The organism is Collinsella sp. AF23-4AC, assembly GCF_003462685.1.
In the GTDB taxonomy this organism is placed as follows: Bacteria; Actinomycetota; Coriobacteriia; order Coriobacteriales; family Coriobacteriaceae; genus Collinsella.
Map to the genome: position 1 here is coordinate 5,260 of NZ_QRVE01000014.1, position 49,521 is coordinate 54,780.

The 49,521-nt window shown below is 60.2% G+C and carries 41 protein-coding genes, 1 tRNA gene and 1 pseudogene; 17 read left to right on the forward strand and 26 right to left on the reverse strand.

The window, feature by feature from the left end:
- Positions 1 to 493: 493 nt before the first annotated feature.
- The 9 genes from rplT to recJ form a co-directional block, all read right to left on the reverse strand.
- Positions 494 to 853: a 50S ribosomal protein L20 gene (rplT, locus tag DWY05_RS07495; RefSeq protein ID WP_006234421.1), complete on the reverse strand. Its 360-nt coding sequence runs from the start codon at positions 851 to 853 to the stop codon at positions 494 to 496.
- A gap of 46 nt (positions 854 to 899) precedes the next feature.
- Positions 900 to 1,091: a 50S ribosomal protein L35 gene (gene rpmI / locus DWY05_RS07500; protein WP_006234422.1), complete on the reverse strand. Its 192-nt coding sequence runs from the start codon at positions 1,089 to 1,091 to the stop codon at positions 900 to 902.
- A gap of 32 nt (positions 1,092 to 1,123) precedes the next feature.
- Complete coding sequence (gene infC, locus DWY05_RS07505) at positions 1,124 to 1,693, reverse strand: translation initiation factor IF-3 (protein WP_006234423.1); 570 nt, start codon at positions 1,691 to 1,693, stop codon at positions 1,124 to 1,126.
- Between the two features lie 431 nt (positions 1,694 to 2,124).
- Positions 2,125 to 2,211: transfer RNA gene (locus DWY05_RS07510), tRNA-Leu, on the reverse strand.
- Between the two features lie 39 nt (positions 2,212 to 2,250).
- On the reverse strand, positions 2,251 to 3,684 hold the full coding sequence (locus DWY05_RS07515; protein WP_117821249.1) for a transglutaminase-like domain-containing protein: 1,434 nt from the start codon (positions 3,682 to 3,684) through the stop codon (positions 2,251 to 2,253).
- 256 nt (positions 3,685 to 3,940) lie between these two features.
- Positions 3,941 to 4,807 carry a class II fructose-1,6-bisphosphate aldolase gene (gene fba, locus DWY05_RS07520; RefSeq protein ID WP_035137086.1) on the reverse strand — a complete coding sequence of 289 codons (867 nt, stop codon included), beginning with the start codon at positions 4,805 to 4,807 and terminating at the stop codon, positions 3,941 to 3,943.
- A 194-nt stretch (positions 4,808 to 5,001) separates the two neighbouring features.
- Complete coding sequence (locus tag DWY05_RS07525; protein ID WP_117821250.1) at positions 5,002 to 5,685, reverse strand: MBL fold metallo-hydrolase; 684 nt, start codon at positions 5,683 to 5,685, stop codon at positions 5,002 to 5,004.
- Between the two features lie 84 nt (positions 5,686 to 5,769).
- Positions 5,770 to 8,130 (reverse strand): bifunctional (p)ppGpp synthetase/guanosine-3',5'-bis(diphosphate) 3'-pyrophosphohydrolase, encoded by a 2,361-nt coding sequence (locus DWY05_RS07530; RefSeq protein ID WP_117821251.1) that lies wholly within the window; start codon positions 8,128 to 8,130, stop codon positions 5,770 to 5,772.
- A gap of 15 nt (positions 8,131 to 8,145) precedes the next feature.
- The gene (recJ, locus tag DWY05_RS07535; RefSeq protein ID WP_117821252.1) at positions 8,146 to 11,433 is read right to left on the reverse strand and encodes a single-stranded-DNA-specific exonuclease RecJ; all 3,288 of its coding nucleotides are present in this window, start codon (positions 11,431 to 11,433) and stop codon (positions 8,146 to 8,148) included.
- A gap of 276 nt (positions 11,434 to 11,709) precedes the next feature.
- On the opposite strand from recJ, the gene DWY05_RS07540 reads away from it, so the two are divergent.
- Complete coding sequence (locus tag DWY05_RS07540; RefSeq protein WP_117821253.1) at positions 11,710 to 12,708, forward strand: bile acid:sodium symporter family protein; 999 nt, start codon at positions 11,710 to 11,712, stop codon at positions 12,706 to 12,708.
- Positions 12,709 to 12,738: 30 nt separating this feature from the next.
- Here DWY05_RS07540 and DWY05_RS07545 read toward each other — a convergent pair whose 3' ends face one another.
- Together DWY05_RS07545 and DWY05_RS07550 are read right to left on the reverse strand one after the other, a co-directional pair.
- Positions 12,739 to 13,536 (reverse strand): DUF4931 domain-containing protein, encoded by a 798-nt coding sequence (locus DWY05_RS07545; protein ID WP_117821254.1) that lies wholly within the window; start codon positions 13,534 to 13,536, stop codon positions 12,739 to 12,741.
- 3 nt (positions 13,537 to 13,539) lie between these two features.
- Positions 13,540 to 14,217 (reverse strand): copper homeostasis protein CutC, encoded by a 678-nt coding sequence (locus tag DWY05_RS07550; protein WP_117821255.1) that lies wholly within the window; start codon positions 14,215 to 14,217, stop codon positions 13,540 to 13,542.
- Between the two features lie 461 nt (positions 14,218 to 14,678).
- On the opposite strand from DWY05_RS07550, the gene DWY05_RS07555 reads away from it, so the two are divergent.
- The 3 genes from DWY05_RS07555 to DWY05_RS07565 are packed head-to-tail and all read left to right on the forward strand — an operon-like array spanning position 14,679 to position 15,896.
- Positions 14,679 to 14,999 (forward strand): PadR family transcriptional regulator, encoded by a 321-nt coding sequence (locus DWY05_RS07555; RefSeq protein ID WP_199413374.1) that lies wholly within the window; start codon positions 14,679 to 14,681, stop codon positions 14,997 to 14,999.
- Complete coding sequence (locus tag DWY05_RS07560; protein ID WP_117821256.1) at positions 14,986 to 15,618, forward strand: DUF1700 domain-containing protein; 633 nt, start codon at positions 14,986 to 14,988, stop codon at positions 15,616 to 15,618. The genes DWY05_RS07555 and DWY05_RS07560 overlap by 14 nt, the downstream gene beginning before the upstream one ends.
- A gap of 14 nt (positions 15,619 to 15,632) precedes the next feature.
- The gene (locus DWY05_RS07565; protein ID WP_117776090.1) at positions 15,633 to 15,896 is read left to right on the forward strand and encodes a hypothetical protein; all 264 of its coding nucleotides are present in this window, start codon (positions 15,633 to 15,635) and stop codon (positions 15,894 to 15,896) included.
- Positions 15,897 to 16,221: 325 nt separating this feature from the next.
- Here the strand turns inward: DWY05_RS07565 and DWY05_RS07570 are convergent, their stop codons facing one another.
- The 6 genes from DWY05_RS07570 to DWY05_RS07595 form a co-directional block, all read right to left on the reverse strand.
- Positions 16,222 to 16,923 carry an ABC transporter ATP-binding protein gene (locus DWY05_RS07570; protein ID WP_117821277.1) on the reverse strand — a complete coding sequence of 234 codons (702 nt, stop codon included), beginning with the start codon at positions 16,921 to 16,923 and terminating at the stop codon, positions 16,222 to 16,224.
- A 12-nt stretch (positions 16,924 to 16,935) separates the two neighbouring features.
- Entirely contained in the window at positions 16,936 to 17,796 is an 861-nt protein-coding gene (locus tag DWY05_RS07575; RefSeq protein ID WP_055287178.1) for an ABC transporter ATP-binding protein, read from the reverse strand.
- Positions 17,786 to 18,865 carry a branched-chain amino acid ABC transporter permease gene (locus DWY05_RS07580; RefSeq protein WP_117821257.1) on the reverse strand — a complete coding sequence of 360 codons (1,080 nt, stop codon included), beginning with the start codon at positions 18,863 to 18,865 and terminating at the stop codon, positions 17,786 to 17,788. Before DWY05_RS07580 ends, DWY05_RS07575 begins: the two co-directional genes overlap by 11 nt.
- 9 nt (positions 18,866 to 18,874) lie before the next feature.
- Positions 18,875 to 19,756, reverse strand: coding sequence for a branched-chain amino acid ABC transporter permease (locus tag DWY05_RS07585; protein WP_022095035.1), 882 nt, complete (start codon positions 19,754 to 19,756; stop codon positions 18,875 to 18,877).
- Positions 19,757 to 19,895: 139 nt separating this feature from the next.
- On the reverse strand, positions 19,896 to 21,083 hold the full coding sequence (locus DWY05_RS07590; RefSeq protein ID WP_117821258.1) for an ABC transporter substrate-binding protein: 1,188 nt from the start codon (positions 21,081 to 21,083) through the stop codon (positions 19,896 to 19,898).
- Between the two features lie 271 nt (positions 21,084 to 21,354).
- The gene (locus tag DWY05_RS07595; RefSeq protein WP_117821259.1) at positions 21,355 to 22,521 is read right to left on the reverse strand and encodes an ABC transporter substrate-binding protein; all 1,167 of its coding nucleotides are present in this window, start codon (positions 22,519 to 22,521) and stop codon (positions 21,355 to 21,357) included.
- 253 nt (positions 22,522 to 22,774) lie between these two features.
- On the opposite strand from DWY05_RS07595, the gene DWY05_RS07600 reads away from it, so the two are divergent.
- Positions 22,775 to 24,118 (forward strand): homoserine dehydrogenase, encoded by a 1,344-nt coding sequence (locus DWY05_RS07600; RefSeq protein ID WP_117821260.1) that lies wholly within the window; start codon positions 22,775 to 22,777, stop codon positions 24,116 to 24,118.
- A gap of 222 nt (positions 24,119 to 24,340) precedes the next feature.
- On the opposite strand, the gene DWY05_RS07605 is transcribed toward DWY05_RS07600, so the two are convergent.
- The gene (locus tag DWY05_RS07605; RefSeq protein ID WP_117821261.1) at positions 24,341 to 25,903 is read right to left on the reverse strand and encodes a cation:proton antiporter; all 1,563 of its coding nucleotides are present in this window, start codon (positions 25,901 to 25,903) and stop codon (positions 24,341 to 24,343) included.
- A 184-nt stretch (positions 25,904 to 26,087) separates the two neighbouring features.
- On the opposite strand from DWY05_RS07605, the gene DWY05_RS07610 reads away from it, so the two are divergent.
- Together DWY05_RS07610 and DWY05_RS07615 are read left to right on the forward strand one after the other, a co-directional pair.
- Positions 26,088 to 29,834, forward strand: coding sequence for a phosphoribosylformylglycinamidine synthase (locus tag DWY05_RS07610; protein WP_117821262.1), 3,747 nt, complete (start codon positions 26,088 to 26,090; stop codon positions 29,832 to 29,834).
- 98 nt (positions 29,835 to 29,932) lie between these two features.
- Complete coding sequence (locus DWY05_RS07615; RefSeq protein ID WP_117821263.1) at positions 29,933 to 30,868, forward strand: DMT family transporter; 936 nt, start codon at positions 29,933 to 29,935, stop codon at positions 30,866 to 30,868.
- A 168-nt stretch (positions 30,869 to 31,036) separates the two neighbouring features.
- Here the strand turns inward: DWY05_RS07615 and DWY05_RS07620 are convergent, their stop codons facing one another.
- The 4 genes from DWY05_RS07620 to DWY05_RS07635 all read right to left on the reverse strand — a co-directional run bounded on the left by DWY05_RS07620 (position 31,037) and on the right by DWY05_RS07635 (position 34,572).
- Positions 31,037 to 32,179, reverse strand: coding sequence for a diguanylate cyclase (locus DWY05_RS07620; RefSeq protein ID WP_158558721.1), 1,143 nt, complete (start codon positions 32,177 to 32,179; stop codon positions 31,037 to 31,039).
- Positions 32,180 to 32,366: 187 nt separating this feature from the next.
- Complete coding sequence (locus DWY05_RS07625) at positions 32,367 to 33,389, reverse strand: 2-keto-3-deoxygluconate permease (RefSeq protein ID WP_117821265.1); 1,023 nt, start codon at positions 33,387 to 33,389, stop codon at positions 32,367 to 32,369.
- 141 nt (positions 33,390 to 33,530) lie between these two features.
- The gene (locus DWY05_RS07630; protein ID WP_117821266.1) at positions 33,531 to 33,854 is read right to left on the reverse strand and encodes an AzlD domain-containing protein; all 324 of its coding nucleotides are present in this window, start codon (positions 33,852 to 33,854) and stop codon (positions 33,531 to 33,533) included.
- Positions 33,844 to 34,572, reverse strand: a complete 729-nt coding sequence (locus DWY05_RS07635; protein WP_117821267.1) for an AzlC family ABC transporter permease — start codon at positions 34,570 to 34,572, stop codon at positions 33,844 to 33,846. The genes DWY05_RS07630 and DWY05_RS07635 overlap by 11 nt, the downstream gene beginning before the upstream one ends.
- Before the next feature lie 101 nt (positions 34,573 to 34,673).
- Here DWY05_RS07635 and DWY05_RS07640 point away from each other — a divergent pair, with 101 nt between their 5' ends.
- Positions 34,674 to 35,486: an HD domain-containing protein gene (locus tag DWY05_RS07640; protein ID WP_117821268.1), complete on the forward strand. Its 813-nt coding sequence runs from the start codon at positions 34,674 to 34,676 to the stop codon at positions 35,484 to 35,486.
- Here the strand turns inward: DWY05_RS07640 and DWY05_RS07645 are convergent.
- Genes DWY05_RS07645 through DWY05_RS07655 form a run of 3 tightly spaced genes read right to left on the reverse strand, consistent with a single transcriptional unit; the run spans position 35,483 to position 39,108 of the window.
- A complete protein-coding gene (locus tag DWY05_RS07645; RefSeq protein WP_117821269.1) occupies positions 35,483 to 36,688 on the reverse strand; it encodes an electron transfer flavoprotein subunit alpha in 1,206 nt (401 codons plus the stop codon). The genes DWY05_RS07640 and DWY05_RS07645 overlap by 4 nt on opposite strands.
- Entirely contained in the window at positions 36,689 to 37,504 is an 816-nt protein-coding gene (locus DWY05_RS07650) for an electron transfer flavoprotein subunit beta/FixA family protein (RefSeq protein WP_117821270.1), read from the reverse strand.
- Positions 37,505 to 37,506: 2 nt separating this feature from the next.
- The gene (locus tag DWY05_RS07655) at positions 37,507 to 39,108 is read right to left on the reverse strand and encodes an FAD-binding oxidoreductase (protein WP_117821271.1); all 1,602 of its coding nucleotides are present in this window, start codon (positions 39,106 to 39,108) and stop codon (positions 37,507 to 37,509) included.
- A 346-nt stretch (positions 39,109 to 39,454) separates the two neighbouring features.
- Here DWY05_RS07655 and DWY05_RS07660 point away from each other — a divergent pair, with 346 nt between their 5' ends.
- The 9 genes from DWY05_RS07660 (at position 39,455) to DWY05_RS07700 (ending at position 49,199) form a co-directional block, all read left to right on the forward strand.
- Positions 39,455 to 39,751, forward strand: a complete 297-nt coding sequence (locus tag DWY05_RS07660; RefSeq protein ID WP_055287150.1) for a hypothetical protein — start codon at positions 39,455 to 39,457, stop codon at positions 39,749 to 39,751.
- Positions 39,748 to 40,257: a hypothetical protein gene (locus DWY05_RS07665; RefSeq protein WP_117821272.1), complete on the forward strand. Its 510-nt coding sequence runs from the start codon at positions 39,748 to 39,750 to the stop codon at positions 40,255 to 40,257. The genes DWY05_RS07660 and DWY05_RS07665 overlap by 4 nt, the downstream gene beginning before the upstream one ends.
- Before the next feature lie 89 nt (positions 40,258 to 40,346).
- Positions 40,347 to 40,946 (forward strand): hypothetical protein, encoded by a 600-nt coding sequence (locus tag DWY05_RS07670; RefSeq protein WP_022095047.1) that lies wholly within the window; start codon positions 40,347 to 40,349, stop codon positions 40,944 to 40,946.
- On the forward strand, positions 40,930 to 41,211 hold the full coding sequence (locus tag DWY05_RS07675; RefSeq protein ID WP_117821273.1) for a hypothetical protein: 282 nt from the start codon (positions 40,930 to 40,932) through the stop codon (positions 41,209 to 41,211). The genes DWY05_RS07670 and DWY05_RS07675 overlap by 17 nt, the downstream gene beginning before the upstream one ends.
- Positions 41,212 to 41,229: 18 nt before the next feature.
- Positions 41,230 to 42,660: a hypothetical protein gene (locus DWY05_RS07680; protein ID WP_117821274.1), complete on the forward strand. Its 1,431-nt coding sequence runs from the start codon at positions 41,230 to 41,232 to the stop codon at positions 42,658 to 42,660.
- Between the two features lie 118 nt (positions 42,661 to 42,778).
- The gene (locus DWY05_RS07685) at positions 42,779 to 43,495 is read left to right on the forward strand and encodes a DUF554 domain-containing protein (protein ID WP_187364981.1); all 717 of its coding nucleotides are present in this window, start codon (positions 42,779 to 42,781) and stop codon (positions 43,493 to 43,495) included.
- An 88-nt stretch (positions 43,496 to 43,583) separates the two neighbouring features.
- A complete protein-coding gene (locus tag DWY05_RS07690) occupies positions 43,584 to 45,344 on the forward strand; it encodes a TerB N-terminal domain-containing protein (RefSeq protein WP_233504056.1) in 1,761 nt (586 codons plus the stop codon).
- The gene (locus DWY05_RS07695) at positions 45,337 to 46,641 is read left to right on the forward strand and encodes an ATP-binding protein (protein WP_117821275.1); all 1,305 of its coding nucleotides are present in this window, start codon (positions 45,337 to 45,339) and stop codon (positions 46,639 to 46,641) included. The genes DWY05_RS07690 and DWY05_RS07695 overlap by 8 nt, the downstream gene beginning before the upstream one ends.
- A 116-nt stretch (positions 46,642 to 46,757) precedes the next feature.
- On the forward strand, positions 46,758 to 49,199 hold the full coding sequence (locus DWY05_RS07700; protein ID WP_117821276.1) for a DEAD/DEAH box helicase: 2,442 nt from the start codon (positions 46,758 to 46,760) through the stop codon (positions 49,197 to 49,199).
- Positions 49,200 to 49,225: 26 nt separating this feature from the next.
- Here the strand turns inward: DWY05_RS07700 and DWY05_RS07705 are convergent.
- Positions 49,226 to 49,521: pseudogene (locus tag DWY05_RS07705) on the reverse strand (hypothetical protein); the annotation flags it as partial.

Genomic DNA, 49,521 nt, shown 5'->3' on the forward strand with positions numbered 1-49,521 from the left:
GCTGATCGGTTCCGTTCGATTCATATGGTTTTAGTATAGGAAAAGGAATTTCTCGGGGCCGCCTCTCGGCGGCCTTGCGAAAAACAAATCCAAGTTAGACCATTTCAAATGGTTCGATGTCTGCCCGGATGCGACACTGAATGTGTCCATCCTCGCAGTATCCGGTTCTCAAGGTGCACGCCTGGCGGCTGATCCGGTCCGACCGGGCCGCGCGGCAAGGAGATATATTGCCAGACCGGAGGGGCGCCGTGGGCGGGAATTCCACTCTTCACAAGTCCTACACAATACATCGCTTCCTATATAAGTTATAGAAAGGCTGGTGCAGAAATACTGCACGTATCAGATGATGACCCTTCGGTTAAGAGATATATAAAGATCGGTCACCTGTAAGTGTCTATCTACCCGCGCTTTTGCTATATAAACCAGCGCTTCAGATAAAAAGAGGGAGCGCCGCGCACAACGCGACACTCCCCTAGCGATTCAAGAGAATCTATTAGGCCTCGAGAGCCTTCTTGGCGATGGTAGCCAGCTCGTTGAAGGACTCGATGTCCTCGTAAGCCATCTGGGCCAGGACCTTGCGGTCGAGCTCGATGCCGGCAACCTTCAGGCCGTGCATGAACTGCGAGTAAGAGATGTCGTTCAGGCGAGCAGCAGCGTTGATACGAGTGATCCAGAGAGAACGGATCTCGCGCTTCTTGTTGCGGCGATCACGATACTGATACTGCAGGGAGTGCTGGACCTGCTCTTTAGCATGCTTGTAAGTACGCGAAGCGGCACCGTAGTAACCCTTCGCACGGTGCATAACGGTACGGCGCTTCTTCTTGGCGGCAACAGCGCGCTTAATACGTGCCATGTTCTATCAACTCCTAGACGGTAAAACGAAAAACGGGAACGCGAACTTAGGCGAGACGCGACTTGATGACCTTGCGGTCGGCAGCGGCGATCTCGGTCTCCTGACGGAAGCCACGCTTACGCTTGGTGGACTTCTTGCTCAGGATGTGGCTCTTGAAAGCCTTGGCGCGCATAAGCTTGCCGGTACCAGTCTTGCGGAAACGCTTCTTGGTGCCGCTGTGGGACTTCATCTTAGGCATGAAATACTCCTTAATCGGTTACAGAACACTAGTTACTTGGTATCGCTTGCCGCTTTATCCTCATCGAAGGCGCCCTTAATCGGGGCGAGCAGCATAAGCATGTTACGGCCTTCCATCTTAGGCTTGGACTCGACCGTAGCGTAAGGCTTGAGATCCTCGGCGAGACGCTCGAGAACGTTAAGGCCCTGCTCCGGGTGAGCCATCTCACGGCCGCGGAACATGATGGTGATCTTAACGCGTGCGCCCTTCTTGAGGAAACGCAGAACGTGGCCCTTCTTGGTCTCGTAGTCGCCAACGTCGATCTTGGGTCGGAACTTCATTTCCTTGACCTCGACCTTGGACTGGTTCTTACGAGCGGCCTTGGCCTTCATGGCCTGCTGGTACTTGAACTTACCGTAGTCCATGACCTTGCAGACCGGCGGCTCCGCGTTGGGAGCGATCTCGACCAGGTCGAGACCCTGATCGTCGGCGACGCGCTGGGCATCGCGGATGGCGAACAGACCGAGCTGAGAGCCATCGACGCCAATCAAACGGCACGAAGATGCAGTGATCTCGTCGTTGATGCGGGTGTCATCAGACTTAGCTATTTTCCCTACCTCCATTCATAAAAAAATAACCCGGCGCTTCTTTGCAACCAGGTCTTACACATAGACATCCTCGATTTGAGGAAGAGAATCTAAGTTGTATGACCAGTCAGCTGCTCATTGGCGCCAAAAGGTGGGAACCCTCGGGTTCCTCTTTAGGGCATTGCGGAAACAACGCCTTGCGAATAATAACACGTACAGCGCGTTATCACATTACGTACACGAAAAAGGGGCCTTGACCCCCTTGAACGCTCGCTTGCATGTATGGTGCCCGAGGCGAGACTCGAAGGGCCTTCGCTTCGCGAAGCCCCGGGCTTCGGGCGCGTGGCGCCCTCGCCACGCTCCGCTACAGACAGGCCACAGGCCTGTTTGCTTAACGCTTCGCGCGCTCACGCGAGTTCGGCACGAAAAAGGGGGCCGCAACCCCCTTGAACGCTCACTTGCATGTATGGTGCCCGAGGCGAGACTCGAACTCGCACGTTGTTGCCAACGGTGGATTTTGAGTCCACTGCGTCTGCCAATTCCGCCACTCGGGCACGCAATGCGTGAGTTAGTTTATCACAGCTTTCTGCCGATTAGTCTGAAAATGGAACTTCAACCATTTCGATGAGTTCGACCGTGCGGAGCATCTCGCGCTGACGGCATCCGCGACCGTCGACCGAAGCCTCACCCATCTGGTTATCGTAAGGGTCCTCGCGCATGCCGTCGAAAGAGGGCTCAAGCTCTGCCTGGAATCGATTGTTGGCCACCATACGCCACGGGTCGAGATTGCCAAAGTAGTGACGGCGGCGCCACTCCTCCCCCATCCTGCGAGCAGAAGATCCAAATGACACGTCGGCGTTGAGCCAACCGGCCTGCGGCGTATAGAACTCTGCCCAGTCGTGCGACCCCACCGAATCGGGCGCAACGTACAGGCCGCTCTGCCAACGGGCAGGCACGCCCGCGATACGGCACATGGTGATAAACGTGAGCGCCATAACGCCGCAATCGCCGCGGAGCGAATGCGCGCAGTCATCGGCAATAGATCCCAAAAGCAAGTACGGCGGCTGATAGCGATAGTCGATATGCTGCGTCAGGTAATCATAGATAGCACGGGCGCGATCGAGCGGATCCTCGAGTCCGTCAACAACACTGGCCGTCAGCTGCTGCAGATACGGCGTGAATGCAATGTGCGGACGGTCCTCGGAAATATCCTCGGACAGAGGCGCGTCCATACGCGGATGAACCGGAAGTGTGCCACCGTAGACATCACAATAAGCAGCATCGATGTGATAGCGATAGGTCACCGAGAATGAGCGCTCACTCGAAGAAGACCACGAGACGGTACGCGCCGAAGCGTTCGCGGGAGCAACAGCACCCTCCGGCGTCATGTCGAGAATCTCGACCCGAGACTGCTGGCGGCAGGTGGCGGCAACGGGAAGCCAAGCGCGAACGGTCTCCCCCTCTAGAGCGCCGGGGACAGACACAGACGCTTTAAGCGTAATGACGCGAGCCAATCCGTTTTGCGACTCCATCTCCTTGAGCATCTCGTTGCGCAGTGCAATTCCGTCCGTAGGATCGGGACGCATGCCGGGGACCTCTTTGGGATATACGCGAAGCGAATCGAGGAAGTTGTCGAGAACGAACAGCTCGCCATCGATAAAGCGCCAGTCAATACGCTTACGATTAATCAGGTCATCAAACTGCTCTTCGGTAAACTCTGGCCACTCCACGCGAATCATCGCAATAGCCTGGTCGCGCGACACCGAAAAATGAAGCGGCGTCTCGAGCATGCGATACCGCTCGGCACGAACACAAGCAGCCAGCGAAGGCTCGGGGTTCTGCTCCAAAAGGCGATCGCAGGCAGCAACAGCCTGCGTCAAATACCCCGCATCCTTAAGACGAAGAATCTCGGGCGGCAGTCCAACATCGAGATGACGAAAGTCATCACAGCAAACATCAACAGAGCAACCAACAGGACCCTCGTCAATAACCTTCCCATCCGAAGGCAGCACATTAATAACAGCCATACCAAACTCCAAGTCATTAGAACTCTTGAAGTCCATTGTAGCGAGATAAAAAAGAAAGCCCCAATAAAGGAACCCTCAACACCGATAAACGGTACCTATAAAAATGAATTCAGCCCAGTAACCCTGTAGCGAGTTAACAAAGGAGGCCCCGTTTCCCCGGAGCTGATTCCGTCGCGCGACTTCTGGCGAAGCCAGGTGAGCGCGAGGGAAACAGCGTAGGGGAAACGGGGCCTCCGGCGGGAAGTTAAACCGCTACTTACGCCTTGTTGACGGAGCCAAACTCCTCCATGAGCTCCTTGGTGCGGGCAACGATGTTGTCGCGACCAGGCTTGAGGAGCTTGCGGGGGTCAAAGCCCTTGCCCTGCTGATCCTTGCCAGCCTCGATGTACTCGCGGACGCCCTTGGCGAAGACGAGCTGCAGGTCGGTGTTGACGTTGATCTTGGAGATGCCCAGGGAGATGGCCTTCTTGATCTGATCCTCGGGGATGCCGGTGCCACCGTGCAGGACGAGGGGCAGGTCGCCGGTCTGGGCCTTGATCTCGCCCAGGCGCTCGAAGGAAAGGCCAGCCCAGTCGGCGGGGTACACGCCATGGATGTTGCCGATGCCGCAGGCGAGGAAGTCGACGCCCAGGTCAGCGATCTGCTTGCACTCAGCAGGATCAGCGAGCTCGCCGCTGGAGGTCACGCCGTCCTCGGTGCCGCCGATGCCGCCGACCTCGGCCTCGATGGACATGCCCTTGGAGTGGGCAAGCTCAACGAGCTCCTTGGTGCGGTCGAGGTTAAGCTGGAAGGTCTCCTCGTGAGAGCCGTCATACATGATGGACGTGAAGCCGGCCTCGATGCACTTAAAGCAGTCCTCGTAAGAACCGTGATCGAGGTGAAGGGCGACGGGAACGGTAACGCCCGTGGCCTCGACGGCAGCCTTGACCATGTCGGCGCAGACCTTGAAACCGCCCATCCACTTAGCGGCACCAGCGGTGCACTGAAGGATCAGCGGAGACTTGGCCTCCTCGGCGGCCTGGAGAATAGCCAGGGTCCACTCGAGGTTGTTGGTGTTGAAGGCACCAAGACCGTACTTGCCGGCCTCGGCCTTCTTGAGCATGTCTGCTGCGTTGACGAGCATAAAAGAAACCTCCTGTAAGGTTGCTCCGATAACGCCTGAGATTTTACCACGGCGTACCCGAGCATAAACGTTCGTTTGTTCACGAATATCGTCCAAACAGACTTTTTTGACCGTTTGCCCCACGGAATCGACCCGTTGGGGAAAAATAGCTTGACGTTTGGGCACTTCTCGTGCTTCAAAAGCCGACTATTAAGCTAAATCTGCATGAAAGGGTTCTGCATGAGCTCGCGTGCCATGGTGGTCGAATCGCCATGGCCGGTTAGGCAAACGGTATCGGGCGGGAGAAGCCGGGCGAGTTTGGAGAGCGAGCGCAGAATCGCCGCCTCGTCTCCTCCAGAAAGATCGGTGCGGCCGTGCCCGCCCGGAAACAGGGTGTCGCCCACAAAGGCAATGTTCCCCTGCTCGGTGGCAGCAAACAAGACGATCCCGCCCGGCGTATGCCCTGGCGTCTCGATCACCTGCAGGTAGATATCGCCCACCTCGATAGCATCTCCCTCGGCGAGCAGGCGCGTCGGCTCCCCGGGGTCAGGCGTCTCAATGCCCCACATAGCTCGCTGTTCCTCGATGTTCGCATGCGGCACCGCCACATCCTTAGCACACAGCTCATACTGGCAGCCCTCGCCAACGGTGGTTCGCACGCCTGCAACACCACCAACATGATCGGCATGGCCATGAGTGCATACGGCGCCAAACACGCGTACGCCGGGATGCTCGGCTCGGATATGCTCCATCAAGCGCTCTCCTTCCCATGCGGGGTCGATAATCACGCACTCATTGTCCGAAATAACAGCATAGCTATTGGTCTGAATGGGACCGTTTACGAGCGTCTCGATCTCGACCGATCCCTTGGGAGTTAAATCCAAGGACACAGCGCTCATGTCCCTCTCCTCTCTATAGAACTCGAGGCATCAAACGATGCCTCGAGTGTAACGAATATCGATAATGTGACACGTTCGTCGTGACTAAACGCGGCGCTTAAGCTGGGCTCCACCCTCACCGGGCATCAGGCGGCGCGCGTCGTAGACCGAGTCAACGCTGCTGATGGAGGCCAGCAGCGGATCCAGACCACTCGCGTCCGAGATCTCGACCATAAAGCGCAGGGTTGCAATACCCTCGCGGTTGGTCGACGTGGCGGCAGAAAGGATATTGCCGCCCGCATCGCCAATGGCAATGGTGACATCCTTGAGAAGGCCCATGCGGTCCAGGCACTCGACCACGATCTCGACCTGGAAGAGGGTGTCGGCAGCGCCGTCCCACTCCACATCGATCATGCGCTCGGGATGTTCCATAAGACCCTTGACGTTAGGGCAGTTGGCGCGATGCACCGAAACGCCACGACCGCGCGTAATGAAGCCGACGATGTCGTCGCCCGTCACGGGGTTGCAGCAATGAGCCAGACGGACCAGCAGGCCGCTGTTGCTCTCGCCCTTGACGATAATGCCGTTACTGGCGCTCTTGCCGCGCTTTTGCGGCTTGCGGTTGGAGCCGCGAGCGGGCTGCTTCACGACCTCGGCGATAGCCTCGGCCTTGGTGAGCTGTTCCTCGGGCTTGGGGTCCAAAATTTGCTCGACCTTATTGCCCACAGCGCGCGGGGCAACCTTGCCGGCGCCGACGGCGGCAAACAGGTCCTCGAGCTGCTTGAAGTTAAACTGCTCCGCCACGGCGTTGAGCGCACGCGTCGAACGCGGCGTAGAAATGCCATAGCCACGCTTACGCAGGTCCTTGGCCAGCATATCGCGACCAGCAGCAGCGTCGTCGTCCTTGGTCGCAGCGGCAAAATAGCGGCGGATCTTTGACTTGGCGGAAGGTGTCTTAACGATCTTGAGCCAATCACGCGACGGCTTGGAACTCTTGTTAGTCAGAATCTCGACACGGTCACCCGTCTTAATCTCGTGCGTGAGCGGAGCCACCGCACCGTTGATTTTGGCGCCGACGCAATGGTTTCCCACCTCGGTGTGAACGGCGTAGGCAAAGTCGAGCGGCGTGGAGCCGGCACGAAGCGCCATGACCTCGCCCTTGGGCGTAAAGACAAAAATTTCCTGGTCGAACAAGTCGACCTTCAGCGAATGCAGGTATTCCTTGGCATCGGTGATCTCGTCAGACGCTGCCCAATCGAGCGAATGTTTGAGCCAGTTAATCTGGTCGTCCAAACGTTGAGCGTCATTGGTCTTGGAAGCAGACGATCCGCCCGATTTCTTATACAGCCAGTGGGCGGCAATGCCGTACTCGGCCTGCTCATGCATCTCGTAGGTTCGAATCTGAATCTCGAGCGGGCGGGCCGTGGGGCCGATAACCGTCGTGTGGAGCGACTGGTAGTTATTGACCTTGGGCATGGCGATATAGTCTTTAAAACGACCGGGCATGGGATGCCACAAGGTATGCACGGCACCAAGCGTGGAATAGCAATCGCGCACCGAATGAGTGATGACGCGCAGCGCCACCAGATCGTAGATCTCGGAGAACTCCTTGCCCTTGCGCTTCATCTTTTGGTAGATGGACCAATAGTGCTTGGAACGGCCGTTGATCTGAAAGCCCTCAAGACCAATGCGATTGAGCTCGTCGGTGAGCGTCTTGATGGTCTCGGCCAGATAACGCTCGCGAACCTCGCGCGACTCGGCTACCATGCGCGCGATGCGTTGGTAGGCGTCGGGCTCAAGGTAGAAGAAGGACAGGTCCTCGAGCTCCCACTTGATAGAGCTCATGCCCAGGCGGTCGGCAAGAGGCGCGTATACGTCCATGGTCTCGCGGGCCTTAAACAGACGGCGGTCCTCGCGCAGGGCTGCAAGGGTGCGCATGTTATGCAGGCGGTCGGCAAGCTTAACGATGATGACGCGGATGTCCTTGGACATGGCGAGGAACATCTTGCGCAGCGTGAGGGCCTGCTTCTCGTCCATGCTGTCGACTTCGATGTTGGTGAGCTTGGTCACGCCGTCGACGAGTTCTGCCACGGTTTCGCCAAACAGGCCGGAAACATCGGTAAGCGAGGTCTCAGTATCCTCGACGGTATCGTGCAGCAGCGCGGCGCACACCACATCGCAGTCCATCTTAAGATCGGCCAAAATGATGGCAACCTCGACGGGATGGTTAATGTACATCTCGCCCGAGCGGCGCTTTTGGTTGCAGTGCTTCTCGGCGGCAAAGCAGTAGGCCTGCTCCACCTTGGAGAAGTCATCCTCATTCATATATTTGAGGCACAGGCGCTCCAGCTTGTCGTAGCTGTCCGCCATAATCTCGGGCGGCAGCTCATCGGCATGCTTATAGTGCTCCATCTCAGAAAAAGGCTGGAGGGTGGAATCATGGGCGGTACGGGCTGCGGCATCCATCGAAGTCCCCTTCCCCTAGGCCCGCGGTACGATCGGGCGGTTAACTTTGGCTAGCATATCAGAAGCGCACGAATCGAGCGCCCAACTCCGGAAAGCCGAGAACTCCATGCGCGAGCGCAAGCCCTCCAAATAGCGAATTGACCTGCTTAATTGCACGCGGCCGGGGTTTTCTGCCATCGCGATGCGACGCGTATCGTCAAACCCCGAAACGCGGCAGAAACCGAGTTCTTCGAAGATTCCCAAGCCGCTTGCCACCGAGCGCTCATCGACCGGCGTGCGCGCGTCGATTGCAAGGCACATCTGCGCGATGTCGATATCGCTTGCGCAGAATGAATCGTCCCCCGTCTTGCCACGGTTGGAGCGCCACATGGTCTGCAGCGCTCGATAGAGCGTGACAAGCTCATCACGCTCGGGCGCGTAACAATCGAGCAGGCGCTCATTAATACGAGCGTCACGCGACGAATAGAGCAGGTGAATCACAGCGGGCTGTCCATCGCGGCCGGCACGGCCGCTCATCTGGTTAAACTCAATCGCGCCAAACGGCATGTGGTAGAGCACGACATGACGGATATCGGGCAAGTTGACGCCCTCACCGAAAGCCGAAGTTGAAACGATGCAGCTGAGACTTCCGTCTCTAAAGGCTTCCTCGACACGGCGGCGATCGGAGCGCGCAAGCCCGGCGTTATAGAACGCGATATGGGTCGCACAGTCGGGCACGCGTTTGCGCAACGTCTTGGCAAGTGCCACGGACTGGTCGCGCGAGTTCACGTAGATAACGGTCTTCTCCCCCGTCGCCACGATCGACACCAGGCGATTTTCGCGGCTCGCAAGGTCACGGTCGTCCTCGAGTTGCAGGTTCTCGCGAACGGTCTCGTCGACCACCGTCCTGGTAATCGGCAATACACGAGCAAGCTCCGCCACGACCGGGGCCGTCGCGGTAGCCGTTGCCGCCATGACAACGGGGTCGCCCAGGGCTTTGAGAATATCGGGCATGTCGAGGTATGCGCTCCGGTCGCCGCCTTTGGCAAGACCGGCATGGTGCGCCTCATCGATAACGACAAAGCCAATACGTCCAGAACGTGCAAAGCGATCGCGATGGATAGACAGGAACTCCGGCGTCGTGAGAACGATGCCGGTGCGGCCCGAAGCCAGGCCGGCAAACACGTCATCGCGCGCCGCCTCCACGGTCTCGCCGGTCAGCACGCCAACGCCAATGCCGAGCGCGGCCATCGTCGAGGAAAGGTGATAGGCCTGGTCGGCAACGAGTGCGCGCAGCGGATAGACAAAAATGCTCGCGCGCCCGCGAAGAACCGCCTCGCGTGCGGCATGTACATGGAAAATCAGAGACTTGCCGCGACCCGTTCCCATAACGGCCAAAACGCTCTGGTGGTCGGCCAGGGCGTCAAGCGCCTCGACCTGCGCGCGGTGCGGCTGGTTCGATCCGATAAAGCTGTGAATGAGCGAGCGCGTGAGCTCGGTATAGGAAAGCTGGGCAAGCGTCTCGCGTTTACGCGACTCCAAGCGCAGTCCAGAATCCGCCGGTTGTACGCCGCGGCGAAGCTCACATGCCGGATCATCAACGCTGGGCGCCGTGGTATCGCGGACCAAGACATCCTTGATCATGAGCTTTGGCTTTACGCGACCTTGCCAATGCTCGGCAACGGCCTCGAACACCAAGTCGACGGCGCTGTCGCAATTGATAAGCCTGTCAATCTGCGGCACACGGAACATGATTGCCGGCACGCTCGCGGCTCCATCCGTCGCCACGAAGCGCATATGCTCGCCGGTCTTACCCACCACGGCGCGATCACACATCGTCACGCCCTCGGCAGCCAGCAGCGGCACCTTATTACCCTGGCCAAACGGCTCAAGGCGGGAAATCTGCTCGATGGTCTCGATATTCAATTCGGAAAGGTCGACCGTGGCGGCAACCTCGTCGGTGTCCTCAAAGTCCTCGGCGGGAAGCTCGGACAACACGGCGGAAAGACGTCGACGAAACTCATCGAGCTTAGATGCCTCGATGGTCACGCCCACCGCACCGGCATGCCCGCCGCGGCGAATCAGCAAGTCGGAGCAGCGCTCGACGGCTTCGAACAGGTTAACCTTGCCTACCGAGCGGCCCGAGCCACGTGCTATACCGTCCTCGATAGAGAAAAGCAGCGCCGGCACGTGATATCGGTTGGTAAGGCGGCTCGCCACGATGCCCTTAACGCCCTCGTGCCAACCTTCGCCGCCCACGACGATTGCGCGCCCGCCGTCATAAGTCTTCTCGACCTTTGTCATGGCGTCGCGCGTGAGCTCCGCCTCGATCTCGCGACGCTGGCGGTTGATCTCCTCAAGCTCGGCGGCAAGCGCGCTCGCTTCGATGGGGTCGTGGGCAAGCAGCAGGTCAAGCGCCAATTTTGGATCGGCCATGCGGCCGGCGGCGTTTAAGCGGGGAATGAGCGAGAACGATAGACCGTCCGCCGTAATGGTAGTCAGATCGGCCTTGGCGAGCGCTGCAAGCGCGATGTAGCCGGGACGAGCCGTCACGCGCATCTGCTGGATACCCTCGGCGACCAGAGCGCGATTCTCGGGCGTCAATGGCATCATGTCGGACACGGTGCCCAGCGCCGCAACCTCAATCAGCGAACGCCAATACGACGGCTTGCCCAGACGCTCACCCAAAACCTGCACCAGCTTGAGCGCCACACCGGCACCGGCAAGTTCACGCGAGGGCCCCTCATCCTCGAGTTTAGGGTCGGTCAGGGGCACGCCCTGCGGCACCTGGTCGGACGGCTCATGATGGTCCGTAACCACCAGATCGATTCCCAGGCTCTCCAGATAGGAGACCTCTTCCTTGGCCGCGATACCGTTATCGACGGTCACGATCAGATTGGGTTGGGCGAGCTCGTTGACGCGGTCGAGCGCCGCACGCGAAAGGCCATATCCCTCGTCAAAGCGGTGCGGGATGAATGGTGTGACATCGGCGCCAAACGTCCGCAGCGCCTCGGTCAACAGACAAGTCGACGTAATGCCGTCGACGTCAAAATCACCAAAGACGGCGATGCGTTCGTGGTTGCGAATGGCGCACTCAACACGATCGGCAACAACCGACATGCCCGGAATGACGAGCGGATCGGCCCAATCACGATCGAGCGAAGGCGTCAAAAATAGCTGTCCTTCCTCAATCGAGGCAATGCCGTGCGCAACCATAATGCGTGCCACCAGCCCGGGTATGCCCAGACCAGCCGAAAGCTCCTTTTCGAGCTCGGGATTTTGCTGAGCGACCGCCCAGCGATGCGTCGTCTTAAGCGATGACATAGGCGCCCACCCCCGATAGGGGCAGGTCGCCGCGATACCTCTCACGGTTCATAGCGATGAGTCCTCTGTGTATGCCCGCTTCGGCAGGCAGATCTGTTGAACGGATTTATTATACCGTGCGGCACGGACACAGAGCCTCGCAGCACGCCGTGGTTTCGGTAAACGATGCCGGTAATAGCCTCGAAATAATCGAGCGTTTCTGACGCACGGACGCATGCGAGCGTCTAGCATATCCATTCAAAACGGATTCACGAGTAAAGGGAGTCGCAAGCGCATATGAAGCAATGGGTTGGACTGGGAAAGTTCCTCGCAGGGCATATGCAGATCATCGTTCCGATTTGCGTGGCGCTCGGCGTGCTCTTTCCTCAGCAGATCGGCGTTCTCAAGCCCATCGTTCCCGCCCTCTTCGCCTTTATGACGTTCCAAGGTGCGCTCAGCAACACCTTTCACCAGGTGGCCGAGGTGTTCCGCCGTCCCCTACATTTGATTTTGGCGTTATTTGTCTCGGCCGTGCTCATCCCCATCGCGGCGTATGCCATGAGCTCACTGTTCTTTGGTTCCAACCCAAACCTTGTCTGCGGCATCGTGCTCGAGTACAGCGTACCCGTGGCAGTCACCGCCTTTATGTGGATTAGCATGTTCGGCGGCAACGGCCCGCTCGCGCTCACCATCATCCTGACGTCCTCGGTCATCTCGCCCGTGACGATTCCGCTCACGCTGAAGCTCCTGCTGGGTGCCACCGTCGCAATCGATGTTCCGGGCATGATGCAGAACATGGCCTTTATGATCGCCATCCCTGCCGTGTTCGGCATCGTGATCAACGAGCTCACGCGCGGATGGGGACATGAGAAACTCTCCCCCGCGCTTTCGCCCGCCTGCAAGTTCATGATGATGGGGGTCATCGCGTCCAACTCCACCGCCATGAGCGAGTACGTGTTGCACATGAATGTTGAGCGCTTGGAAGTCGCCCTCTTTATTTTGGTCTTCGCCATCAGCGGCTTTGTCGTCGGTTTTCTGGTCGCCCGTGCGTTGCACCTGCCGTATAGCGAGACGACCACCATGTGCTTTACCTGCGGCATGCGTAACATCTCTTCGGGCGCCGTCATCGCCACGCAGTACTTTCCAGGCGAAGTCGTGTTTCCCGTCATGTGCGGAACGCTGTTTCAGCAGGTGCTCGCCTCGGTTATCGGACATCTCTTTGAGCGACTGACCGGCGAGGAGCGCGCCGCCCAACGCAAGCGCGTCGAGGCCGGCCGCGACGCCATGGGACGCTAGACTGTCCGCATTACGCGGGTGTTAGTCTTGCTATACGAGCGTTTCCAGATGCGCACGCAGGCGATCAGCATCGATATCGAGCGTGGTCTCGGCATTAACCTGGGCCAAACGATAGCCGACAAAGTAGGGCGAAACCACCCAACGCGGAAGCGCCTTGGCAATGGTCCGGCCGTCCATGTGGTAGAAGAACAAGTTGTACGACTCCGCGCGGCCGCCGTGGTGCTCGTGCAGGATATAGCGCAGGGCCACCTGAATCGCATCGGCAAACAGGTCCGCTTCGGCTTGGTCGCGGGCGTCGTCGCTGGCGGCGATTCCCTGTGGAGCCGAGACGTTGACCTCAAAGAATCCCATAATCGGTTCGGTTGAGATGTTGACCGAGATTCTCCCCTGCTGCCAGACAGCGATGCCTTCAAAGTTGGCTAAGGTCAGCGCCGCATAGCCGTCCTCCTGTTCCAAGCCCACAATCTGCATGTGTGGATGGACGAGGCTGCCGCCCGAAAGCGGACCTTTGTTCTTATACATGAGTACACTGCGGTACTGCTGGGAATCGATCATCTGCTGCCAACAGCCCAGAGCAAACCGCATCACATGGTGGAGTTCATCCGGCTCATAGGTCACCAAGTCGGCATCGTGATCTGCCGATTCAATCAACACGGTTTGACGGGTGGCGCGCAAGGTCTTGAACCTATTCTCGAACCAGATGCAGTCACCATCGCGCTGGATGATGTTGGCGAGCCCCTCCGTGTCACAAAAGGGGCACGCGGTGCCAGGGCGACGATTATCGTCGGGCTTACCGCTCGCCTGCTGAACGTCAAATACCAGCGCCACGGGTTATACCTCCAGCGGCACGATCTTGGTGCCATGGAGTTCGGAGACGCCCAGTGCCGCCGCCACGGTATCGCGATTGGCCGTGGAAATGCCGCTACCGGGAAGAATGGTCAGGCGGTCGCCCGCATACTCGACAAGACGCGACAGGTGCTCCAGGTTGTCCTCGATCGGCGTTCCGGCAGCACCACCATGCGTCAGGATGCGCGTGATGCCGCAGTCGGCGAGTGTGTCAATGGCATCGAGCTGAGCCTCGAGCGAGAGCTGGTCAAAGGCCATGTGGAAGGTGATATCGATGGCCCCGCGCTTGCACTCCTCGGTCGCGCAGCCCGTAGCCATCACGAGGGCGCCGAGGGTGAGCTCGTCGAGCGCCCAGCCGCCGGCACAGGGCTTGCAGCAGCCAAAGACCAGGCCGTCAACGCCGGCGCTCACGGCAAGACCCAAGTCCATCTCCATCATGCGCAGCTCGTCCTGGTTGTAGTGAAAGTCACCGCCACGCGGGCGAATCATGCACATCACTCGCGCGTCATGCTCGTGAGCATAGCTGACCGTAGTGCTGATAACGCCGGCCGAGGGCGTGGTACCACCGACGGCAAGGTTGTCGCACAACTCGATGCGCTTAGCACCGGCATCGATAGCCGCCGGCACCCGCTCAAAGTTCTCGGCACAAAACTCATACAGCATAGATAGACCCCCAAAGACAGCAGATGTTTTCCGACGGGCATTGTCGCACGCCCCCATGAAGTTGCGGTGGAATAGGGACTGTTTTGGCCTCTGGAGCCCGTATTCAGTCCCTATTTCACCGCAACTTAAAGGGGTGCTGACCGAAATGGTCAGCACCCCTTTTTGCTGTATAGAAGTAGTCGTTGGGGACGTTCTTAAACGACTATTCATTCAAGAACGTCCCCAACGACTATCCCAGGATCAGGCACGCTTTGGTGCGGGAAGGTAGCTGCTCAGAAATGTGGTCGAATGAGAGTTGCATCAAAGGAGCACTGGTTGGTGTTTCGCGCGATGCGTCAACCGACACTCGTCGCTATACCGGGGACAGACAGACCGGGCTCCCTATACGACAACTGTTGACATCATATACTATGTGTCATATAGTAGGTGTTACACAGTATACTACGAAAGGAGGTGTGCGGATGGAGGCACAGATGAAGCGCGGCTTCCTCGAGGCCTGCGTGCTCGCGGCCGTCTCGGGCGAGGAATCCTACGGCTATCAGATCGTGAAGGACGTGCCCGCGAGCATGGGGCTCACGGAGTCCACGCTCTATCCGTTGCTCAAGCGCCTGGAGAAGGCAGGGTGCATCACGGCGCGCTCCGCCGAGCACAACGGGCGGCTGCGAAGGTACTACCGCATCACGGACACCGGGCATGAGCGTATCGCCGAGTTCCTCGCCGAATGGCCATCCGTGCAGAAAATCTACAGTTACGTGAAGGGAGCGCACCATGACGCGCGATGAGTTCTTGAACCGGCTGGGCGAGCTTCTGGCCTGTCTGCCGGCAGATCAGGTAAAGGAAACGCAGGAGTTCTACGCGGAGGCCATCGCCGACCGTATGGAGGACGGCATGACGGAGGCCGAGGCTGTGGCCGCCATGGGCACGCTCGGTGAGGTCGCCGAGGCAACGCTCGACGAACTGCCCGCCGTGCCGCGCGCAATTGCGAGGACCAAGCGCAAGAGCACGGCGCTTCTATGGGCGCTCGCCATCGTGGGCTCTCCGGTATGGATTCCGCTGCTGTTCGCGTTCGTCGCCGTTGCCGCTACAGTCTACATCTGCATTTGGGTTCTTGCGCTCTGCGTGTGGATCGTGGCCGCGGCATTCGGGGGCGCGGGCGTGGTGGGGCTCCTGTTCACCGTGGACGGCATCATTATCGGGCATGTTCCGTACGTTTTAACCTCGATGGGAATGGGATTCGCTTCCATCGGTGTGGCGCTCCTCGCGGGAGCCGGTGCCTGGACGGCGTCCAAGCAGATCGCGCGCCTCTCTGCCCTTTGGGCGAAGAAAGCCGTTTCGCCCTTCTGGAAAGATCGAGGCAGTAAGAGCCGCAGGGGCGCTGAAGCGGCGCCGCTTACGGCATAGGAAGGAGTGCAAACATGTCCAGCGTAAAAAAGATTTACCTTGCCGTAGCGGGTGGGCTTGTTGCCACGGGGCTCGTCCTGGCTGCTATCGGATTTGTGGCCTCCGGCTTTAACCTCGCTGTGTTCAACACACAGATCGACCTGCGCGATGACACCATCATTCTGGGTGGTGTTGAAATAGACGACCCGACAGGGCTTCCACTCATCGAGCAGCTTGCCGAGGTTGGCGAGATCCATATTGGATCTGCAACGGCTGGTTCGTCTTCTCCTCGCAAATGATCGAGCTCGTAGCAGCCATCCCCCTTCGGGCGCACCACGACGGGCGTAAGCACGCCGCCCTCGAAGCCTTTTGACCTAGTCGCTGGGGACGTTCTTAAACGACTAGTCTTTCAAGAACGTCCCCAGCAACTACCCCAAATGCCAGAACCAAAGCAGCGCCGCAAGCAGAGGACGGACAGCAAGCGGGCACCAGAGCGAACAAATTGGCATGAAAAGAGGACGGCATAGACCTTCTGGTCATGCCGTCCTCTTTGAATGACTAGTTGTCGCTCTGGTGCCCGCGCAGCGTCGGCCGGTCCGCCGTTCGGTAGAACGGCGGAACCTCCTAGCCACCCAGATAGGCTTTACGCACGTTATCGTCGTGCAGGAGCTCTTGGCCGGTGCCGGTCATGGTGATCTTGCCGGTCTCGAGCACGTAGCCGCGCGTAGCGATCGAGAGCGCCATCTGCGCGTTCTGCTCGACCAGAAGCACCGTGGTGCCGGCCTTGTGCAGGTCCACGACAATCTGGAAGATCTGCTCAATCAGAATCGGCGCCAGACCCATGGAAGGTTCGTCGAGCATAAGCAGTTTGGGGTTACTCATAAGGGCGCGCCCCATAACGAGCATCTGCTGCTCGCCGCCCGAAAGGGTGCCGGCCACCTGGCGACGGCGCTCCTTAAGGCGCGGGAACTGTTCGTAGACACGCTCAAGGCCCGGAGCCACCGTGGACTTGGGCTGCGTATAGGCACCCATCTCCAGGTTCTCCTCGACCGTCATCTGCAAAAAGGCGCGACGACCCTCGGGAACCTGAGCCAGGCCCTTGCCAACCAGCTTGTCGGCGGGCGTATGGGTAATGTCCTCACCCATAAACTTGATGGAGCCGGTCTTAGAGCGCAGGAGGCCCGAGACGGTCTTGAGCGTCGTGGACTTACCGGCACCGTTCGCGCCGATCAGGGCCACGATCTCGCCCTCGTTAACGTTAAAGGAGATGTCCTTGATGGCGTGGATGGCGCCGTACCAGACGTTGATGTTGTAGACGGAAAGCATCGGCTCTGCCATTTAGTTCTCCCCCTTATCCTGCTTGCCCAGATACGCCTCGATAACGGCATCGTTATTCTGGATTTCCTCTGCCGTGCCCTTGGCGATGACCTTACCAAAGTTGAGCACGCAGATGCCCTCGCAGATGTTCATAACGAGCGACATATCATGCTCGATAAGCATGATGGCAATGCCAAAGGTGTCGCGAATCTTGACGATGTTCTCCATGAGCTCCGCGGTCTCGGACGGGTTCATGCCGGCGGCAGGCTCGTCGAGCAGCAGTAGCTTGGGGTTGGTGGCAAGCGCGCGGACGATCTCCAGACGGCGCTGAGCGCCGTAAGGCAACGATCCGGCCTGCTCGTTTGCCAGATGCTCCATATCAAAGATGGACAGCAGCTCCATGGCGCGCTCGTGAGCAGCCTTCTCGTGCTTCCAATACGTCGGCAGGCGCAGCACGCCCTCAAAGCCGGAGTAGCGCTCCTGGTTGTGCAGGCCGACCTTAACGTTATCCTCCACCGTCATGGTGTTGAACAGACGAATGTTCTGGAAGGTACGGGCAATACCCATGCGGTTGACCTGATAGACCGACTTGCCCGAGGTGTCCTCACCGTCGAGCAGGATGGTGCCGTGCGTGGGCTGATACACCTTGGTGAGCAGGTTGAAGACCGTGGTCTTACCGGCACCGTTGGGGCCGATCAGACCGGCGATCTCGGTCTTGCCGATAGTCAGGCTAAAGTCGTCGACTGCCTTAAGGCCACCGAACTCGATGCCCAGGTGGATGCACTCGAGTGCCGGGCGCTCGCCCAGGTCGCGGTCGGGAACGATGGCGCCAGAAGGATACGGGACCATCTTGCCCTTGTTGAACTCAAATTTACTGGGCATCGGCTGCCACCTCCTTCTTGGAAGCAAAGCGATCCTTGACACGACCGAAGAACGCCTTGAGCTGCGGGTTGTTGGTAAAGATCATGACCAAGATCAGCACGATGGCGTAGATGAGCATGCGGTAGTCCGAGAACTGACGGAGCAGCTCGGGAAGCACCGTGAGCAATGCCGCCGCGATGACGGAGCCGCGCATATTGCCCAGGCCGCCCAGGACCACGAACACCAGGATGAGGATGGACGTGTTGAAGTCGAACTTGGTGGCGGAGAGCTGCGAGAAGTTACCGCCGAAGAGAGCTCCGGCAGCACCGGCGAGGGCAGCGGAAACCACGAAGGCGATCATGCGGTACTCGGTGACGGAGATGCCCACAGACTCGGCAGCGATCTTGTTGTCGCGCACGGCCATAATGGCACGGCCGGTACGGCTGCGAACCAGGTTGAGCACGATCACGAGTGCGACCATGACCAGGATGGCACCGGCGAGGAAGGTCGAGTACGTCGACACGCCCGAGGCGCCCTGGGCGCCCTTGATGATGGCGGTGCCGTCCTCGAGCAGGTGCAGGTCATCGATCGTGGAGTTACCCGTGATGTTAAAGATCACATGCAGGCCGCGGGAATCGACGCCCACAATGAGGCAGGTGACGATCTCCTTGATAATCTCGCCAAAGGCCAGCGTCACGATAGCCAGGTAATCGCCGCTCAGACGAAGGACCGGGATGCCAATCAAGAAGCCCAGGATGGCGGCAGCGATGGCGCCGACCACGATACTGATGATAAGGCGCACCGGATCGGAGGGAACGGCGCTCTCCAGCGCGACGGCGGTGACGATTCCCGTATAGGCACCGACACTCATAAAGCCCGCGTGGCCCAGCGACAAGTCGCCCGCGATGCCGACGACGAGGTTAAGGGAAATGGCCATGACGATATAGGCCGTGATGGGAACCAGCTGACCGGCGATCATGCGCGGAATCATGTGGTTGGACTGCATAAAGAACACGATGGCAAACGCCACAAGGCACATGGCGTACGTGACAAAGTCGTGACGCGTCTGCTTGTCTTTAAGAAACTTCATAACGCTCACCTACACCTTCTCGGGGACGTACTTGCCCAAGAGGCCGGCAGGCTTGACGAGCAGGACGATGATCAGAACACCAAAGACGATGGAGTTGGCAAGGCTCGTGGAAATGTAAGCCTGCGCCATCGCTTCGATGATGCCGATGAGAATGCCACCGACAAAAGCGCCGGGGATGGAGCCGATGCCACCGAAGACAGCGGCGTCGAAGGCCTTGATGCCAGGCATGGCGCCCGTGGTGGGCTGCAGCACCGGCGAGTAGGAGCACAGCAGCACGCCGGCGATGGCGGCAAGGGCAGAGCCGATGGCAAACGTCATCGAAATGGTGCGGTTGACGTTGATGCCCATGAGCTGAGCGGCAGCCTTGTCCTCGGACACGGCGCGCATGGCCTTGCCCATCTTGGTCTTACCTGTAAAGAACATCAGGCCGGCCATGATAACCAGGCAGGCGACGATGGTGACGAGCGAGACGGCGCTTACGTTGAACTTGGCCAAGAACTCCGGCACCTGGAAGGTGACGAGCGAAGTGAAGTTCTTGGGCGTGGCGCCCCACAGAAGCTGCGCGGCGTTCTGCAGGAAGTAGGACACGCCGATAGCCGTGATCAGAACGGCCAGCGGGCCTGCTTGGCGCAGCGGCTTATAGGCCAGGCCCTCAATGAGAACACCGAGAACCGTGCAGGCCACACAAGAGAGAACTACAGATGCCCAGCCCGGGAGGCCGAGATACGACGTGGCGCAGAACGAGACATAGGCACCGACCATGATGACATCGCCGTGAGCGAAGTTGAGCATCTTGGCGATACCGTAGACCATGGTGTAGCCCAACGCGATGATGGCGTAGACGCTGCCCATGGACAGGCCGTTGACCAGGTATTGGATAAAGACCGTCATGTTCCACATCCCCCTTTCGAATAGGTTTCCAGTTGATGTATGAAACAGGGACGTTACATCGTCCCTAGATACCAAGCAAGCAGGGAAGGCCAAAACCTCCCCTGCTTGGGATCAAAACCGCTCTATATAAGGCGGCCTATTAGGCCTGTACGTACTTGCCGTCGGTAATGACGTACGCCGTCGGGTCCTTCTGGACCTGGCCCTTGTCGTTCCAGGAGAGCTTGCCAGTCAGACCGTCAACAGTAATGTTGCGCATAGCCTCGGGAAGCTTCTCGGCAACCTCGGTGGGGTCGGCGTCGACACCCAGGCCGGCCTCCTTGAGAGCCTCGACCACAGCATGCACGCCGTCGTAGGCGTCGGCGGCAAACTGGTCGGGGGTATCGCCGTACTTATCTTTGTAAGCGTTGACGAAGTCGGCGTTCTTCTCATCGTCGGCCGAGAACGGGGTCATGAGCAGCAGACCCTCGGCAAGAGAGGTGTCGAAGCCCTCAACGCCCAGGATGCCGTCCATGCCGTCGCAGCCCATCATCTTGACGTCGTAGCCCATGTCCTTGGCGTTCTTGAGCAGGACGGACGCCGGCGTGTAGTAGATCGGCGCAAAGATCATGGTGGCGCCTGCCTGCTTGGCCTTGGTCAGCTGGTTGGTAAAGCTCGTGGCGGAGTCGTCCTTAAAGGTCTCCTCGTCGACAATCTCAAGCTTGGACTTAGCGGCCTGGGCCTTAAAGGAATCTGCGATGCCCGAAGAATAGGCGTCGCCGGAGTTATAGAACAGCACGAACTTCTCGTTCGCATACTTCTGCGCCAGGAACTTGGCAGCGTTGACACCCTGGTTGGGGTCGGTAAAGCAAACCTGGAAGACGCAATCCTTGCCCTTGGTAACGTCCTCGGAGGACGCGGACGGGGTGATCATGAACGTCTCGGGGTCGTTACCGCACTCAGCGGCAACGGCGACCGACGCACCCGTGGTGGTCGGACCGACGAGGGCCTGCATGCCCCAGTCGAGCAGGGTGTTGAAGGCGTTGACGGCCTTCTCGCCGTCAGCCTGGTCGTCCTCGGCCTTGCTTACAAGCGGCAGCTCCTTAGTCGAGAAATCCTTGCAGCCAAGCTCGACAGCCTGTGTAACGGACTTGCCGTAGGACGCGTTGGCGCCGGTCAGCGGGCCGATGGTGCCGATCTTAAACGAAGCGTCGCCCGACGCGGAACCGCTGTCGCCGCCGTTGGAGGAGCAGCCAGCTAGAATGGACATCGCCCCCAGACCTGCTGCGCTCGCGATAACGCTCCTGCGATTCATAACAGGGTTCAATGACTTACCGGTGAGGCTCGACATGCGGCTCTCCTCTCAAATCTCGTCGGGTTTCGGTTACCCGACAGGCCATCCTTCGCCGTGTTCGGCGTTCGCAAAATAGTAGACGCTTTAGTTGAGAAAAGTGGCGATTATTTCAACTTTTCTTTTGTTTTGCCCATTTATCCATATTTCTGCGTATTCCTGTCGGTTTATGCAGTTTAGCCACTTTATTGTGTGAAAGTAATGTTTCCGTTCTGTTACAGGCGTCCTTACCCTGCATAAAACGGCCTCACCGGTAGCGCTTTATGCGCACTTAGGCGGCGATGTACTTGCCGTCCTGGATCACATAGGCTGTAGCGGGCTTTTCGACCTGGCCCTTGTCATTCCACGTCAGCTCGCCTGTCAGGCCCTCGATCTTGATCTTGCGCATGGCCTTGGCAAGGTCGCCGGCAATGTCGGCACCGTCGGCCGAAATGTCAATCCCTGCCCTATCGATAGCCTCGACGATGGCGTGGACGCAATCGTAAGCGTCGGCGGCAAACTGGTTGGGCGTCTCGTCGTAGGCATCCTTATAAGCCTTGACGAAGTCGGCATTCTTCTCATCGTCAGCCGAAAACGGGGTCATGAGCAGTACGCCCTCGGCAAGAGAGGTATTGAAGCCTTCCACAGAGAGCAGGCCGTCCATGCCGTCGGTACCCATGAGGGTCATGTCGTAGCCCATGTCCTTGGCGTTCTTGAGCAAAACGGACGCCGGCGTGTAGTAGATCGGCGCAAAGATGAGCGTGGCGCCGGCCTCCTTGGCCTTGGTGAGCTGGTTGGTAAAGCTTGTGGAAGAGTCGTCCTTAAAGGTCTCGGTATCGACGATGTCGAGCTTGGACGCCTTGGCCTGCTCGGCAAAAGCGTCGGCAACGCCCGAGCTATACGTATCGCCGGAGTTGTAGAACAGGGCGATCTTGGCATCCGCGTACTTCTCGGCCAAGAACTTTGCGGCGCTGGCGCCCATGGTGGGATCGGTGAAGCAAACCTGGAAAACCGTGGTCTTATCCTTGGTAACGTCGAGCGACGAGGCCGAAGGCGTGACCATGAGCATATCGTCGGCGATCTCGCCCGAGACGGCGACGGCAGCACCGGTGGTGACGGGGCCGACGAGAGCCTGCATGCCCCAGTCGCACAAGGTATTGAAGGCGTTGATAGCCTTCTCTCCGTCGGCGACGTCGTCCTCGGACTTAAGCGAGAGCTTGAGGTCCTTGGTCGAGAAATCCTTGGCGGCGAGCTTGGCACCCTTCTCGGCCGAAACGCCATAGGTTGCCGCGGCGCCGGTCAGAGGGCCGATGACACCGATCTTGAAGGTCTTGCCGTCATCGGCGGAGCCGCCGTCCGAGCTACCCGACGAGCAACCAGCAAGCGCGACGGTGCTGCCGAGCGCCGCGGCGCCGGCGAGAAAGTTCCTACGGCTGAGCGTGCTGTTGATGTTGAACATGGTGTCCCCCTTTTTTTCGCTGGCCGCAGCGCGGCCGTCTTGCGGTACGGGGCAAACCTTATGGCGCAAACGTTGACAGTTTGTTACGGAGTTCCGTTTGTAGCGAGCATGTTTCCAATGTTTCCGCAGCGTTTCGGGGGTGCCGTTTTGTGCGACTCCTGTTGCCTGGCGAGCACGCACCCTCGGTTCACGCTAGAATGCACTCAACCTTTAAGCGGTTAATCCATCCATAAGATGCACGAAGGAGCTATCTATGAGCGAACCCCTGCGCACCGTGAACGTCGGTTTGATCGGTCTGGGAACCGTCGGCGGCGGCGTGGCCCGTCTGATCAAGAGCCACCACGATGAGTACCTGGCAGCCTACGGCATCGACCTTAAGCTGACCCGCGCCTGCGCGCTTGCTTGGGAGCAGGCCGAGGCGGCAGGCATTGAGCGCGAGGCCTTTACGAGTGACTGGCACGACGTCGTCAGCGACCCCGCCGTCGACATCGTCGTCGAGCTGATCGGCGGCGAGCATCCCGCAACCGAGATCTTCACCACTGCCTTTGAGCACGGCAAGCACGTCGTCTCTGCCAACAAGGCCCTGCTGGGCCGTCACGTCGAGACGCTTGCCGAGAAGGCACGCGCGTGCGGCGTGCAGATTAAGTGCGAGGCCAGCTGCGGCGGTGGCATCCCCATTGTCAGCACGCTCGAGCACGACCTGGTGGGCAACAAGATCCTGACCATCGCCGGCATTCTCAACGGTACCACCAACTATATCCTGTCGCGCATGGACGCCGAGGGCGCCGATTACGCCAACGTGCTTGCCGACGCGCAGGCCAAGGGCTATGCCGAGGCCGACCCGTCCGCCGACGTCGACGGCTTCGACGCCGCCAGCAAGACGGCCATCCTCGCCTCCATCGGCTTTGGCACCCGCGTTACCACCGATGATGTGTACCAGCAGGGTATCCGCACCATCGGCGCCGAGGACATCGCCCAGGCCCGCGAGCTCGGCTACACCATTAAACTGCTCGGCATCGCCCGCAACACCGACGCCGGCGTCGACGTCCGCGTGCATCCCACGCTGATCCCCGCCGACCACATGCTCGCCAAGGTCAACGGCGCCATGAACGCCGTCTACGTGGTAGGCGACGCCGTGGGCGAGACCATGTTCTACGGTGCCGGCGCAGGCTCCTTTCCCACCGCGAGCGCCGTCGTGGGCGATATCCTGTCGCTGTCCGAGCAGATCAGCCGCGGCGTGGCCCCGCTGCCCGAGATCGAGCCCTATGGTCACAACCTCGCCTTTAAGCCCATGGACGAGCTCCAGACCAAGTACTATGTGCGCCTGAAGGTCGCCGACCGCGTGGGCGCCCTGTCCGAGACGGTCGATATCTTTGCCAAGCACAACATCTCGATCTCGCTCATCAACCAGGTCGAGGACGGCAAGTCGGGCATCAGCGATACCTGCTCGGTCATCTTCCTGACGCACCGCGCGCTCGAGAAGGACGTCCAGGCTGCCGCCGCCGAGCTTGCCAGCGTCGACTGCGTGGCCGAGGTCGCCAACGTCCTGCGCATCGAGGACGTCGAGGCCTGGACCGAAGGCGTCATGGCGAACTAATTCGCTCTTCGCTATACGGCATATATGTTTTCCTAGCGAGCGATATGTCCTTCCATATCACGGGCGCCGTACTCCCCGTCGACGGAGCCGCCCGTTTCTAAAGGTCGCAAGCCACGACTTCGAACCCCAACGAGACCCAACGCAAAAGGCGCGCTGTCTGCATCAACCGCAGGCAGCGCGCCTTCAATTATTTGGACGGAACCCGTATCCCGACATTCCTTGCTACCTGCCGTCGTCGTCCTGGGCTTCATCGCGTGCATAGAGCTCAAGCATGCGACGGCGGTACTCGTGCACGGCGAGCTTGGCGCGCTCTAGGCGGCGACGCTCACGCGGGGTGAGCTCGGACGGATCTATCTCGTCGCCATAGGTCTTATCGGCAAGCAGATGCGCCGCATCCACAATGCGCGCATCGATGCGTTCGCTCGCCGCCCGATCAGAAAGGCGCTCGGCAATCGTGTCGAGTGTAGGCAAGCCTTCGAATACGCGACCATGTCCATGCGACGTCAATAGCTCGTGCTCGCGGGCGAGAAGACTTGCCAGGTCGTGATGGGCGCGCAGGATATTGAGCGCATCGGCGGGATGCTCGGCAACCTCCGCCACGGCGGCGACCGGCGCCGCATCGACCACGCGGTAGAAGAGCTGCGCGAGCAGTGGCATCAGGAACACCGTGATGGCGCCGGCTGCCACCATAACCGAAGCGACGCCCTGCGATAATGCGCCGGCATTGACGGCGACGCTCGTCACGGCGACGATGATCGGCAGTGCCGTGGTGCAGTAGAGCGCCACGGTGATGCGACCGTAGGCAGAAACATCGCGCGTCTTAGGGCAGATGCCCATGGAGACAACGATGGGCACGGCACGGATAACCAGCAACGCCACGATAAAGCCCACGAGCAGGCCAGGGCGCGATGCTACAGCCGTCAGGTCGATCTTGGCGCCCGAAACGGTAAAGAACACCGGGATCAAAAAGCCATAGGCAAGGCCATCGAGTTTAAGCTCGAGCGTATGGTTGCCCTCGGGGATGATGTAGCGCAGGACGAAGCCCGCGGCAAAAGCGCCCAGTACGATATCGAGGCTAAAAATAGCGGAAAACGCCACGAGCGTGACCAGGATGAGCACTGTGAGGCGCACGAACGTCTGAGAAGTCGTATCGGCGCGCTCCTGAATAAAGGCAAAGAAGCGGCTGCCAATACGCTTGGAGCGGCTGGGGACCACGGCAAGCAGCACGCACACCACGGCGAACAGCCCCAAGATCAACAGCGTCTCAACACCCGTACGGGCAGACAGCAGCACCGACATGGCGAGCACGGGCCCGAGCTCGCCCCACGTACCATAGGCAAGAATCGAATCGCCGACGCGCGTCCCAGAAAGCGACCGCTCGCGCAAGATGGGCATGAGCGCCCCAAGCGCCGTCGAGGTCAACGCCAGCGTCACGGCGATGCCATCAAAATGACTGACCGAAAACCACGGGGTAAAGCGCACGGCAAGCCAGGCGATACCAAACGTGACGACCCACGTCGCCATGCCGTAACGCCCCTCGATGCCCGTGATGTTCTTGGGATCGATCTCAAAGCCGGCAAGCAGGAACAAAAAGGCCAGGCCGAGCTCGGACACGAGCGAGACCTCGGCATCCACATGGATAATGCCGAGCATATGAGGTCCCAGCACCGCGCCAAACACGAGCAAAAAGACCGTCTCGGGAACGGGTTTTCCGGGAATCGCCGAGGCGATGAAGGGACTTGCAAAGGCCACGAGTGCGATGATGGCGAGCGAAACAAATGCCATGTGATGCCTTTCTCTTGTTTGCGCTCCACTGTAGCACCCTCGCCGTCCTCAACGCGCCACGAGCTGTCGTATCATAGTGAGGTTTAAAAGTATGTGGCTCAAGGCGATCGCGAGGCTTGCCCCGCAAACCGACCGCTGCCGCATACCGCACCGTACGCCCAACCGATCAGGAAGGCAGGAACCAATGGTCTCTCGTATCTACGTGGAGAAGAAACCCGGGTTCGACGTCGAGGCTCAGCAGCTCAAGGGCGAGCTGAGCGAGATCCTCGGCATCAAGGGCATCGAGGCTCTGAGGATCATCAACCGCTACGACGTCGAGGGCATCGATGAGGAGCTGTTCCGCTCCTGCGTGCCGACCGTCTTTAGCGAGCCCCAGGTCGATGTGACCTACGACGAGCTCCCCGCAAGCGATGGCGCCGTCTTTGCCGTCGAATTCCTGCCTGGCCAGTTTGACCAGCGCGCCGACTCCGCCAGCGAGTGCGTGCAGCTCATCAGCCAGGGCGAGCGCCCCGCCGTGCGCTCCGCCAAGGTCTATATGATCTCGGGCGCCCTGGACGAGGCCGCCATCGATGCCATTAAGCACTACGTGGTGAACCCCGTCGAGGCCCGCATTGCCTCACTCGACCTACCCGAGACGCTGCACATGGAGACCCCCGAGCCTGCGCCCGTCGAGGTGCTTGACGGCTTCCGCGAGCTCGACGAAGCCGGTCTTGCCGCCTTTATCTCCGAGCGCGGTCTTGCCATGGACGAGGCGGACATCGCCTTCTGCCAGCAGTACTTCCGCGATGAAGATCGCGACCCCACCATCACCGAGATCCGCGTGATCGACACCTATTGGTCCGACCACTGCCGCCACACCACCTTCGGTACCGTCCTGGATGACGTGACGATCGACGACGCCGTGGTGCAGCAGGCCTTCGACCGCTACATGGAAATGCGCCACGAGCTCGGTCGCGACGCCAAGCCCGTCTGCCTCATGGATATGGGCACCATCGGCGCCAAGTATCTCAAGAAGACCGGCGTCATGACCGATGTCGACGAGTCCGAGGAGATCAACGCCTGCACTGTCAAGGTAAAGGTCGATGTTGATGGTGAGGACCAGGACTGGCTGTTCCTCTTTAAGAACGAGACCCACAACCACCCGACCGAAATCGAGCCCTTCGGCGGTGCCGCCACCTGCGTGGGCGGCGCCATCCGTGACCCGCTCTCGGGCCGCAGCTATGTGTACCAGGCCATGCGCGTCACCGGCGCCGGCGACCCCACCGTCCCGGTTTCCGAGACGCTCGAGGGCAAGCTCCCGCAGCGCAAGCTCGTGACCACCGCCGCCGCCGGCTACTCCAGCTACGGCAACCAGATCGGCCTTGCCACCGGTCAGGTCAACGAACTCTATCACCCCGGCTACGTGGCCAAGCGCATGGAGGTCGGTGCCGTCGTGGGCGCTACCCCGGCAAACCACGTGCGTCGCGAGTGCCCCGCCCCCACCGACAAGATCATCCTGCTGGGCGGCCGCACCGGCCGTGACGGCATCGGCGGCGCCACCGGCTCCTCCAAGACCCAGAACACCGAGTCCATCGAGACTTCGGGTGCCGAGGTCCAGAAGGGCAACGCCCCGGTCGAGCGCAAACTGCAGCGCCTGTTCCGACGCGGCGACGCTTGTCGCTTGATCAAGCGCTGCAACGACTTTGGCGCCGGCGGCGTCTCGGTCGCCGTGGGCGAGCTTGCCGACGGCCTGTATGTCGACCTCGATACCGTGACCAAGAAGTACGACGGCCTGGACGGCACCGAGCTCGCCATTTCCGAGTCCCAGGAGCGCATGGCTTGCGCCGTCGCCGACGGTGACGTCGAGGAGTTCATGGGCTACGCCGCCGAGGAGAACCTGGAAGCGACCGTTATCGCCGAGGTTACCGCCGAGCCGCGCATGCGCATGGCCTGGAACGGCGTCGCCATCGTCGACCTGTCCCGCGAGTTCCTCAACTCCAACGGTGCGCCCAAGCACCAGGCCGCCCACGTCTGCGCCCGCAGCGTGTGGCAGCCCAGCTGGGCCGGCACCACGCTTGCCGAGCGTATGACCTCGCTCGTCACCGATCTTAACGTCGCCTCCAACAAGGGCCTTTCCGAGCGCTTCGACTCCACCATCGGCGCCGCCACCGTGCTCATGCCCTTTGGCGGCAAGACGCAGCTCACCCCGAGCTCTGCCATGGTCGCCAAGTTCCCCGTGGACGGCGAGACCACCACGGCGAGCGCCATGGCATGGGGCTTCAACCCCTACCTGATGGAGGCCGACCAGTTTGCAGGTGCCTACCTGTCCGTAGTCGAGTCCATCGCCAAGCTCGTCGCCGCCGGCTTTGAGCACAAGCGCGCCTACCTCTCCTTCCAGGAGTACTTCGAGCGCCTGCGCACCGAGGCCGAGCGCTGGGGCAAGCCCATGGCAGCCGTTCTGGGTGCTCTTATGGCCCAGGTCGATCTGGGTGCCGGCGCCATCGGCGGCAAGGACTCCATGAGCGGCTCGTTTGAGGACGAGGCCGGCGAGCTCAACGTTCCGCCGACCCTCATCAGCTTCGCCGTGGCCGTGGGTCGCGCCGCCCGCGCCACATCGCCCGAGTTCAAGGGCCTGACGCACCGCGTCGTCCGCATCGCCCCCGCCACCTATGGCGAAGACTACCGCCCCGATGCCCAGCAGCTGCTCGCCGCGTTTGACGCCGTCGAGGCGCTCACCGCCACCGGCGACGCCCTGGCCATCTCCACGCCCGGCTACGGCTGCGGCGCCGAAAGCCTCTTTAAGATGTGCGTCGGCAACCAGATCGGCATCGAGCTTGCCGAGGACGTGGACGTGGAGAGCCTCTTCACCCCGCTCTACGGCAGCTTTATCGTCGAGCTCGCAGAGGATGCCGAGCTGCCCGAAGTCGCCGACGGCGTTGTCGTCGAGCCCCTGGGCACCACCGTCGAGGGCTATGTCATCGACACCGGCTCCGAGGTCATCGATCTCTCCGAGCTCCAGGAAGCCTGGGAGAGCGGCATCGAGGGCGTCTTTGCCTACCGCAGCACCAGCGAGCAGCCCGAGGCCGAGACCATTGACTATCGCGCCAAGGACATCCATGTGTACGGCGGCGCCAAGATCGCCCGCCCGCGCGTGATTATCCCCGTCTTCCCCGGCAACAACTGCGAGTACGACAGCGCCCGTGCCTTCCGCGCCGCCGGTGCCGAGGCTGACACCTTCGTGATCAACAACCTCACGCCCGAGGCCGTTGCCGAAAGCACCCACGAGCTTGCCCGTCGCATCCGCCAAAGCCAGATCGTCATGATCCCCGGCGGCTTCTCGGGCGGCGACGAGCCCGATGGCTCCGCCAAGTTCATCACGGCGTTCTTCCGCGCTCCCGAGGTCACCGAGGCAGTCCGCGACCTGCTCAAGGCCCGCGACGGCCTGATGCTGGGCATCTGCAACGGCTTCCAGGCCCTGATCAAGCTCGGTCTGGTGCCCTACGGCGACATCGTCGACGCCACGCCCGATGCGCCCACGCTGACGTTCAACACCATCGGTCGCCATCAGAGCCGTCTGGTGCGCACCCGCATCTCGTCCGACCTGTCCCCGTGGCTGTCGCAGTGCAGCCTGGACGACCCCTACACCGTCGCCATCAGCCACGGCGAGGGCCGCTTTGTCGCCAACGACGAGGTGCTCGCCCAGCTGATCGCCAACGGCCAGGTCGCCACGCAGTACGTGGGCGAGGACGGCAAGCCCAGCATGGACCTTTCCGTCAACCCCAACGGCTCCGCACTCGCCATCGAGGGCATCACGAGCCCCGACGGCCGCGTCCTGGGCAAGATGGGCCATGCCGAGCGTCGCGGCGACAACCTGTACCGCAACGTGCCCGAGCATGTCCCCGGCGATAAGTTCATGCCGATCTTTGAGAGCGGCGTGGCCTACTTCGCTTAATGCGTCCCATCGGGTACAATCCTCTCGGGTAACAACACCCGCCACCGGCACACCCGGTGGCGGGTTCTTTTTTGCTTCGCGCATACAGGAAGGACATCATGGAAAGCCGCAAGCCGTATCTCGCCACCCTGCCCGGACTCGTCCTGGGCTGCCTCGTCTGCTGTGCGCTCTGGGGGTCGGCCTTCCCCTGCATCAAGATCGGTTACGGGCTCTTTGGCATCCCCGCGCACGATAGCGCCTCGCAGCTGCTCTTTGCAGGTTTGCGCTTTACGCTTGCCGGCGCCCTGGTTATCGTTGGGATGAGCACAGCCCAGCGCCGTCCACTCGTTCCGCAGGCTCGCGACATCAAGCCCGTCTTTGTCTTGTCGCTCTTCCAGACTATCGGGCAGTACTTCTTTTTCTACCTGGGACTCTCGCGCGCCAGCGCCATGTCGAGTTCCATCATCGAGGCCAGCGCCAACTTCCTCGCAATCCTCTTTGCCGCCTTGGCATTTCACACCGAGAAGCTCAATACGGCCAAGGTGCTTGGCTGTGTGCTGGGCTTTACCGGCGTCGCGCTCGTCAACCTTTCGGGCGCGGACGGCACCTTTGGCTTTACGCTCGACGGCGAGGGCTTTATCTTGGCTTCCACTGTTGCAGGCGCCCTATCGACCTGCCTGATCGGCATCTTCTCGCGCGAGCACGACGGCGTCTTGCTTGCCGGGTGGCAGTTTTTAGTCGGTGGCGTGGTCCTTACCGCCATCGGGTTTTTGATGGGCGGCACGTTGTCCCCCACCGAAATCGCCCCCGCCATCGCGCTCATCATTTATATGGCACTCATTTCCGCCGTCGCGTACTCGCTGTGGTCGCGCCTGCTTGCCGTCAACCCTGTCAGCCGCGTCTCGGTCTTTGGGTTTATGAACCCCGTCTTTGGTGTGCTGCTGAGCGCGCTGCTGCTCGGCGAGGGCGCTGGCACGAGCCCCGTTACCGTACTTGCTGCCCTGCTGCTGGTCTGCAGCGGCATCATCATCGTCAACAGGCCCAAAAAGGCCTAACGAACTGCCCTTATTTAGCAGAGGGGATTCACATACTTTAGCTTAATGGAGTACATCGGTGAGCTGCCCCGTTCCGAGAAAAAGACGAGGCACATCTTCGACAGCCGTTGCTAATCCCTGCCAACGCAAAAAGGGGCGCACAACCACCACGGTCGTGTGCCCCTTTTCCTAGCGTATCTGGATGCCGGCTTTCTTTTTCTCGGCCTTGACGCGGTAGAGCTCCGAATCGGCAGCGCGAAGCAAGTCTTGCCAGGTATCGACGGCATCACCAACCCGTGCGTAGCCGATGGACATCCGCAACAGATACGGGACCTCGGCGCGCGCGAGCTCGTCGCTGATTGCCGCGCACAGACGCATGATGTCCTGCTCCGCCGTCGCCTTTTGAAGCACCACGAACTCATCACCGCCATAACGTGCGATAAAGCCACCAGACGCCGAGCAGACCTCTTTGAGCGCAGCAGATATGATCTGGAGGGCATGATCGCCCTCAACATGTCCATACCGGTCGTTAATCTGCTTAAAGCCGTCGGCGTCCATCATAAGCAGATACACGTCTTCGGCCTGACCTACATTTGAGAAGAGCGACAACATATAAGTCTCAAAACGGTTGCGATTGTTGAGGCCAGTCAACGGGTCGGTCGAGATGAGCTGCTCCTGGTAGATGATATAGAGCAGCAACATGCTAATCATTATGCCGACACAAAGGCCGGGCATCGAGTATACGACCTGAAAGGTACCACCCACCAGGGCCGGAATGGCGAAAAATGCCAAGGTTCGATAGATGGCCTTCGTCTGCAGACTCTCGACCCTGCGAGATTGCACAAACGCATGCAGGGACGTATGTATAACGTAACAGTAGCTGACGATGGGCTGGATCATATAGGCAAAGCCGCGACGATACACGCCCTGCGAATCAATATAGAACAGGGCGTGCGTCCAGTAACTGGTAAACGCCAGCACGACCACCAGAGCCGTAGGCAACGCTACAAGCACCACCCTATAGCGCGAGGTCAAAAGGCGAGAACCCTGCACCGTCTCGGAATAGATAAACCAAATGAGACACGCGATAGCAAAGAGCGAAAACGAAACCGCGTTGGAAATCCAGTTGGCAGCAATGCCCAACGTGCCGTCCACACCGTCCGAAAGCGTCCAGATCATATCGAATAATATGTACGCGGCAGAGGTGTAGTCAAGCATGCTAAACAATAGCTGCTGGGTGCTCGAGAACAAGGAGCGACGACTTCGCACGGCAAGCCCGATAAGAACAATCATGCATAGCACGAATATCTCAATCTTGAGTGCCTTAACCACTAGCGCCATCCCTTCAATATCCAAGTGGTCAGAATCGCCCAATTCGAATCTGGGCAACAAACACCCCCTACTCCGCAGGGGTAAGGGGAATAATAGCAGAGCGCCCGAACGTCACTGCAAGACGGTTTTCGTTCGGGCGCTCAAACGGCGCGAGTTGCACGCCGGCATCATTGATGGGCATCGATTGCTACTCGCCATCGATGTCGGTCGCGACGGCCTCCTCAATAGCCTCGACACCGGCAGGCGACAGATCCTCCTTGCCTTGGCAGAACTTCTTGTCGACCCAGCCGGTCAGAATCGGAGCCATGATTGCCGTGATGATGACGGCGGTGGCGATCTGTGCATACGCGGTGGGCGCAAGCTCGGCATAGCGCGGAGCAACCTCGGCGAGGGCGACCGGCGTGGTCATAGCCGTGCCGGCGATAGTGGAGCAGGCAACGGCCGTTTTGCCGTTACCACCGCACAGGCGCTCGAACGCAAAGGTGATGGGGCCGACGATAAAGAGCGTGATGAGACCCAGTAGGATGCCCGAGATGCCGCCGGTGATAAAGCTCGAAAGGCTCATGGACGCACCGAGCTGAAAACCGATGACAGCGATCGCGGGATTGGCGCCGGGAACCAGCAGGTTCTTGATGAACGGGAACAAGTTGCCCAGGACCATGCCGATAACAAGCGGCAGGATGGATCCGATGATGGTGCCGATGGGGATGTTGGCGAGACCCGAGACACCGAGGATGATCATGGTGACAGCGGGGCCGGCCGTAAAGAACAGGATACCGACGGCGCCCTGTTCGGACTCATCGCCGAACTCACCCATGATGCCCGTATAGAGCGCCATGTTGCAAAACGTAATGCCGCCGATGATAGATACGGAGCTCAGGCCCAGGAAGTTGTCGTTAAAGAAATATGCCACACCCAAGCCAAGGGCGGCTGCCACCACAAGCTTAGGGATCAGAACGACGATACCGGTCTTGATGGCGCCCGGCGTGGACTTAAAGCTGATGCCGGCACCCACGAAGAGCAGGATCGCAGCGACGATGGTATTGGAGCCGCCGCGGCAGGCAGCCGTAAAGAAGCCTCCGATCTCAAAGACCTGTGGGCAGAAGGTATTGAGCAAAAGGCCGACGATCATCGGGTAGATCATGATGTCACCCGGGATGCGCGGTACTTTGAATTTCTTTTGCTCGATGGCGGTCGCTTCCCGTGCCATGAAACCCCCATTTCCGCTGACACGGAACAAAAGCCCACGTCATGCTTTGCTACAGTAAAGTTTGACCATGGTACCAGAAGAAGCAGACCGCCTCGGTGAGAAATTCGATTCGTTAGGCCGGGACGATAACGCGTCCTGCTCTTATACGAGGCTCAAAACGATATAGAACACAATGCCCGAGACGCAGCACCACAACATCGACTTTGTCTTGATTGCCACCGCTACGACACCGGCGGCCGCAATCCAGGGAATCAAGCCCTGCCACAAGCCGGCGTCAAAAGCGCCAGGGCTTATCAAATCGTTGGCGACCAGCGCCGCAAAGGCGGCGGGTGGAATATAACCCAAGGCCTCGGTAACGCGGGGCGACAGCGTTCTCCCGCGCAAGGCAAACGCCGGGGCAATGCGGAAAAACGCGATGGCCGCCCAAGACGACAGCCACAGGACTAAAAACTCATTAACGGGCATCGCGAGCACCCCTTCCTTCGGTAAGAGCATCGCACGCAAGCGCCGCGACAACGCCGACGAGCACGCTTACCGGCACGGCGATATTCGTCCACCCCAAGAACTTGCATATGGCGACAGACACCGCAGCCAAACCGGCAGCCACGACATTGCCGCGCGACAGTCGCTGCGAAAAGAGTAGGCAGATAAAGAGCGATGTGCAGACAAAACCCGCAATAGCGGTGGGAACATCGACAACGGCGCCGACGATGGCACCCGTCGTACACGAAACGCCCCATGTTGCGATGAGGATCGCGTTGAGCACAAAGGACTCACGTGGGCCCCAATCCTCCCCCTCAATCAGCTTGGCAAGCGAGATGCCATATGCCTCCTCGGTAAGTGTCGCGGCAACAGCCAGCGTCTGACGCTTCGAGGCACCCGTCAGATGCGGTGCGATCGATGCCGAGTAAAGCGCAAAGCGCGAGGAGATTGCGGCGACGCTCGCGACGATCGACGCCGCAGGCACACCTGCCAGCCACAGATTGCAGACCATAAACTGCCCGCTGCCCGTCACGAACGTGCTGCTCAGAGCAAAAACCATCCAGGGCTCCATCCCCGACTGCGCCATAATCATTCCACACGGCGCGCCTATCGCAACATAGGTAAGCATCACCGGCCAGACGGTTTTTAAGATCTTGAGCACCATAACGTTCCTCGTCCCGACAAGCTGTCCGAGCCGCATTCAACGACACGGCAGAATCATCGCCCGGCAGCAACCGACATCACCTACAATTGCCACCGGATCGAAAGATACAGAAAGACACAACTTTTTAGGAAGTCATTATGACAGCTATCGATCGAGACCGGGCGCGCGCGGCCTTCAAAAGCTACACCGATGCCTACGACGCCACCAACCCACGCATCGCGCTCAAAATCGAGCATACGTACCACGTGGCCGAGGCATGCGATGCCGTAGCGCGCGAGCAGGGCTGGTCGTCAGAAGATATTGACCTGGCATGGCTTTGCGGCCTGCTACACGATATGGGCCGCTTTGAGCAGCTGCGACGCTGGGACACCTTTAAGGACGCCGAGAGCATGAGCCATGCGGCGCTGGGCATCGAGGTCCTCTTTGGCGAGAATCCCGCCGATGCACCCGCCGTAACGAGCATCCGCGACTTTATCGATGACCCGGCAGAAGATGAGCTCATCCGAGCGAGCATTGCCTATCACAGCGATTTCCGTCTACCCGCGCAGCTCGACGTGCGCACGCGAAGCTTCTGCGATATCGTGCGCGATGGTGACAAGATCGACATTATGCGCACCATCGCCGACAGCACCGTCGACACTATCCTCAAGGTGGACGAGAAGACGTTTCTCGGCAGCCGTTTCTCGTCGCCGACACTTGCCGCCTTTGACGAGCACCGCTGCGTCGCACGCGATGAGCGCGATGAGCCCGCCGACTTCTTGGTGGGGCTTATCTGCTTTATGTTTGAGCTCGTCTATCCGGCAAGCCGTGCGCTGGCGCGCGAACAGGGTGATATCCACCGCCTGCTCGACGCGCCCTTTGGCATTACACAGCCCTTTACCGACCCCGCCACGCAGGCAACCTGGAGCCGCCTAAAGGACGAGATGCGCGACTGGCTGGCGCGCGCCTAGCGCTCAAGCTGGGCCAGCAGCTCCTCGACGACCTCGACGGCGTCCCCAACAACCTTGTACTGGGCAGCGCCGAAAATGGGGGCATCCGGGTCCTCATTGATGGCGATAATGCACTCCGCCCCACCGATGCCGGCAAGATGCTGGATGGCGCCCGAAACACCGATACTCACAAGAAGCTTGGGCGAAACCGATACGCCGGTCTGGCCAATCTGATGGCGATACTCCAACCAGCCGGCCTCCACGACAGGTCGCGTGCAACCAAGCTCGGCTCCCAGAGCCTCGGCGAGCCTTCGCATCAGCGGCAGGTTTTTCTTGGAACCAATGCCGCGACCCACCACGACCAGGCGCTCGGCATCGGCGATCGAAGCCTGCCGCCCCCACTCCTCGGCGGGAATCGAGATCTCGACACGGGCCTTAGCATCATCCGCAAGCGATATCTGGGTGATCGTGCCAGAGCGGTTGTAGTCAAAGTCGGGCGCCTTAAAGATGCCGGGACGAACCGTTGCCATCTGGGGACGATGATTGGGGCAGACGATGGTGGCCATTAGGTTGCCGCCAAACGCCGGACGCGTCTGTTGCAGCAGTCCCATCTCCGTATCCATCGAAAGTACGGTGCAGTCAGCCGTAAGGCCCGTCTGCAAGCGCACGGCAACGCCGGGCGCCAGTTCGCGGCCAAAGGCGGTCGCACCGTATAGGATGGCCTCGGGTTTGCATTCGGCTACCAAATCGCAGATCAAGCGGGCGTAGACCTCCGCATCGTTTTGGCGCAGGCGCTCGTCGCGACAGGCCAGGACTTCGTCGGCGCCTGCGCAAACCAGATGCTCCAGGTCGCCGAGAGAACCCTCGGGACCCATACCGACCAGTGCCACCAGACGGCAGCCGCGCGCATCGGCAAGCTCGCGGCCCTTGCCCATAAGCTCATAGGCAACGGGAGTCACTGTATCGTGCTCGTCGGTCTGCGCGAATACCCAAATGTCTCGATACGCATCAAGGTCCACCGCACCAGCGGCCTCATCACGCTCGATCGAGATAGCGTTGACAGGGCAGGCGTCGACGCACCCACCGCATAGGATGCAGCCGTCGGTTACGTGGGCGCATCGGTTGGGTCGCTCGCCTTCCACTACGATGCCGCCCGAAGCACAGGCGCGAACGCAGCGACCGCAGCCGATACAGGCTTCGCTATCGATAATCAGTCCGCTCATCTATGCCATCCCCTCGATAATCTTGGCAAGCTTTGCCGCCTGCTCGGACGCCGTCCCCTCAACGGCCTCGCACGTTTGGTCACGGTCGGGCACAAACGAGCGCACGACCTGTGTCGGCGACCCGGCAAGACCGCAACGCGCAGGGTCGGCGTTCACGTCGGCGGCACTGACCACGCGCACGTCCGCCTCCTCCGCCGCGCGAATACCGGCAATACTCGGCATACGCAACTGGCCAATCTCCTTGGCAGTCGTCATCGCGCACGGCATCTCAAGACACGCCGTCTCCTCGCCGGCATCGCAGCCGTGAACAAGCGCCAGTGAACCACAGGTCGTAAAGCCCGCGCTCTGCACGCAGCTCACGTCGGTCACACAGGGAATCTCAAAAGCACCGGCAAGCTCGGGACCAATCTGGGCCGTATCGCCATCCACCGCCATCTTGCCGCAGATGAGCAGGTCGAAGTCCTCGTCGAGCGCCTCGATGCCGCACTTGAGGGCATAGGTGGTCGCCAGGGTATCGGCACCTGCAAAGGCGCGATCGGTCAGCAGCAGCGCGTCGTCGGCGCCTCGAGCGATGCAGTCGCGCAGCAGCGACTCGGTCGCGGGGATGCCCATCGACACCACCGTCACGCGCACATCCATGCCAAAGCCAATAAAGTCGTCCTTCAGCGCCAGCGCGCATTCCAAAGCGCTCGCATCAAAGGGATTAATGACCGCCTGCTTGCCATCGCGCACGATGGTATTGGTCTTGGGGTCCATCTTGACCTCGGTGCTGCCCGGCACGGCCTTGACGCACACCACCATATGGAAATCGCTCATCTTCACGCGCCCCCTTTCTGGACGAGCTCATCCAAGAGCTTCTCCGAAAACAGGTTGCCGCGACCCAGCTGCCCGTCGGGATCGAGCTGGAGCTTGAGCCGCGCCGACTCGACCATGGCCTCGTGACCGTACATCGTCTCTAAGAAGCCCGCCTTGATCTTGCCGACGCCGTGCTCGGCAGAAACGGCACCGCCCATAGCCGTTACCTCCGCAGCCCACTGGGCAAACAGCTCGCCACCGCGACGGTAGTCCTGCGCATCGCGCGGCAGGATGTTCACATGCAGATGGTTGTTACCGATGTGCCCCCAGGCAGCAGATTCAAGCCCGCTTTCGGCCAGTGTGCGGCGATAGAGGGCCACGACATCGGCAAGGCGTGCATTGGGCACCGACATGTCCGAACCCAGTTTGGTGATGGTGGGATCCGTGCGGCGACGCTCGTCGATAAGCATATTGACGCTCTCGGGGACCGCATGGCGGAAGAACCGCTGGCGCTCGCGATCAACCTCGGTGCGCGCGACCCATGTCGCATCGTCGCGGCCACCCGCAAACTCGAGCACCCATCCCAGGTGGTACAGTTCCTCGGTCGCCTGGGCCTCGTCATCGCAGTCGAGCTCCACGTAGACACAGACCTTGGCCTCTTTGTCGAGCGCCGGCAGCGAGGCAAACGCCGTCGACTGCTCGCGCTGGCGACGTAGAATATCCAGGGCGCCAGCGTCGAAGTACTCGATGGCAGCCGCATGGGACAGGACGGGGCGCACGGAATCAGTAAAGGACACGGCCTTGTCTTCGCTATCGAAAAAGCAGCTCACACCCCAAACGACCGCAGGCGCCGCCTGCAGGGCAATCTCGAGCTCGGTGATAACGCCGAGCGTGCCGCAAGCGCCGATAAAGAGGTCGATGGCGTCCATTTCGTCCGCAACGAAATAGCCTGAGGCATTTTTTGTCTTAGGCATGGTGTAGTCAGGAAGATCGAGCTCGAGTGCACGGCCCGCTGCCGTCACGAGCGACAGGTGGCGGCCCTGGGCAAAAGCCTCGCCGCGCTGAAGCTCAAGCAAATCGCCATCAGCCAGCGCGACGTGGAGTCCCGTGATATGCGGGCGCATGGGGCCGTAAGCGTAGCTGCGGGCGCCAGAGGCGTTGCATGCCGCCATGCCGCCCAGACAGGCAGATGCCTCGGTGGGATCGGTGGGAAAGAACTGCTCGGGGGCCTCTTGGAACTCCTCGTAGGCCTCAAGCGATGCCTGGTCCCAACCAGCAGTCGGCAGCACCTTCTTGCTCAGCTGCTTGCGCAGCTCCGAGAGCACAACGCCCGGCTCCACGCGCAGCAGAAATTGGCCTTGTTCATCGCGGCGAAGGCCCAAGTAGCGATTCATACGGGAAGTATTGAGGATATGCCCGCCGTGGGGCACGGCACCGGCGGCAAGGCCGGTTCGGGCGCCCTGAACCGTTACCGGGACACGCTCGGCATGGAGCTTTTCCAAAATGGCACGGAGCTCGTCTTCCGTTGTCGGAAACGAGATGCTCGAGGCCTCGCCCGATGCGCGAGACTCATCGCGACCATACTCTTCGAACTCGTCGGTGAAGGGTTTGATGGTTGCAGACACGCGAACTCCCCCCTTTAGCTAACTACAGTGTTTGCAGGGAGATGTTACCGCATCGTTTCGTCGACGTGTTCGAGACCGTCTCCATAATTGGCGATTTTTACGTTCGTGCAATTCGGCGAGCGGCTTGATTTCCTCGGCAGACGATGCTTTTGACACATGTGGCCCCGCCGTCGCCGACCGCGCAATTGTCGCTCGAAAAAAGTTGGAGTATTTTTTGCCGCCTTTTACCTGCGGAGACGCCAATCCGTCAAGCATTTGGTCAGCAATTGGTCAAGTAGCGGCTGATACCGTCGGCGTCGACAGCCAAAACCGATAGAAGTTTTGGCCCAGAAGCAGGGAGGTTCCCATGGCATATTACTGGCCCCAGTACGGCATCGCCATCGAAGTCGACGACGATCCCCATCTCCTGCCTTTCGACGAAGAGGCATTCCCCGATACGACGGTCTACCACGTTACCACCGATGTGATCTGCGACCCCGAGTCGTTCTCGGCGCTCGCCCACCACATCGCGCATATCCACGACATCGAGCTCCCTCCCGACTTCGACGAGCTTGTCTACTCGCGCCGTCTGATGCTTCATATGCTCTTTGGAGCGGACCCGTCAACCTTTGCGCGCATCTATACCGCCAAGGATGCCGCATGAGCGCGAAGAGGCCACCCCACTTTGCAGGCTTGGGGCGTCGCAAGAAGCTCATCGCTGCCTGCCTGGCCATCGTCTGTGCCCTTGTCGCCGTAGGACTATACGCTTGGCAGTCGCAGCCCGTACCCGAGGCGGGCGCTTCGGTTACGACGGCGGAGGGCAAAACGCGCCAGGAAATCCAAGATGAGCTCGACGCCATCGTTCGCGACAACATGATGACAATTTCGGTCGCACCGGTCGCCCAGCTGCAAAAAGGCGGCAAGCTGCGCGTCAACGTGCAAAACGTCCAAGACAACAAGTTTCCCCAGCGATTCCGCGTCATCCAAAACGACGAGACCATATACGAATCCGATGTGGTCGAGACCGGCAAAACGGTCGAGACATGCCCCGCCGGCGACATCGAGGAAGGTGAGGCGTATATCGAGATCCAGGCGCTTGACGCCAAGACCTATGACAGCCACGGCAACCCGACGCGCGTCAAGGTACGGGTTGAGCAAGCCGAGAACTAGCTTTCCGGTCGACGCGGCACCGCACGCGATTCACCAGCATTCGTCCAATCATCGCGGGGACGGCCCGCGGCGAATAGAAAGGAACGACCATGGACATCACCAGGAACATGAACGGAGCCAGAGCGCTCGTCGTGGGCGCAGGACTCGCGCTCGCGCTCGCAATGGGCGCCGCCCCGACGCCAGCTATGGCGGCCGGACGCGTTGGAACCACGAAGGTAATGGTCAGGACCGAGATCGACAACGTTGAGTTCAAAGTTCCGACGGTTATTCCCTTCGTCGCCAAGGCCGACGGCACGCTTCAGGGCCCCTCAGAAGACGCGACCACCATCGACAATCATTCGGCCTACGGCATCCATGTCACCAACATGAAGATCGACGCCATGAACACCTGGACCATTGCCGCCGACGCCAAGGCCGGAACCGCGCAGAACTCAATCGACTTTAAGGTCGGCCCCGACGGCGCGCTCCAGAACGCCAGCGCCGCAATGCAGGGGACGGGCCTCGATCTTTCCAAGAATGCAGCCTTCGACATGGGCTACCAGGGCATTGCCGGTGGCACGGACAAAATTAAGCTCAAGACAAGCGGAAACGTCGCCCGCGTCACGCGCGACATCTTCCGCGTAACCGGCGAAGGCGATCAGGTTGCGACGATCACCTGGACGGTCGAGCCCGGTGCGCACACGGCATAAGGCCATCGCCCTGGCCGCCGCCGTCGGCATCCTAGCGTTTGGGCCAGCCATGGCCTTTGCCCAGCAAGAACAGGCGCAGGCCGCCACGCAAGTGACGGTCGACCTCTCGGAGCTCGACCGCGGCGACCGCGAGGAACCGTTGGCGCAGACAGGCGACAGACGATGGCTCTTGGCAGCAGGCGCCACAGCAGCAGGCGCAGGAACCGCCGGCCTCGGTCTGCACATCAAACGCAGCCAGAAACAAAACATGGACAGGCCGCACTAAATTAGCTAAGGAGACCCCATGGCATCGAAGAACCTTTTGCCCGTCGTCGCACTTTGCGGCGCGCTCGCAACCGGAACGCCTGTCGCCGCTTGGGCGACTCCCGTCATGGCAGACTCCTTACCAGCAGCCCTAAGTTCCGCCCCAAATCCGTCGAGCACCATTGCGTGCGAGCGTTTTTCGATCGCACAGGCCGCGATCTCAACCTCGGGATGCCTTCGTCGTAATACGGACGGCTCGATAGTCGTGGATATCAAGCGTTCGAACAAGGCAAACGGCTCCCAGGCGGGGTGCGCCGTCTGCACGTGGCGCTCGGTTGTGCTCGATGCGGATGGCGATCCATGCAATTTAGAGATGCGCATCGACATCGCTTCGGTCGATGACTCGGCGAACGGAGCGAAGGTCGCCTTCGACGGTACGTTTTTTGAGAAAGGAGGCGGTATATGTCTGGGCTGCGCCGCCGCGAATGCAGACGATGCGCAGCCCACCCTCTCATTCACGGCATCGTTGCGGCTGACCAAAGCCGGCACCGATGCCATCGCGGCGGGAGAAGCGTCCCTGCTGTTCTACGCCGTCAGCGCCAAAGACACAGACGCTCATTTCGAGAAGCCAGCCGGATCACTCAGCCTTACACGAGGGATAGAGACAGGCCCTATTGAAATCGATGCCCACGCGCAAAGCAGGCAACGCATTCTTGCCGACCCGGCGCTTCTCGAAATGGAGTGGAACGGATCCGGAGCCATCGGAATTCTTCCCTCCGCGCTTGACGCCAAGACGCTCCCCTCAAACGACGAACCCATCAACGCAACCATACAAGAAGAGAGCGCGGACAAAGAAGCAGGTGCGGGCGACACGCCGTCGCCGACAAACAGCATCCCAGCTTCTCTCGAAGCACCGAATGAGCCCGCTAACGATCCAAACGATCCCGAGCTCGCAGACAGTCTGGGGCTTGCTGATCCTCAAGAGATCGATGAAGGTAACTGCTGCGTGCTTGCCGCGCTCGACCACACAGAGGTCATCGACGCTGCGAACATCGAAGTTGCCGCCGCCAATCAGCCCGTCCGCAAGTCGGCCATCATCGCATTTCCTGAATCCATCGAAGTCGTCTTTTTGCCATCGGGCGAGGTCGTGGCCCCAACACTGCTCACCCTGTTGGGCGCCAAGAATACTCGAAACGAAATTAAAAAGGTCACGGTTGTCGACCCTGCAACCACCGCTAAACTGCGTCTATACGCCGTTGCCCCAGACGGAGGCAAAACCTTGGAATTCGATGGTGACACACTCCTAACCTGGCGACGTCTGGACATTATGCAAGACGTCTCGTATCAAATCGAACTCGAAGGGTTTGATCGTGCCCGCGATGCCAATATCATCGCCGCGGCTATTGAATCCCCACAGCGGCTTATGACACTGCGCTTTGACTACTATCCCTATGTCCCGACAACCACCTGAGGCTTAAATGCTGCGCATCATTCCTAATACCACTTATATAACGTATTAGATGAGTCGCGATGTGCCTCGCATTTCGTTCTGCTACGATTGCCACGTTGGCATCAATACAGGAGGGCTCATGCCGGGCTTGGGAACAATCATCAACGTTGTGCTTTTAGTTGCGGGCGGTCTTTTGGGATTAGCGGGCGGCCGCTTCATTACACCGCGCATCCAAGACACGCTCATGAAAGCATCAGGGCTGTGCGTCCTGTTTATCGGCCTGGGCGGCACCATGCAAAAGATGCTCGTCATCGATGGAAAGGCGCTGTCGACCACCGGTACCACCATGCTCATCGTCTCATTTGCGCTCGGTTCGCTCATCGGCGAGGCCGTCAACTTGGAAGCCGCCATCGAGAACCTTGGCGAATGGCTCAAGCGCAAGACTGGCAGTGAGGGCGATAACGAGTTCACCAACGCTTTTGTCTCGACTTCACTCACCGTGTGCATCGGCGCCATGGCCATTGTGGGATCGATCCAGGACGGCCTGCTCGGCGACTGGTCAACGCTTGCCCTCAAGGGTGCACTGGACTGCATCATCGTCTGCACCATGACGGCGTCGCTCGGCCGCGGCTGCATCTTCTCCGCCCTACCCGTCGCCGTGTTCCAGGGGACGATCACGCTGTTTGCCGGCGCGCTCTCCCCCATCATGACCACGGCAGCCCTCGACAGCCTTTCGCTCGTAGGCTCCATGCTCATCTTCTGCGTCGGCGTCAACCTCATCCGTCCTCAGACCTTCCGCACGGCCAATATGCTCCCCTCCGTCGTCATCGCCGTCATCTACGCCCTCCTGTTCTAAATCTATCTACGCAGCAGTATCTCGAACACCTGTTTGATGCTGTGCTATGATATGAGGTCACCGAAGCTGCGTTAGGAGAGGAGAAGCGGTGGCCGACCAGGACATCAAGATGCTCATCGAGCGCATTATGGCCGAGGCCCGGACCCATCAGTCCGCCCGCTTCTCAAACGAAATCTACGCAGACGAGCCGATTCTCAAGACCGGCCGCCAGATGCAGAACTTCCTTCCCGACCAGTACCGCAAAATGCGTGAGATATCGCGTTGGCAAGAAGACCCCAAGGGCGGCGCGGGGCGTTGGCTTTCGGAAGCCGAGCTTTTCTACCGCCAAGGTCTGCTGATGGCCAACTTTGAGGACGACTGTCCCTACAACGGCACCTTTAAGTCGTACTTTCCCACCTACAACGCCATGAGCGACCGGCAGCTGCGCGGCTACTTTACCTGGCGCGCCCAAGTGCGCCGCGGAACTGTCGAGGAAACGTCTACGTCCTTTGCCTTTCTGTATCTCTATGAGCTGATTTGCGGCATTGGCGTAGATGACCCGCTCAATGGTTTTAACAAGATCAAGGCCTTTTGGGATGCCTACCGCGCCTTTGAGCCCGGCATCGACCGGTTTGCACGCGTGTGGTTGCAGGACTACGCCGTGTTCCACGGGCTTGACCCCAAGCTGCTTCGTGATTCTAAAACCGTCATGTTCGATAACGCCCTTCTCGAGCTACGGCGCGCGGCACGAGACCTTGCACCCGCACCAACGCCGTCGGACCAGGCGCCCAAGCGTCGCAAGGCCTCCGAGCCCACGCTCCCCCTTCCGCCCGACGAGGCGCGCGAGGAACGACTCATGGCCGCCATCAATGCCCTCTCCACGTACAACCTAAGTAACTCGCGGCTCGACCGCAGCCACCACCGCGATCTGCGCCACGTGGCGTGCGCCGTGTATGTCCGCATGGCGCGCTACTATGACACGCACCGAAAGACCGGCATCGTGGCGAGTTTATTTGGGGAGGAGACGGCCATGCCCTACACCATGTTTGCGTCGGCCGTATTCTTTGCGCCCGAGCGCCACGAGGACTGCGAATACCGCCTAGATCCTATCCATATCTACCGTTGCCAAAACGGCTTTTGGGAATGCATGCGTATCCACGGTAGTAGGCAAAAGAGTAGCAAGCTCGGTGAAATGATGCGCGCCTGCGACCAACGCCTGCGCCTGGCGCTGGACCCCGCCCATCCCCTTAAGGAAGAAAAAGTCCCCAAATATCTGGCCAAGATTATCGATGACGAGATTGTGGCATGGCTTTCGTGGGACGCCGCACACCAGCCCGTGAAGATTGATATCGATCTGAGTCAGCTGGGGCACATTCGGAGCGCCGCTGCGCAAACGCGCGAAGCGCTTTTGATCGACGAGGAGCGCGAGGACGATGCGCTCGCACAGGCTGACGTGGCGGGCTCCGAGCAGCTGGAAGCCAAGCCCGCGTCCGACGTGATTGCCGAGGCGGTCACGGTGCCCATGGGGCAGGATGATGCCGACGAGCCGACCATATCCACCGACCAGTTTGGTGTCGTGGCGCCGCTTCTCGCGCCAACGCCCACGTCCGCAGCAACAGCCTCCGCTGACGCTGCGAACGAACTCGCACCAGCCGCAGCCGTCTATCTGCGCGCACTGCTCGAGCAGAACACGGCGCAGGCGGCGTCGGCGGTTGAGAGGTCGGGGCAGAGCGAGGACATGCTCGTCGATCACATCAACGAGGCGCTCTTTGACCTGGTGGGCGACACCGTGATTGAATTTGGCGCGGCAGGGCCGCAGATTATCGAGGACTACGAAGCAGACGTGAGAGGATACCTAGACCATGAGTGATACCGCATCCGCAGCGCCCCGCGTACCCAAGCGCGTCGCTGCCGTCATTCTCAACTCGCTCAAGGGCGGCGTGGTCCCGCGCATCGGCCTTCCCTATATCACCGTGGGACGCGAGGTCGAGATTCGCGCCCTGCTCACCGATTTGAGTCTCATCGCCGATGGCGGCGCGAGCTTCCGCTTTTTAGTCGGTCGCTACGGCGCCGGCAAAAGTTTCTTGCTCCAGACCATCCGCACGCACGCCATGGGCGAGGGATTCGTCGTCGCCGATGCCGACCTATCCCCTGAGCGCCGCCTGCAGGGCGGCCAGGGACAGGGCCTTGCCACCTATCGTGAGCTCATCCGCAACATATCGACTAAAACGCGCCCCGAGGGCGGTGCGCTCAACCTTATCCTGGATCGCTGGGTCGCCTCGTGTGCCGATGCCGACGAGCCTGCCGTCAATGCCCAACTGGCGCCGCTCGAGGAAATGGTCCACGGCTTCGACTTCACCCGCATGCTCCGCCGCTACCGCGCGGCCGTATCCGAGGGCGACGAAGAAGCTATGAGCCGCGTGACCAAATGGATCCGCGGCGAATACCGCACCAAGAGCGAGGCTCGCGCCGAACTGGGGTCCTCAACCATCATCAGCGACGATGACTGGTACGACTACGTCAAACTCATTGCGCGCTTTTTGGTCTGCAGCGGCTACAAGGGCATGCTGGTGCTCATCGACGAGCTCGTGAATCTGTATAAGATTCCCAACGCCATCACACGCCAATACAACTACGAGAAGATCCTGACCATGTACAACGACACGCTCCAGGGCAAGGCGCAGTACCTGGGCATGATCATGGGCGGCACGCCAACCTCCATCGAAGACCGCCGCCGTGGCGTGTTCTCCTACGAGGCTCTGCGTAGCCGACTCGCTCAAGGCCGCTTTGCACGCGAGGATCTTAAGGACATGCTCGCGCCCATCATCCGCCTGCAGCCACTCACCTACGAGGAGTTGCTGGTGCTGATCGAAAAACTCATGCAGATCCATGCTGGCTACTTTGGCTGGACGCCCACGCTTACCGAGAACGACTTGGTAAACTTCCTCAAGATTGAGTTTGGCCGCGTGGGAGCCGACACGCATCTGACGCCGCGTGAAGTCATTCGTGACTTTATCGAGTTGCTCGACATCCTATGCCAAAACCCCGACGCCAACGTGGCCGAGCTGCTGCAAAGCGTCGGCGGCGACGCGCTGGCGCCGGCAGCCGCAACAGGCGACACCGATACCGCAGGCGGCGACCGTAACTTCGCCGAATTCACCATCTAACCTGCCAAAAAGGGACAGGTTTATTTTGGCAGGCTCTATCTGGGCAAACGTTGAAGCAGTAATGCAGCAAGCCACTGCCCGCCGCGTTGAGAGATTCGCTTTTGAAAGGAGGCCTCGTGAACGCCTTTGACCGCTACGCCCCGTTTATCCAAGACTTCATCTACTCCCACGATTGGGAGAGCTTGCGCTCTATCCAGGTTGCCGCAGCTGATGCCATCTTTAACACGCAAGATAATGTGCTCCTGACGGCATCCACGGCTTCCGGCAAAACCGAGGCAGCCTTCTTTCCCATCCTGACCGAATTTTGGGAGAACCCGCCCGCGAGCGTGGGCGCCCTCTACATCGGCCCCCTCAAAGCGCTCATCAATGATCAGTTCGTCCGTCTCAATGACCTGTGCGAAGAAGCCGACATCCCCGTCTGGCACTGGCATGGCGACGTCTCGCAATCGCACAAGGCCAAACTCATCAAAAAGCCGAGCGGCATCTTGCAGATTACACCCGAATCGCTCGAGGCGCTCCTGATCCATAAGCACATGGCGATCCCGCGCATGTTTTGCGACCTGCGCTACGTCGTCATCGACGAGGTTCATTCGCTCATGCGCGGCGACCGCGGCGGGCAGACGCTCTGTCTTATCGAGCGCCTCTCGCGCATGGCAGGCGTGCAGCCCCGCCGCATTGGCCTTTCGGCCACCATCGGCGACCCCGAGCGCACGGGCGCCTTTCTCTCGCAGGGAACGGGACGCGATTGCGTTATCCCCCGTTTTGAAGAACCGCGTCGCGTGTGGCGCATCTCCATGGAGCACTTCTACAACTCGGGCCCCCAGGCACAGCAGCGGGGATTCATGGGCACAGGTCCGCAGGAAGCCGAAGTGCTCGCATGCGAGCGCATCGAGGCGGCATCCGCGGCACTGCCCGCCGGCGCCCAAGACATGCGTCACAGCGGACAACTCACACAAGAGGAGCGCCGTCAACGTCGTGAGCGGGCACGGGGCAAGGCCGCTCCCAAGGACCGTCGCACTTCCTCAGCCCCCGAGGGCGAAGTCGACATCCCGCAGGCAACCGAACAGGCACTGCTCAACCCCACCGACACCGCACCCGACAACGCCGACCCCGGCATGGGCTACATCTTTGAGCATACCCGCGGCCGCAAGTGCCTGGTCTTTGCCAACTCGCGCGAGGAGGCAGAGGCCGTATGCTCCATGCTGCGTAGCTACTGCGAGAGCCGGCACGAGCCCGACCGCTTTCTCATCCACCACGGCAATCTTTCGGCATCGCTGCGCGAGACGGCAGAAGAGCTCATGCGCGACGAGGAACAGGCACAAACGACCGTCACCACCTCTACGCTGGAGCTCGGTATCGATATCGGCCGCCTGGAGCGTGCGTTTCAGATCGATGCGCCATTTACCGTCAGCTCCTTTTTGCAGCGAATGGGCCGCACGGGACGCCGCGATCTTCCGCCCGAGATGTGGTTTGTCATGCGCGAGGAAGAGCCCGAGCCGCGCACGATGATGCCCGAGACCATTCCGTGGAAGCTCCTGCAGGGCATCGCGCTCGTACAACTCTATCGCGAGGAAAAGTGGGTCGAGCCGCCCGAGCTCGATCGACTCCCCTACAGCCTGCTCTACCACCAGACCATGTCGACGCTTGCCAGCACCGGCGAACTCACGCCGTCAGAGCTTGCCCAGCGCGTGCTCACGCTCAGCTATTTCCACCGCGTCTCGGCCGATGACTATCGCGCACTGCTACGTCACCTCATTAAGATCGACCATATCCAGGTCACCGAAGGTGGCGGGCTCATCGTGGGTCTCGCGGGCGAGCGCATCATCAACAACTTTAAGTTCTACGCCGTGTTTCAGGAAAACGAGGAGTTTACCGTCCGGAGCGAATCGGCCGAGCTGGGCACGATCGTTAATCCGCCCCCGCCCGGTGAGCGCATTGCCATCGCCGGCCATTGCTGGATTGTCGAGGAAGTGGACTGGAAGCGCCACACCGTCTTTGCCACGCAGGTCAAGGGCCGGGTGCCGGCCTACTTTGGCGACTGCCCTGGAGACATTAACACGCATGTGCTCGAGCGCATGCGCCAAGCGCTCACTGAACACGCGGCATATCCGTACCTTATGGGTAACGCACGGGCTCGCTTGGCGCAGGCTCGTCATACCGCCGAGATTTCGGGCGCGGGAACTAAGCCGCTCATCAACCTGGGTGGCGACACCTGGGTGCTCTTCCCCTGGTTGGGCAGCTACGCCTTCCTGGCACTCGAGCGCATGCTTAAAATCAAATGCGCCGCGGAGCTGGGCCTTCGCGGACTCGACCCGTCACGCCCATACTTTATGCAGTTTAAAATGAAGGCCGACGAGGAGACGTTCTTTGAGGTGCTCGCCGCCGAGGCCGAGAAGGACTTCGACCCCATCGACCTCGTCTATCCCGGCGAGGTGCCTTACTTTGACCGCTACGACGAGTTTGTTCCCGAAGAGCTCGTGCGCAAGGGCTTTGCCGAAGGCGTGCTCGACATCGAGGGTATGAAGCAGCGCGTTCTCGGCTGGCGCGACCACGCCTAAGACCAGTCTTTTTGGGACGGGGAGACTTATTTGTCGTGAAGGACAGTGCCGAGGAAGTCGGTGTCGAAGGGCACGGCTTCGGCAAAGGCGTAGTTGCCGTCGCTGGCGATGAGCAGGTAGTTTTCCTCGCCGCCGAACTCTGCATCGCCACATGGGACCACCCAGGCGTGGGCGAATACCTCGAGTGCCGTGGCAGCGCAATCGCGCAGGAACGTCACATCGCTCCCCTCGCTTGCGCTCACGATATTGGCAACGTAGACGCCACCGACATGGTGACGCATAATTTCTTTCGCAAATTGACAACCGCATAGCGGAACACGGC

What these genes read in the sequence shown, in the direction of transcription:
- DWY05_RS07525 (WP_117821250.1), bottom strand. Translation starts at nt 5,685, where the DNA reads ATGAGCGCTGTGTCCTTGGATTTAACTCCCAAGGGATCGGTCGAGATC.
- fba (WP_035137086.1), bottom strand. Translation starts at nt 4,807, where the DNA reads ATGCTCGTCAACGCAGCAGACATGCTCAAGAAGGCCGAGGCCGGCAAG.
- DWY05_RS07595 (WP_117821259.1), bottom strand. Translation starts at nt 22,521, where the DNA reads ATGTTCAACATCAACAGCACGCTCAGCCGTAGGAACTTTCTCGCCGGC.
- recJ (WP_117821252.1), bottom strand. Translation starts at nt 11,433, where the DNA reads ATGTCATCGCTTAAGACGACGCATCGCTGGGCGGTCGCTCAGCAAAAT.
- DWY05_RS07550 (WP_117821255.1), bottom strand. Translation starts at nt 14,217, where the DNA reads ATGCTGTATGAGTTTTGTGCCGAGAACTTTGAGCGGGTGCCGGCGGCT.
- rplT (WP_006234421.1), bottom strand. Translation starts at nt 853, where the DNA reads ATGGCACGTATTAAGCGCGCTGTTGCCGCCAAGAAGAAGCGCCGTACC.
- DWY05_RS07670 (WP_022095047.1), top strand. Translation starts at nt 40,347, where the DNA reads ATGGACATCACCAGGAACATGAACGGAGCCAGAGCGCTCGTCGTGGGC.
- DWY05_RS07530 (WP_117821251.1), bottom strand. Translation starts at nt 8,130, where the DNA reads ATGGATGCCGCAGCCCGTACCGCCCATGATTCCACCCTCCAGCCTTTT.
- DWY05_RS07685 (WP_187364981.1), top strand. Translation starts at nt 42,779, where the DNA reads ATGCCGGGCTTGGGAACAATCATCAACGTTGTGCTTTTAGTTGCGGGC.
- DWY05_RS07635 (WP_117821267.1), bottom strand. Translation starts at nt 34,572, where the DNA reads ATGCGGCTCGGACAGCTTGTCGGGACGAGGAACGTTATGGTGCTCAAG.
- DWY05_RS07570 (WP_117821277.1), bottom strand. Translation starts at nt 16,923, where the DNA reads ATGCTTTCCGTCTACAACATCAACGTCTGGTACGGCGCCATCCACGCC.
- DWY05_RS07695 (WP_117821275.1), top strand. Translation starts at nt 45,337, where the DNA reads ATGAGTGATACCGCATCCGCAGCGCCCCGCGTACCCAAGCGCGTCGCT.
- rpmI (WP_006234422.1), bottom strand. Translation starts at nt 1,091, where the DNA reads ATGCCTAAGATGAAGTCCCACAGCGGCACCAAGAAGCGTTTCCGCAAG.
- DWY05_RS07555 (WP_199413374.1), top strand. Translation starts at nt 14,679, where the DNA reads ATGGAGGCACAGATGAAGCGCGGCTTCCTCGAGGCCTGCGTGCTCGCG.
- infC (WP_006234423.1), bottom strand. Translation starts at nt 1,693, where the DNA reads ATGGAGGTAGGGAAAATAGCTAAGTCTGATGACACCCGCATCAACGAC.
- DWY05_RS07605 (WP_117821261.1), bottom strand. Translation starts at nt 25,903, where the DNA reads ATGGCATTTGTTTCGCTCGCCATCATCGCACTCGTGGCCTTTGCAAGT.
- DWY05_RS07560 (WP_117821256.1), top strand. Translation starts at nt 14,986, where the DNA reads ATGACGCGCGATGAGTTCTTGAACCGGCTGGGCGAGCTTCTGGCCTGT.
- DWY05_RS07600 (WP_117821260.1), top strand. Translation starts at nt 22,775, where the DNA reads ATGAGCGAACCCCTGCGCACCGTGAACGTCGGTTTGATCGGTCTGGGA.
- DWY05_RS07645 (WP_117821269.1), bottom strand. Translation starts at nt 36,688, where the DNA reads ATGAGCGGACTGATTATCGATAGCGAAGCCTGTATCGGCTGCGGTCGC.
- DWY05_RS07575 (WP_055287178.1), bottom strand. Translation starts at nt 17,796, where the DNA reads ATGCCCAGTAAATTTGAGTTCAACAAGGGCAAGATGGTCCCGTATCCT.
- DWY05_RS07565 (WP_117776090.1), top strand. Translation starts at nt 15,633, where the DNA reads ATGTCCAGCGTAAAAAAGATTTACCTTGCCGTAGCGGGTGGGCTTGTT.
- DWY05_RS07585 (WP_022095035.1), bottom strand. Translation starts at nt 19,756, where the DNA reads ATGACGGTCTTTATCCAATACCTGGTCAACGGCCTGTCCATGGGCAGC.
- DWY05_RS07610 (WP_117821262.1), top strand. Translation starts at nt 26,088, where the DNA reads ATGGTCTCTCGTATCTACGTGGAGAAGAAACCCGGGTTCGACGTCGAG.
- DWY05_RS07680 (WP_117821274.1), top strand. Translation starts at nt 41,230, where the DNA reads ATGGCATCGAAGAACCTTTTGCCCGTCGTCGCACTTTGCGGCGCGCTC.
- DWY05_RS07515 (WP_117821249.1), bottom strand. Translation starts at nt 3,684, where the DNA reads ATGGCTGTTATTAATGTGCTGCCTTCGGATGGGAAGGTTATTGACGAG.
- DWY05_RS07650 (WP_117821270.1), bottom strand. Translation starts at nt 37,504, where the DNA reads ATGAGCGATTTCCATATGGTGGTGTGCGTCAAGGCCGTGCCGGGCAGC.
- DWY05_RS07640 (WP_117821268.1), top strand. Translation starts at nt 34,674, where the DNA reads ATGACAGCTATCGATCGAGACCGGGCGCGCGCGGCCTTCAAAAGCTAC.
- DWY05_RS07625 (WP_117821265.1), bottom strand. Translation starts at nt 33,389, where the DNA reads ATGGCACGGGAAGCGACCGCCATCGAGCAAAAGAAATTCAAAGTACCG.
- DWY05_RS07540 (WP_117821253.1), top strand. Translation starts at nt 11,710, where the DNA reads ATGAAGCAATGGGTTGGACTGGGAAAGTTCCTCGCAGGGCATATGCAG.
- DWY05_RS07665 (WP_117821272.1), top strand. Translation starts at nt 39,748, where the DNA reads ATGAGCGCGAAGAGGCCACCCCACTTTGCAGGCTTGGGGCGTCGCAAG.
- DWY05_RS07615 (WP_117821263.1), top strand. Translation starts at nt 29,933, where the DNA reads ATGGAAAGCCGCAAGCCGTATCTCGCCACCCTGCCCGGACTCGTCCTG.
- DWY05_RS07630 (WP_117821266.1), bottom strand. Translation starts at nt 33,854, where the DNA reads ATGCCCGTTAATGAGTTTTTAGTCCTGTGGCTGTCGTCTTGGGCGGCC.
- DWY05_RS07590 (WP_117821258.1), bottom strand. Translation starts at nt 21,083, where the DNA reads ATGTCGAGCCTCACCGGTAAGTCATTGAACCCTGTTATGAATCGCAGG.
- DWY05_RS07580 (WP_117821257.1), bottom strand. Translation starts at nt 18,865, where the DNA reads ATGAAGTTTCTTAAAGACAAGCAGACGCGTCACGACTTTGTCACGTAC.
- DWY05_RS07660 (WP_055287150.1), top strand. Translation starts at nt 39,455, where the DNA reads ATGGCATATTACTGGCCCCAGTACGGCATCGCCATCGAAGTCGACGAC.